This window comes from Mesorhizobium sp. M7A.F.Ca.MR.245.00.0.0 (assembly GCF_003997415.1).
Lineage (GTDB): Bacteria > Pseudomonadota > Alphaproteobacteria > Rhizobiales > Rhizobiaceae > Mesorhizobium.
Genome location: NZ_RZTE01000033.1, coordinates 14,623 through 65,760, shown reverse-complemented (window position 1 = coordinate 65,760; position 51,138 = coordinate 14,623). Strand labels below are relative to the sequence as shown.

Below are 51,138 nucleotides of genomic sequence, written 5' to 3'. Positions count from 1 at the left end.
CCTGCACGTAGGTCCGGGCAAAATGGCGCTTGCGGGGCGCTGCGATCGCGCGGGGAACTCTTGGAACCAACACCGTCTCTCTCCTTGACCGGATCGGGGTGGGGCTCCTCCCTCTCCCATGCAGTGCTCCGGTCGAACGCTGCGCCCACTTCGGCGCAAACGATGTGCCAAATAGCAAAGAGGGGAAAACGCGCAGGACCTCACGCAATGCTTGCGATTCGCTCTCCCACACTCGTGCAGTGGTTGCCTGTTGCAACTATGGAAGGCTCAATTCTTGGGAATTCCAAAGGTCGCTCTTTGCGTCGGCGCAGCTTGGCTGCCTGGAAGGTTCCCTCTTTGCCTTGCGGTCTGCGAGCAGGGTCCAGATGGTCATCATTTGGCTGCGCGCCGCACGGGGCTCGAAAGATTCAATCGAGGACGGGTCCTCTTGGAAAACGGGGGCGGCGTTGGTCAAGCCCTTCCACCCTGCTGTCCCAATGGTGTTCAGAAGCTCAGTTCACGATCAAGCGATGGATCAGCGTCATCTGGCGTTTGCGCCATCGCGCGGCGTTGCAGCGGGTCTGCCAAAGATGAGCAAGCCGCGAGGCAAGGTCCGAGACCTAGACTCCAACCTCATAGCGCGCTCGGCTCGCGTTAGGAAGGTTCGAACCGCAGCACGATCAGGTGGCGACACCGTTGGTCGGAACCGGAACCCGACGAATGATCGTTCGTGACCGACATCTGTGAACAAGCAGTATGTGTCATTGCAATCACCACCCATTGCGCGGAAATGCCCATATGGCCGTGAATGAACTGGATTTGGTGATTTTCCAGATGGCGGTGGAAAGCGTCCGCTTGCTCTCTTCAAGCTTTGATGAGAAGGCGGCTGAGATAGCCACGAGGAGCCGTGGTAGCCTTCTTTTTGACGTGCGGGTGGACGGTGACCTGGAGGTCCAGCGAGTCGCAGCCATTGGATATCCAGGCGACAAGATCGGTGTGGTGGCATTGGACCGAGAGGGCCTTGTTAGCTGTTGTTGCCTTGTCAATGGCACCTTCTCACCTTTCATTGCACCGTTGGAGAACTGGACCAGCATGCCCCTTTCGATGCAGGCCCAGATCGATGTCACAGGCTATGCGAGGCTCCTTCTGGCCGCCTTGCGAAATGCTGGACATATGCTGGACAGGTAGCATCGCCGATGATGTCTGTGATGAGATGGTGCAAACGGATGGACGAGGCGATCGCTTGCTGGCAGCTTTGCAACAAAGCGATCGGTGAGTTCGCAATGCTGGAACACGTCCTTTAGACTCTGCAGTTAAGTTAGCGGACTACCATCTGACGAATGCCCTCTGACAGTCTGCATGGCGCGGCATGCCCTCTTAGGAATGCAGCCGTGGTTCTACACCATCGGCTGTTTTTGTGTCGAAGGGGCACGCATGAACGAAGGAAGCGGCCGCCAACAGTTCCTCCAACTCGCGTTCGGTGGCCTTGCATGCCGGCATTAGTGTTCGGATGGTGCGGATCGCCTGCGCCATGGAGAGAAAGCGGACCCTTCCCCTGGAAAGGACATAGGCTTCGGCGGCTTTTTCGACGGTGACGGTGTGAAACGAATTGGTCATGACGAATTCCTCCCTGAACCCTGACCAACCCGACTTATGGCACGAATTCGACCGCCTTCAAGCCTATGTCCGATTGCGGACAATCGCTGCGATTCGTTCAAAACCGCTGATGCTTTTGGGCGACCTGGTGAAGGGCAAGGAGACGTCGGCTGAACCCGTTTCAACCCGACATGCTTCAGGCAGCGGCCAGGCCGAAATAACGCTGCTCCTCCTTGTCATAAGCGCCATGTGTGAGCTATATCAATCCGGCACGATCGTGATCTCGCCGCGCTTGGCGTGCACCAGTCCTCGATACTCAAGCATTTGCAGGGCCGTGGTGACCCCGGGCGGTGGGCGCGAGCATGGTCGCCAGAAATTCATGCGTCGGGAGGATCTTATCTCCTTCCGCACGGTCGTGGACCATCAGCTGCCAGCGGGCCAGCCGTTCTTCGATCTTGGAGTGGCCATTGACCAGTGCCGTCCGGCATGATTGGATGAGGAACGCGTGGGCATAGTCCAGCACTGAGGTGCGAAGCGACGGGCTAATCGCAGGGCGAAGGTTTTCAACCGGCAGGCGCCAGGTAGTGCTTTCCTTTCCGAGAATGACGGCAATTCCTTTCATCCCGTCATCGCCGACAATGCCGACTTCACCTTGCCGCCCGCCGGTCATGGTGGCGACCACCGACGCGATGCCCCTCTCGGGAAAATATACGTTCTTGATCGGCTGATGCGCGACCTCCAACTTGTCCTTGATGCCCGGTTCGACGTGATGCAGCGATGGTCGCAAAAGCGCGAAGTCCTGCGGGGTGAGGGCTTCAGCACCTGGTCGCGAAAGAGGGATCGGGCAAGGCTCTCTTCCAACGGGGCAAGAGCGCGTACGTCTTACTGTCGGCTGCACCGAAGTAAATGCCGGCCGATGCCAAAGCATAGGCTTCGAAACGCGCGATTGCAAAGCCCTGTCGGGGCAGTGCAGTCATGCTAGAAGTCGCGCCGCCTACGATAGGCAGCGGATGACATGATTCCCTTCTTCGGCGGCCACCAAGAACGGCTCGGGCACGCTTTAATCGTTCATACACAAGCTCGCAGGAATGTAAGCAGCGGAACAATCGGGTGATTCGTACCGCCCTGCCCTTTCAGAGATCAAGTCATTGGACGTCAATTCGGCTGGAACGCCTCGTCGAACGGCCCAGGAAAATGCAGCCGGATGAGCAATGGTGGTTCACCTTATGTGCGGTCCCGGATATGCGGTCCGGCGGCTCATCTCCCAATGGCTTGTCGATGGGGAAGTGGAACTCGTCATGTCGCCGCGAACCGTCACCGCGCTAGCGGGGCTCTTTTGAAGACGCCGGTGTTTTTCTTTGTGGAACTGAATCTGTGAGGTGATTGATGCATGAATCAAACATTTGCGTATTTCCGCTGCATCGGCGACGTATATTGGTCGAAAGTATCGCCCAGGCCCTCGAGACCAAGAACGGCGAGGCGGCGAGTGCGTTCTGGCGCTGTTCTGCCAAGAAAATGCTCATTCAATTGTCCGATGTAGGAATTGCGCCAGAGCTCGCTGCGCAGGAGGTTGGAAGCCTTCTTCATGCGGTCTTGGACGACATGGCCAACCGAACGGTAATGCACAAAGCATAGGCTCGGGCGCTGTTGGACCGCGCGTCAGCTCGGGTCCTTATCAGGGGACTGCTCCGACTGGCCGACGGTCCGGCCAAACCGGCATACCGGCAAAGGTTTGAGGTTGCGATCGCTCACGGCGGCCGGTCCAATATTCTAAGACGACCTCAGAAGCCACGTTGGCTTCTTTGGACGAAGCGGAGGGGCGCCATTTTGGCGTGCTCACGCTGGACTCCGGGTTGCGCCTACGGAAATCCAAAGTCCGGCCGCGCGAGCCAATCGACCGGAACAGTCGAAAGCTCGTGGGGGCGGGTCCGCTCACCCTCACGGCGGCGGTGGCGGCCGTGAGCAGACTTAACTCAAGTCACGGCTGAGCATCCGCAGGCGCTATGCCGATTGGATGAGAACTGGTTGCCACAACACCGGCCCGTTGAGGCGTCCCCTCCAGCGGATGCGCAAGAGACTGGCGTAGGAAATATCGAGGAAGCCGGCGACTGCCTCGGTGTTGCCGACCTGCTTGGGCTGTCCGATACGTGACAACGGCCAGGTCGCGAGACGAAGGATCCTTTCGATGCGCGTATCTGTCACCGTTACGATCCCGGAGAGATTGTTGGCCAAGCCGAATTCGATGATCCCCGCGAAGAGCTCGTAGGTTGCTTGGGCCAGGCCGCCAGCTGCCTTCGGCGCTGTCGCAGGGAGATCGAGCGCGAAACGACTACTCTCCCAGACATCGGCACTCGCAGGGACCACCATCTCATCCAGCAGCGTCGGAAACGTATCGCGCAACATTGTCGGTCCGGTGGTCGGCAAAAGGCGGACGCAGCCGCAAGTTCGCCAATCGGACCCCTTGAGAAGCAGGTAGACGGGGTTCAGGCTGTCAAACGGGTCCGTTTCCATTTCGCCTTCGGTCTGCACTTCCCAATCGAGCCGCTTCTTGAAAACCCGATACCTAAGTCCGTGCATTTCCTTGAGTTCGCTCGCAAACTCGGCGTAGCAGTCGGGTGTTATCAGCTGCATCATTGTCGTCTCCGTGCGGGATGTGTCCACGCAATCGAAGGGCAAAGCCGTCATGAATGCAGCCTGTAGACCTTTACAGCTAGACTTGGAGAGGATCAGGATCTCGCCCGAGCAGCCATCCGCACTACGGCCTGGTTGATGGTTCGCACGCCAAGCTTCGCCTTGGCGTTTTCCTGATGGAAGGTCACGGTGCGTTTCGAGACACCGAGAATCTGGCTGATATCCCAGGCCGACTTGCCGCACGCCGCCCATTTCAGGCACTCGAACTCCCGCCGGGTGAGCGTTATGCCATCTACCACGCAATCTTCGGCGAGCCTGCGCCGGGCATGGATATGAACGTTGATCGCAACCAGTTGCATTGCTTTTTCGTAGCGCGTCAGCGACCTCAGAAATGGCGGATGCGCCTCGTTGGAGGCGAAGGTCAGTGCGGCGAACCGGCCGCGATGATCATGCATCGACATGGTCAGTCCGCCGCGAATGCCGAACTCAGCTGCTTTTTCCAGGACTTCCTGCTGAGAGGTCGGCAAATAACGGTGATCGCGGTCCACACCCCAGTCGAAGGTATCCCAGCCCCGCAGTCCCCGCAGGATCACGGGATCCACGCTGTGGTAGCGCTGTTGCAGGTAATGTGATGTCCATGATGATGGATAATTCGAGATAAATCGTGGCCTGTCGCCGGAAGCGGATGGGTAGGTGAAATAAGCGAAGAGCGGAAAGTCGAACCCGGCTGCGGCGGACGCCATTGCCTCATGGAGATCGACGGCATCGACGCTTGCAGAGAGTTGCTCGACCAAGGTTTCAAATACGCGATGCATCTGCGCTTAGCGTACCTCGCGGAGGTTGCTGGAAGTCGACGGAGACGTGATTCTAAATGATGGCCTGTCCCTGCAGGGCAGACGCGCCGCCGTCATCACCGCAATTGCTGTGCTGCTTCCGATTGGAGAGAGCTCCGCCCACCTGACCAACTACCAATGGGTGATATTGCGACGTTATCGATGAGCCGCGTGTCGCCAAGCCAAGCCGCAGCAAGCAAGCGTGCCGGTCGGTCAAGGCTTGCTAACGATTGCAGGTCTGTTTCTCCGCGAAGCTCCAGGTATTCGAGCTCGCGATAGCCGGCAGCCAGAATTGCTGCACGCGCTTCATCAAGCGTAGGCAGGATGGGGGAGCCGCGTGCAAGCCGCTCGGCCGTATCGAGCAGGACCGATGCTAGTTTTGGGGCAATGGCGCGTTGGGCTGGGGAGAGCCGCACGTTACGCGACGATAGCGCAAGACCATCGGCTTCGCGGACTGTCGGACAGGGCACAATAGTGATCGGAATGTCGAGATCCCGGACCAAGCGCCTGACAAGCTGAAGTTGCTGAAAATCCTTTTCGCCAAAAAAGGCGAAGTCAGCGCCGGCCTGCAGGAAGAGCTTGGCCACGACCGTCGCCACGCCATTGAAATGGCCGGGCCGGAATGCGCCGCAAAGGCATTCGCTGATGCCGGACACTGAAACGGCCGTGGCGAAGCCCACCTGGTACATTTCCTCTGTGTCCGGCACATAGAGCAGATGCGTGCCCAGCAGAGCGAGCTTGGCAGCATCGTCGCTTTCCGTCCGAGGGTAGGCAATCAGGTCGGCGGGGCTGTTGAACTGCTTGGGGTTTACGAACAGCGTCACGATCACCCGCTCGGCCCTTTCGAGCGCCTTCCGCACGAGGCTCAGATGCCCGTCGTGCAAGGCTCCCATGGTCGGCACAATACCGATCGTGGCACCCGAGCGACGCCATTGCGCAACGACGCCGCGCAGCTCGCTCACGGTCCGAGCGATCGGCACGCTCATGTGAAGTCACCGGCCTTCAAGGCGTTGACATAGAGATGTTCGACCGCCGGAAAGTGCCGGTTCCGCACATCGGTGGCGTAAGCGGCGATTGCCGCCTCAGCCTGCTCACCGAGCTCGGCATAGCGTTTGACGAACTTCGGCCGAAATGAGGTGAAGAGCCCGAGCATATCGTGGCTCACCAGAATCTGGCCGTCGCAAGCTGGCGAGGCACCGATGCCGATTGTGGGTATGTCGATATCGGCGGTTATCTGCCGTGCAAGCTGCTCCGGTATCTTTTCCAGCACCAAGGAGAAGGCGCCCGCTTCGGTTACCGCCCTGGCGTCGCGCCTGATCCGCTCTGCATCGGCTCCCCGGCCCTGCACACGATAGCCTCCAAACGTGTTTACCGCCTGCGGCGTCAGGCCCACATGGGCCATGACAGGTACGCCGCGCGCGGTAAGGAAGCGGATGGTTTCCGCGATGGTCTCGCCGCCCTCGATCTTTACCGCTGAACAACCGGTCTCACCCATCACGCGCGCAGCGTTGCCGAAAGCGTGCTCTGGGCTTTCCTCGTAGGAACCGAAGGGCAGGTCGACGACCATCAGCGCGTGTTCAAGGCCGCGGCGAACGGCCTGTCCGTGCATGATCATCATGTCGAGCGTGACCCCCAGCGTCGACGACAGGCCGTGCAGCACCATGCCGACGCTGTCGCCGACAAGAACGATGTCGCAGTGGCGATCGAGCAGCCTCGCGACCGGCGTGGTGTAGGCCGTCAAGCATACAAGTGGCGTCTGGCCTTTTCGCGATCGAATATCTGGAGGAGTCATCCCTTTTATCTCACCAGCCGCGCTCAACCGAGGCCCCTTCCCTTACGTTACCAACAGCGGGTGTCGCGTTTGGCATATTTTTGTGCGACTGCGAAGAGCTAAAAACAGCGCTTGAGTACTCCGGTGTTGACGTGCTGGCTGCCAAGGTTACATTCAATCGATTAAGGCGCTCCGTTGGGCCAACCCGCTTTCGCAAACATGGATCCTCAGACAAGAAGAACCAAGAAAGGCAAAGCCGCCGTCAAAGCTGACGAAGCTAAAGTGGACCTGACTGCCGTCGTGGTCGCCGTAAACGACAGTGAGCCCTGTGTCCTCACAGTCGGTCATGCGGACACCCTCCCTTCTGGACCTTTTGCCCTTGAGCATCGATCACTGCAGTCGGGTTTGAGGGGGTGGGTGGAGCAGCAGACCGGCCATGCACTTGGATACATCGAGCAACTCTACACCTTCGCCGATCGCGATCGCATCGGCACTGAGCGCCACCATCGCGTCATCTCAATCAGCTATCTCGCATTGACCAGGAAGGAACAGGCAACGAACTCGGCCGCGTGCGGCTGGCAAAGTTGGTACGAATATTTTCCCTGGGAGGACCACCGCTTCGGCACGCCGCCTGTGCTGCTCGATAGATTGCGGCCCCGCCTGATTGAGTGGGCCGGCGGCGCCAGCGAGCCGACCACTCAACGCGAGCGCCGGCAGCGCGCTGCGATAGCCTTCGGCTTCGACGACCGCCATTGGAACGAGGAACTCACGCTCCAACGCTACGAGTTGCTCTATGAAGCTGCTCTGATTGAGGAGGCCGGTGGCGGCAGGGACGCGATTGCGGCCGCGGCTGGCAAACCAATGGTCGCTGACCACCGACGTATTCTGGCAACCGGGATCGCGCGGCTGCGTTCGAAGATCAAATACCGGCCGGTCGTGTTCGAGCTTATGCGGCCTTCCTTCACGCTGCTGCAACTGCAGCGAACCGTGGAAGCTTTGGCTGGCAGGCTGATCAACAAGCCGAACTTCCGGAGATTGGTCGAGCAGCAGGAACTTGTTGAGGAGACCGGGGAGACCTCCCTCGACACGGGCGGCCGACCGGCGAAGCTTTATCGCTTCCGGCATGCCGTCCTCGACGACAGGGCTATCGCCGGGACAAAATTACCGCTGGCGCGGGCTTGACATACTTATAGTCAAGGTAGATATATTCCCTTATTGTCAAACCGAATATAATCGAGGCGCCAATGACTGGGGCGTTACCTATGGCTGCGTCCCTGTATGAGCGTGTCCGGCGGGTGATCCCACCCGTTGAATGGCCCGCGTTCGCCGGCGATATTGAAGCCATCTTAGCGCTGAAGCGTGAGCGCAATGCGGTGGTGCTGGCGCACAATTACCAGACGCCCGAAATTTTTCATTGCGTGGCAGACATCGTCGGCGACAGCCTGGCGTTGGCCCACAAGGCGGTGACGGTCGACGCCGACATCATCGTGGTTGCCGGCGTTCATTTCATGGCCGAGACGGCAAAACTGCTCAATCCGAACAAGACCGTGCTCATCCCGGATCTCCGCGCCGGCTGCTCGCTGGCCGAATCGATCACGGCAAACGACGTGCGGCTAATGCGGCTGCGGTATCCGGGGGTCCCCGTTGTTACTTACGTCAACACTTCCGCCGCCGTAAAAGCGGAGTCCGACATCTGCTGCACGTCCGGCAACGCCAAGGCGGTGGTGGAATCGCTTGGCGTGGCGCGTGTGCTGATGCTCCCGGACGAATATCTGGCGAGGAACGTGGCAGCCGATACAGACGTAGAGATCATCGCCTGGAAAGGCCATTGCGAGGTGCATGAGCGCTTCACCGCAGCAGACATCCGGGAACTGCGCGATGCCCATCCAGGCGTCATCGTGCTGGCCCATCCAGAATGCCCACCAGACGTTGTCGCGGAGGCGGAGTTCTCCGGCTCGACCGCGGCGATGTCGGATTATGTCGAGCGTGAGAAACCGACGCGTGTCGTCCTTCTGACCGAATGTTCGATGAGCGACAACGTCGCGGTCGCGCATCCCGACGTCGAGTTCGTTCGCCCATGCAATCTGTGCCCGCACATGAAGCGCATCAACCTGGCTAACATTCGCGCCGCACTCGAGCAGAACCGGCATGAGGTCCGGATTGATCCCGAAATTGCCGGCCCCGCCCGCCGCGCGGTCGAGCGCATGCTTTCCCTATGAGTCTGGAGGTTCGCGACATCGCCGGGGCGCCGGTCGTCATCGGCGGCGGCATTGCCGGCCTGATGACGGCGCTTCATCTGGCGCCGGAACCGGTCGTGCTTTTGACCAACGCGCCGCTTGGAACCGGAGCCTGCAGTGAACTTGCCCAGGGCGGTCTTGCGGCAAGTCTCGGGGGCGACGACGGCCCAGATTTTCACCTTTGCGACACGATAGCTGCCGGCGACGGACTCTGCGATGAGGCCACGGTGCGGCGAGTGGTACGAGCTGCACCCGAAGCGATTAGGACGATCCAAAGGTTCGGCGTCGACTTCGACCAGCACCCTGACCGCGCGTTGCGACTTGGGCTCGAGGCGGCACACTCGCGACGGCGGATTGTGCATGCAGCCGGCGACGCCACCGGTCGCGAGTTGGTGCGCGCGCTCGTCGCCGCGGTTCGGCGTACAGCCTCGATCACCATTATCGAAAATGTGGAGGTCCGCCGGCTGGTCGTGCAGGACGGGTCGGTCATCGCCGTGGTCGCAGCAGGACGAGCCGGCGCGCTCGCTCTGCCCACGCGTCGCGCGGTGCTGGCGACCGGCGGCGTCGGCGGGCTGTTTTGCGACACGACAAACCCCGCTGGCTCATGGGGTCACGGGCTGGCGCTCGCCGCATGGGCGGGGGCGGAACTCGCCGACTTGGAATTCATACAGTTCCATCCAACTGCGCTCGACGGTCCGCGCCGGCCGATGCCGCTGGTGAGCGAAGCCGTGCGTGGCGAAGGCGCGGTGCTCATCGATGAGCGAGGAGAGCGCTTCCTCGCCGACACACCTGGCGGTGAACTTGCGCCTCGCGACGTCGTAGCGCGCGCCATTTGGCACCAGCTTGCCGTTGGACGCCGCGTATTCCTGGACGCACGGCAAAGTCTCGGCCCGAGATTTGGCAAGCGTTTTCCAGGCATCGCCGAATTGTGCCGGAGCGCAGGAATCGACCCCGCGACCGACGTGATCCCGGTGCGCCCGGCGGCACATTATCACATGGGCGGCGTCGCCGTAGACAGCGCCGGCCGCAGCTCCATCGAGGGATTGTGGGCCTGCGGTGAGGTGGCCTGTACCGGCCTGCACGGCGCCAACCGCCTGGCCAGCAACTCGCTCACCGAAGCGGCGGTCACCGCGAGCTGGGTTGCCGAAAGCGTTGCCGGCACGTCGTATACCCGGCGACCGCGCAGATGCTCCACATTCGTCCCTCCACGACCAGACGCTTCCGTGGTCCGCCCGATTGTCTCCGCCGCCCTGGGTATCATCCGCGACGGCGAGGCAATGCGCGAAGCGGTGGCGACCCTGCTGCCGATCGCAGCCAATAGTGTCGCTGCCTCTGGTCCGGCTTTGGTCTCACTGATGATCGCCGCGGCGGCCCTGAGGCGGGAAGAGAGTCGAGGCGCGCACTGTCGGTCCGATTTCCCGCTCCACGATGCCAACGTGCGCCCATCACGGCTCACACTGCACAGCGCAATGCGGGCCGCGGCCGCACTCGATTGCCGGGCTACCATACGGAGCACTTGATATGACTTCATTCTCCCCCCTCCCCGCGACCCTGATCGAACCGATTGTGCGCGTTGCGCTCCTCGAAGACCTGGGCAGATCCGGCGACCTGACCACCGATGCGGTTATCCCGTATGATTGCACTGCCACGTTGGTGCTCAAAGCGAGGCAGGCGGGCGTCGTTGCCGGGCTCGATCTGGTCTCGTATGCCTTCCTTCTCGTGGAACCGGCGATCAACATCCAGATCTGGCGCCCTGATGGCAGCGAGGTTGGGGCCGGGGAAACCATTGCAAGATTGTCCGGACCCGCACGAGGCCTGCTCACGGCCGAACGCACGGCCCTCAATTTCTTATGCCGGCTGAGCGGCATTGCCACTGCCACAGCGGCCATGGTTGAGGCCGTGCGCGGTCACAAGGCGAGGATTGTATCGACGCGAAAGACGACGCCCGGGCTGCGGGCATTGGAGAAATACGCCGTGCGCGTCGGCGGCGGTGCCAATCACCGGTTCGGCCTCGATGACGGCGTGCTCATAAAGGACAACCACATCGCGATCGCCGGCGATATCCGCACAGCAATAGAGCGGGCGCGCGCCGCAGCAGGGCATATGGTGAAGGTCGAGGTCGAGGTCGACACGCTGAAGCAGCTCGATGCAGCGCTCGCGATTGGTGTTGACGCGGTGCTGCTCGACAATATGTCGGTCGAGGATCTTGCCCGCGCGGTTTCTATAGTGGATGGCCGTACGATCACCGAGGCGTCCGGTCGGGTGATGCCGAAAACGGCGGCGGCGATTGCGGCGACCGGTGTCGATCTCATCTCCATGGGTTGGCTGACGCACAGCGCCCCGATCCTCGACATCGGCCTGGACATGCCGGACCACCAGAACATCTGCAAGCACTTGAACTGAGGATTACGGCGTGAGGAGCAACATCAGCTCGGCAGGCGTAGGAGGTGCTGGAAAGACGTGCCGCAGCTCGCCTTTAGCGAGTGCGCCCCAAAGCCAAGAAGGCGTACCGGACTAGCAAACAAAGGTTTGACGATGACGATTGGAATGAACTCGGAGTTCGACGTGAACCAGACCATGCAATCGGTCGATGGAACGCCTCCGCGATGGAACCGCAAAGAGGCCGAGGCCATCTACGGCATGCCATTCAACGATCTGCTGTTCCTGGCTCAGACGATCCACCGCCAGAACTTCGATCGAAACCGAGTGCAGCTGTCGCGGCTCCTTAGCATCAAGACCGGCGGGTGCCCCGAAGATTGCGGCTATTGCAGCCAGTCTGCGCATTACGAAACCGGTGTGAAGGCGTCGAAGCTGGTGGACGTCAAGCATGTCATCGACGAAGCGGCCAAGGCGCGTGATGGCGGCGCAACGCGCTATTGCATGGGCGCGGCGTGGCGAAGTCCCAAGGAGCGCGACATGGACGTTGTGGTCGCCATGATTGAGGACGTCAAGGCCCTCGGCATGGAGACCTGCATGACGCTCGGCATGCTCGATCTTGAGCAAGCTGCTCGCCTGAAGCAGGCCGGTCTCGACTACTATAACCACAACATCGATACCTCTGAGCGCTACTATGGCGAGGTTATTTCAACCAGGACTTTTGCCGACCGGCTGGAAACGCTTGGGCACGTGCGCGCGGTTGGGATGAAAGTCTGCTGCGGCGGCATTGTCGGGATGGGAGAAGAAAAGACCGATCGCATCGACATGCTGGTCACGCTCGCGAACCTGCCTGAGCCGCCGGAAAGCGTGCCGATCAACATGCTTATTCCCATCGAAGGCACGCCGCTTGCCGCGGCCGACGCCATCGATCCGATCGATTTCGTCCGCATCGTTGCGCTCGCGCGGGTGATGATGCCGAAATCCTATGTAAGGCTGTCCGCCGGCAGGACGGCGATGAGCGACGAAACGCAGGCGCTGTGCTTCTTTGCCGGGGCCAATTCGATCTTTGTCGGCGACACGCTGCTGACGGCGGGAAATCCCGGCGAGGACAAGGATACCCTTCTGTTCCGGCGCCTCGGCATTGAGCCTATGGAACTCGCCACGCAATGAAGGAGGCAATTCTTGCCCGCTATGACGCAACCTTGCGGGGACTGGGGCGCAAGGACCGGTTGCGGACGCTCGCACCGCGCGCCGGGCTCGACTTCTCGTCGAACGACTATATCGGACTTGCCGCCTCCAAAAGACTGGGCGATGCGGTTTCGACGGCGATTGCGCGGGGCACGCCAGTGGGCGCCACCGGATCGCGGCTGTTGCGCGGCAATGCACCGGAACATGAGCAACTGGAGGCGGACGCAGCGGCATTTTTCGGAGCCGAGCGTGCACTGTTCTTCGGCAGCGGCTATATCGCCAACTTCGCTCTGCTGACGGCCCTGCCGCAGAAAGGCGACCTGCTGGTCCTCGACGAGCTCGCTCATGCCAGCATGCATGAGGGTGCCCAGGTCGGGCGCGCTGAGTTCAAGCTGGCCGCGCACAACGACGTCGACGCTGTCGAGGACGCAATCACCCGCTGGCGCGCCGAAGGCGGCATGGGGCGGGTGTGGATCGCCTTAGAAAGCCTTTACAGCATGGATGGCGACCGTGCGCCGGTGGAGAGCCTGGTCGCGCTGGCTGATCGGTACCAGGCATTCATCGTCGTCGATGAAGCGCATGCCACCGGCGTCTGGGGACCGGACGGCCGGGGACTGGCCGCCGCGTATGAAGGCCGCGACAACATCGTCACGCTCCACACATGCGGCAAGGCGCTTGGCGCATCCGGCGCGCTCGTTACCGGACCGCGAACACTGTGCGACTATCTTATCAACCGGTGCCGGCCATTCATCTATGCGACCGCACCATCGCCGCTGATGGCAGTCGCGGCACGTGAGGCGCTGACTATTCTGTCTGACGAGCCTATGCGTCGTGCTCAGTTGCACGAGCGTGTCGCTTTCGCGAGCCGGCAATTGGCCGAACGCTGCGGCGTGATGCCCAGCGGTTCGCAGATCCAGCCGCTTGTGATCGGCGATAACAGCCGCACCATGGCGGTGGCGGCAGGACTGCAGGCACGCGGCTTCGACATACGCGGCATTCGCCCGCCGACAGTGCCTGAGGGTACGTCGCGCCTGCGCATTTCGCTGACTCTCAACGTCGACGAAGCCGACATTTCCGCCATGGTCGAGGCTCTCGTCGGAGTGTTGGCCACAGCATGACCAAACGCATCGTCGTCACCGGAACAGACACTGGAATTGGCAAGACAGTGTTTTCGGCCGGACTTGCCGGGCTGCTCGACGGCTTCTACTGGAAGCCGGTGCAATCGGGCCTCAACGAGGAGACCGACAGCGAGGTCGTCGCCCGGCTTTCCGGCTTGCCCGACGGACGCGTGCTGCCCGAAGTCTATCGACTGACGATGCCGCTGTCGCCGCATCGATCAGCCGAAATCGACGGCGTCGCGATCGAGGCCGACGATCTTTCATTTCCGGTCCTGCCGACACCGCTCGTCATCGAAGGCGCCGGCGGGCTGATGGTGCCGCTCAATCGACAGACAAGGTTCATTGACATATTTGAACAATGGCGGCTGCCGGTCATACTGTGCGCCCGCACCGCGCTTGGCACCATCAATCATACGCTGTTGTCGATCGAGGCCCTGAGAGCCCGCTCCATCCCGCTCATCGGCATTGCCTTCATTGGCGAAGAGGTGGCCGATACACAAAGGACAATCGTGGAATTCGGCGGCGTGCCGCAGCTGGGTAGGCTGCCGCACCTCGGTCCGCTGACGGGTGAAACGTTGAGAGATGCAATGATTTCCGGCTTCGACCTGGCCATGATTGCCGGAGGCGACTGATGGCGGAGTCTCGAGTCTGGCATCCGTTCACGCAGCACGCGCTAGAGCCCTCGGTCCCTGAAATCGTGCTGACTGAAGGCGCCTATCTCCACAAGGCCGACGGCTTCCGCATCCTCGATGCGATTTCTTCCTGGTGGGTCGTCACCCATGGCCATCGCCACCCCCGCATCATGAAGGCCATCGAGACGACCGCGTCGAGCCTCGACCAGATCATCTTCGCGGGCTTCACCCACGAGCCGGCCGAACGGCTGGCCGAGGCGCTTGTCGGCATCGCACCCGCCGGCCTCGACCGGGTGTTCTATTCCGACAGTGGCTCGACCTCAGTCGAAGTCGCGCTGAAGATGGCGCTCGGCTATTTCCGCAACATCGGCGCGCCGCGTTCGCGCATCGCCGTCATGGAGCACAGCTATCATGGCGACACGATCGGGGCGATGAGCGTCGGCGCCCGCGGCGTCTTCAACGCCGCCTATGATCCTTTGCTGTTCGAGGTCGACGCCATCCCCTTCCCGGCCGCCGGGCGCGAGCAGGAAACGCTGGATCGGTTCGAGGCCGTTAGCAGCGACCGGCGCGCAGCCGCGCTGATCGTCGAGCCGCTGGTGCTTGGCGCCGGCGGCATGCTGATGTATCCGGCCTGGGTTCTTGCCGAATTGAAGAGGATCGCCGAAGCCTCCGGCACGCTGCTGATCGCCGATGAAGTGATGACCGGCTGGGGGCGCACCGGAACCATGTTTGCCTGCGAACAGGCGTCCGTCTCGCCGGACATCTTGTGCACGTCGAAAGGTCTGACCGGTGGTACCATCCCGCTGGCCGCCACGATCGCCACCGATGCCATCTTCCACGCTCACTTTTCGGAGGATCGCAAGAAGACGTTTTTCCATTCGAGCTCCTACACCGCCAATCCGATCGCCTGCGCGGCAGCACTTGCCAATGTCGAGATCTGGCGTGACGAGCCGGTGGCCGAGCGGATCGCGGTCTTGAGCGCGAGGCAGGCCGCGGGGCTGCAACGCTTCCGGGACAATCCATATTTCACCGACTGCCGGACAACCGGCACCATCGCGGCACTCGACCTACGCACCGGCTCAGCCGGTTATCTGGCCGAGATCGGGCCAAAACTGCGCGCTTTTTTCCTTGAGCGCGGCCTGTTGGTGCGCCCGCTCGGCAATGTCCTCTATCTTCTGCCGCCCTATTGCATCACCAGCGACGAATTGGACGGGCTCTATGACGCGATAGAGGAGGCCGGCGAACGCTTCGGCTCGCGGCCATGAACCTATCGTCGCGCGTTCTCGGCTTCGGCCATCATGCGCCGGCGCGCAAGGTCGAGAACCCGGAAATCGAAGACCGGCTCGGGCTTGAGCCCGGCTGGATCGAGCGGCGCACCGGAATTCGCTCGCGCTTCTGGGCAACAGACGAAGACACGCTGTCGGGCCTTGCCGCCTCTGCCGGCGACATGGCGCTGACCAATGCCGGTATCGACCGCGGCGACGTCGGTCTACTCTTGCTCGCCACGTCGACGCCCGATCACCTTCTGCCGCCAAGCGCGCCGCTGGTCGCACATCGGCTGGGGCTAGGCCGCGCCGGAGCGATCGACCTGACCGGCGCCTGCGCCGGCTTCATCTATGCGCTGATGTTCGCCGACGGGTTCACCCGCCTGCACGGCAAAGCGAGCCTTGTCATCGCCGCCAACATCCTCAGCCACCGCATCAATTTGGCCGAGCGCGCCAGCGCCGTGCTGTTTGCCGATGCCGCCGGCGCCATGGTGATCAGTCCTTGCGATGACCCGGATCGAGGCATTCTCGGCGCTTCGGTGGATTCCGACGGCTCGCGCTACGGGCTAATCCAGATTCCCGCCGGGGGAAGCAACACTCCGTTCCATGCCGACCTCGACCTCGCGCAGACACGGATGACGATCACTGACGGCCGTGAAGTATTCAGCAAGGCCGTGGAGATGATGACCGCCTGCTCGAGAGATGCGCTCACTGCTGCCCGACTGAGGCCGCAAGACCTCAATCGTTTCGTGCCGCATCAGGCCAATGCGCGCATTTTCGACGCGGTCGGCAGGAACCTCGGCATCGCTGATCACTCGATCGTCAAGACGATCGCCGAATATGGCAACTCTTCCGCCGCGACGATCCCGCTCTCATTGTCGCTGGCCCATCGGGCGCAGCCGTTTCGGCCTGGCGAGAAAGTCCTCTTGGCGGCAGCGGGTGCGGGTCTCAGCGGCGGCGCGCTTGTGGTGGGAATTTAGCAAAGCAATGCTTGCGCACAGGACTGCTCATGAATGAGACTATGAGAATGGCTCAATACGTAAATAGTCGCCGGCAAGCTCCATAGAGCTGGGTTCCGTGCGGTGCTCCGCGATGTCTAAGTATCGACCCGCTTGCTCAAATCGCAGCGCTCATCGAAGGCCAGCAATACCTCATGCAGAGCGAAAATCCTCAACCGCCCGTTTCAAAGACGCTCGCCCCATTTCGAAACAAGGTGTTTCGCTCAATTTGGGCGGCCACCCAGATTTCGAGCCTCGGTTGGCTAGTGCAAACGGTCGCCATCAGTTGGCTTATGGCAACGATTTCAGCGTCCGACCTCATGGTGGCACTCGTCCAGGCCGCATCCACATTGCCGGTGTTCTTCCTCTCAGTTTTCGCCGGAGCCATTGCCGACAACTTCAGCCGCCGGTGGGTGATGTTTGCGGGACACTGCCTGATAGCATCGGCGTCGACGACGCTGATGATTTCTGTGGGTCTGGGATTTGTCAGTCCTTGGCTGATTCTCGGGTTAGGTTTCCTGGCCGGCTGCGGCTTTGCCTTGAATGATCCGGCTTGGCACGCTTCGGTCGGCGATATCCTTCACAAACGCGACATTCCGGCCGCAGTGACGCTTATGTCCGTCGGATACAACATTGTGCGCAGCGTTGGTCCGGCCTTGGGGGGCGTGATCCTGGCCGTCTTTGGGCCGCTGGCCGCTTTCGCCTTGGCTGCGGTGAGTGATCTGGCGCCCATAAGCGCGATATGGCGCACCAAATGGGAGGTCCGCTCTTCGCCTCTCCCTCGTGAGAGAATGACGACGGCAATTCATGACGGAGTGCGCTTTACGGCGATGTCTTTGGAGATCAGGGCAGCGACCGCCCGAGCCGCTCTTTTCGGATTGGCAAGCATCTCCATTCTGGCGTTGCTCCCCCTCGTGGTCCGGGATCAGTTGAAGAGTGGGCCAATTGTCTACGGTATCTTATTGGCCGGCTTCGGCATGGGTGCTTTCATCGCGGGCATGGGCAACGGCTTCTTGAGGAAGGTCACGTCTCAAAACAGGCTGGTGGCCTTCGCCTCTGTGGCTTGTGCAGTCTGTTGCCTCTCCCTTGCCCTTACATCGTCGGTTCCTGTGGCGGCCATTTCGCTGGCGCTCGGCGGAGCGGGTTGGCTTATCACCTGGACGGGCATTGACGTGTCGGTGCAGTTGGCAAGCCCAAGGTGGGTTGTAGGCCGCACGCTCTCCATTTACTACGCCTTGAGCGCAGGCGGTATGGCTGCTGGCAGCTGGATCTGGGGTTCTGTCGCGCAAAACTATTCCTTGACCTCAGCATTGGAGGGCGCCGCAGGCGCTCTGTTGCTGGTTGCAGCAGCGGGGATCGTGTTGCCGGTCCGTCCCTGGGAAGAAACCGACCAAGAAAGTTCAGTTTTTCATCCGCCGGACGTGGCTCTCGATCTGAAACCCAGAAGTGGCCCTATCGTGGCCAAGGTCGAGTATTTGATATCGGAGGAAAATATCGAGGCCTTTCTGGGCTCCATGCGCACGCGGCGACACGTCCAGAGCCGTGCCGGTGCACGAAACTGGACGCTCCAGCGAAATCTGCAAACACCGTCACTTTGGACGGAGACATTCCGCACCCCCACCTGGATGGACTTTCTCCGCCTAAATCATCGACTCACCGCAGCAGATAAGGAAGTCGCCCAGCATCTCCTGTCACTGCATGAAGGAGAGGTGCCTCCGCAGACAGTGCTTTCGATTGAACGGACGACCGAGGCAATTCGTACCCGTACCTCGACAATCTTTTCTCGTCCTCCAAGATGACGCCATCAAGCTGCTGTCCAGGGACAGGGTGGATCACCGGTGCTTTGCAGAGCACAGCCTCACACCGAGAGCAGCGTGCTCCGGGTTGTGCGCTTTCGCGCGCACCCAGGCGAGATGATGGTGAACGCGGCGTCAAGTGGAAGTCCCCTGCATACGCTTGCGGAGTCTTCTGCGAGAGCCCATGCCGACGAGCGCCAAACAAGGTCTGATGCCTTTCGGCGTCGTGGCCTCAACTCATCGATTCGCGAGAAAAGCATCGAATGCAGCAGCAACGGCGCGAACAACAAAGCGGTGCTCCGGCCGCACGCGGATGAAGCCGTTTTCGACGTCCAGGATCCCCTCCTCAGCCAGCGTCACCAAACTCTCAACTGAATCGAGAAAACGAGCTGGTTCGATTTCGTGGGCGGCACAGATGGTCGGCACGTCGGCCTCCAAATCGCACATCAGTCGCTCGATGATCGCTGCGCGCACCCGGTCATCGTCGGTCAGACGGTGGCCCTTTGATGTCGCCAGACGTCCACTTGCGATGTGCCGAGCGTAAGAATCCCGTGTTACTTCGTTCTGAACATACCCCTCGCGGACTCGGCCAATAGCCGACGCGCCGAAGCCGATCACGGTTTTGCAAGTATCGGCCGAGTATCCCAGCGAATTACGCCGTAGGCGCCCGGTCTTCTGCGCTAGCGCAAGTTCGTCGTCCGGCGGAGCGAAATGATCGAGCCCGATCTCCCGGTAGCCAGCGCCAACCAGTGTCTCGGCGACAGCTGCAGCCTGTTCGGCGCGAAGATCACCGTCCGGTAGACCTGCCTGCTCGATTAGGCGCTGATTCTTTATCACGGAAGGAATATGCGCGTATCCGAACACCGCAAGCCGGTTGGGGCGCATGGCGACCGCAGCCATCGCGGTCTGGATGCAGGACTGCACAGTCTGTTTCGATAGACCGAAGATGAGGTCGGAGTTGATATGGCCAACGCCATGCCGGCGGAGATTTTCGACTGCAGCGGCCGTCTGCACCTTACTCTGGATCCGATTGATCGCCTTTGCACATCGGGATCAAAGCTCTGCACGCCGATGCTCGCGCGGTTGACACCGTTAGCTGCCAGGGCTTCGGCCATTTCCGGTGTGAACGTTCGGGGATCGATCTCCACGGCGATCGCAGCAGTTTTGCTGAAAGCGAAGTGGCGGCGTAGAAATTCCATCAGCGCCAAGTGCTCGGCTGGCCCGATAAGGTGAGGCGTTCCGCGCCGAAATGCACATCGCTCACCGGCAGCCCTTGCCGCACTTGCTCCGACACCAAACTGATCTCCTGACGCAGCACCGCTAAATAATTAAGGATCGGGCCGTTGCGACGGATGACCGCGGTAGGGAAGCCGCAATACCAGCACATGGATCGGCAAAACGGAAAGTGGAAATAGAGCGACACCGATTCGTCGGCCGGGAGGCCCCCCAGCCATTCCTCATAATCGTCAGCACCAACTGCCGCAGAGAAGTCTGGCACAGTCGGATAGATGGTATACCAAGGCGGCCGGGGGTCCCGGTACTTTGTCAGGATTGAGGTGTGCAAGGAGCTGTCATCCCACGTCGCTGATCCATCATTCTTTCGTTGCGCGCTCGTCCTGGTCTCTGACCTAAGTCAGTGCGTCCCGCTTATGTCGCAGTCTCGTTTGGACAGGATGGGGTCAACCACGCCGGGGAGCGCGCGTGCCATGGTTGCGCCTGAGGTGATGGTGCGGTGCCGCATTCAACGTCTGAGTACGTGACGCCAGTGCAGTGTGCTTGAGGCGTCTGCGGAAGAACTTTGCAATGCGAAATTCATGTCCGACGCAACGGACCTGTCAAGCCTCGTTCAGACGCCATCCAGGTCCAGCCAGCGGCCTTCCCTGCCGGCCGAAAAACCATACCGGCTTTAGCCACCGAGACGCTCTAAAGCTGACGTCGGCTCATTTGATGAAAGGAGGACGCCGCTAGGGGGTGCACAAGGTTCCCCGGCTTGACGTCGCTTCGAGCGAAGAGCGGCGGTGTGGCTTGTCGTCAAGCGCCGGGCAGCGTGCCCCCTACCGATATCCCGAAAAGATCGACCAAGATGGCCATGCCGACGCCACACGCGGTCTGGATGAGGCCGACCATGAAAATGCGATTGGCGCGTTCGTAGATGGGGCGCCGCAAGGAACTCATGTCGAGCAGCATGGACAGCGCTCTCATCTGCAGTGCGATGCCGAGCAGGATCGGCACTACAGCGAACAGATCGTAGAGTTGCCATGGCAAGGGGTTCGCGGCCCAATGAGTGAGGAAGCCGAGCGAAAAGGCAAGCAGGATACCCACGGCAGTGATTGTGCCGTTGCGGAAAATGGTCTCGATCGGTTCTTCCTTCGGATCGTGCTCGTCCAAGCGGCTTCCTTTCGTTGCTCTTTCCGTCGAGACTAAGTTCTCGAGAATGCTGTTCATCGCCAATTACTCGAGGCGAGCCGTAGGCAGCCGTTTCAGGGTGCGCTCCCTCTCGCTTCCGGCCGCGCAATGTACCTGCACGGCGAACTTACAGCGGCGAAAAGGTGCTGCGGCCACCATGCGACGCCTCGGACGTGCACGCCCTCTGTTCCTGGCGCAGCCCTTGCGGAGCGTACGCGCAGTGATCCTTCTCGGTAGCGCATGGCGCGGCCTGCGTTGCGGTCAGACGGGAAGCCGTCGCTGTTAAACGAGACTGTCACATATCGAACATGGCGAACCGTGTCGCACATTGCTTTTCGCAGTGACCCTCAAAAAAAGTGATTCCAGCGAGACGAAGGCGCGTCGGCCCGATTTTGGTGTCGGCCGCATTTACGCTTCAGGTTGGCATGTCGCTTGCTGCTCTATTTCGGAGAGCTGCAGCGGTCCGACCGGAGTGTTTCACATGTAAACGATAATGAATCTCCTAGCAAAAAACACTATTATAAGTACATGTGGCTTTTACGCTGGCTCACCTCTCGTGTCAAGCGCTTTGGCGTCCACATATTGGAGACAACACGCACAAAATTTAGAGGAAAAGCTTGCTCTTTCGCCTCTATCCTTTTTATTCCTTCATGGAGATCTAGACATGTACATCAAGAGTCCTCTTCTGGGCTTAACTGCTCTGATGACCGTTTCCGTCGGTCGAGCAGCTGGCGCCGAGCGGGAACCGGCCGAGTACATCAAGATCTGCGACGTCCTCGGCTCGGGATATTCCTATATTCCCAACACCGAGACCTGCCTGCGCATCGGCGGCTATGTCCGTTACGATATCGGCCTGGGTGACGTCCGATCGTATGACAGCGCAAGAACCTCGGACGTGAGAACTGGCGAGGACCAAGGCACTTGGCGAAACAGCACACGCTTCACGTTCAAAACTTGGACCGGCCAGCAGACCGAGCTCGGCGCGTTGACGACCTATACCGAAACCCACGTGAATTTTGGCAACAGCGCTAACTCGCATGACAGTCCTCAGAACTATGATTTCAACAGCGGCCTCGCACTGGCTTCTGCCTGGGTCGAGCTGGGAGGCCTGCGAGTTGGCAAGGAGGGGTCGGCCTTCGATACGTTTGTAAGCTACGCTGGCAACGTTCTCGATAGTATGCTCGTTCCGTCGGCCGGCTTCGACACCAACGTGGCTCAGTACCACTTCGACGCCGGCAAGGGCATTTCGACTGTGATTTCGCTCGAACAAGGATCGGGCTCAGCCGGTACTATCGACAGCTATATTCCGCACGTTGTCGCCGGCTTGAAATACACGCAAGGCTGGGGCTCGATCACCGGCGTCGCGGCTTATGACAGCAATTACGAAGCTTTTGCCGGCAAGATCCGCGTCGACGTCGCTGTCACAAACCAGCTGTCGCTGTTTGGACTCTTCGGCTACGGTTCCAATGCCAGTCTCAACGAGGACTCAAACGGCGCAATTGCCAATCATGGGCGCGGCTCGTACAAAATCTGGAACGGCCAGTGGGCTTTCTGGGCGGGCGCCACTTACGAGTTTGACGAGAAAACTTCGTTCAACCTTCAGGTCTCGGGTGATCAGCTCAAGGATTCTGGTGTGGCTGCAAACGTCGCCTACATGGTCGTTCCCGGCTTCACGGTCACAGCCGAGGTCGATTACGACCACTACGGCAACTCTGGCCTCGGCCCTGCCGAGCCTACCGCCGTCAAGGGCACGAGCAAGCCGAACAGCGTCGGCGGCATTCTCCGCTTACAAGGCTCATTTTGAAATCTCTCCAGTCGCGAGCATGGCAAAGGCACTTGCCTCGACAACGCACGCATGGAGAGCTTCGTTCGCCATCTTGAAGTCTGCATCAACCGTCCACGGCCCATCGTACCAACTTGAAACTGAAAGGGATGAGCCCTGTGTACTACAGCCTAGCCCTTGACCTGCCCGATGAACCGGCCAGGGGCCGTCAGTTCAAATTCGGGGCCGTTTAGAGGGCAGTGTGAGGCCGTGTTAGGTAAGCGCCACTGCAATGTCGAGGCCGCGACACGCCTGTCGCTTTGGACGGCTGGAATTGCCCTTCGCGGCGCCATTCATTCTCTCAACATTTACGTGATAATGCACGCTGAGTCCGAGCCGCGTGGCAGCACCCATCCCAGGTCACTATCGGGGGGCCTTAAACCTGAACAGCTCCATCGTCGCGGCTGCTGCGGAAGCAGGAGCTATCACTGGGACCCGTACTGGTGCTTGTCAGCCGCTGAGCCGCTACTTCGTCTTGGGAAGAGCATTGTCCTTGCCAAAAGCCGGCCAGTATTTCGAGATTGCCAGTGTGGCGCCGGCTGAAGAGAAATGACCATAGTCGAAATATAAAAACTCTCCTCTATCGGAATAGGCGCAGCGTCCTGCGCTGCACAGGAATTTCAGCGGATCGATGAATGTGGCGCCTTTGGTAAATGAGCGCACACGTTCGTTGATGTCGGGGTCCATCGCGATCGGCCAGGACGTATCGTCCAGATTTTGGCGCTTGGCGAAGAACGCAATTTTCCGGACGTCAGTTGGGAACTGCGGAGACTGGCCGATGACAAACACGCGCACGCCCAGGGCACGAATCGTAGCGATTGTTTGCTGAAGACCGTCGAAACCTCTGACCTCATAGTCACTCCATCTACCGCTGAGGATAACCGTCTTGATGTCCGCTTCCAAGATGACGTCCAAGGCCTTGCGATTGAACCGGACACAATCAAGACGATCGTAAGGGTAGTAATAGAGTATCGGCGCGCAGCTGGCGTACGTATATTCAACGATGTTCGCCTGCAATCGATTTATGTTAGCACCCAAGCCGGAAACATAGTGCGCGGCGAAGGAGTCGCCCCACAAAAAAACCGTTGTTGGAAAACCGCTGGTGCGCGTGCAATCCTCCATATTCCAGCTTTCGATCCGGCTGGTGCCCTCGTTGAAACAGATGCCATTCCTCCAGTCCCCGACGGAAATGCGCCGCTGGACATAGTCCGGAAACCGTTGCGGAAAGCCGTTGCCGAGCGCCCCCGCCGCTCCGCCGGCACAAAGGACAACGATCGCGAGCGCTGAAAAGGCGAAGATAGGCCCCGGGGAGGTGAAGGCCCTCTTCTGTCGAAACGGCTGCTCTACAAACTTCCAGGAGAATGCAGCCAATGCGAGGCTTGCCACCAACATCGCACCGGTCATCAACGGATCGAGTTTTTGGAACGAAAGATAGTGCGCGAACGCATTGAGAGGCCAGTGAACAAGATACAACGAATACGAGATGAGCCCAATCCAGACCAGCGGCCGGACTTCGAGCATGCGGGTGGCGACCGTCGAGGGGGTATTTTGGCCAACATAGATCAGAAGGGCCGTTCCGATGCATGGATACAAGGCGTTGTAGCCTGGGAACGGATCACTCGCCGAAATCGCGAAGAACCCGATGGCGAGAAGGCCAAATCCGGCCACCCCCACCGACTCCATCAGGAATCGGTTGCCCAGCGGCGAGGGGCATTTGAGCATGAGCAGGGCGCCCAACATGAGTTCCCAGATTCGGGTCGGCAGCAGATAGAATCCGGCGGTGGGTGCCAGCGATGTCGCCATCACCGCCACTACGAAGCTGCAGAGAATTATCGGAAGAAGTGTCGTCAGCCAGCGCTTCCCGATGTAGCGATAGATTAGGAACATCAGGATTGGTGCGAAGATGTAGTACTGCTCCGCTACGGAAAGCGGCCAAGTGTGCAACAGTGGTAGAAGCGCGGCATCGATAGAGAAGTAACTTGACGTTTTCCAGAAGAAAACGTTCGACCAGAAGGTCGAGGTAGCTATGATGCTAAGACTGAATCCGCGCAGATCCGGTGGCAGAAGAATGAACAATGCCGCAATGCAGGTGAGAAGCATCACAAAGACGAGCGCCGGCAGAATGCGCCGGGCACGGCGCCAGTAGAAGTTGACGATGGAAAATTGGCCGCGTTCAAGGTCATCCAGGAGGCTTCCGCTGGTTAGGTAGCCGGAGATGACGAAGAAGATATCGACCCCGCTAAAGCCACCCGGGATCGCCGAAATTCCGAAATGAAAGAGTACGACCGGAAGTACAGCAACGGCCCTAAGGCCCTCGATATAGCGCCTATATTGCATCCAGCGGTTCCTTTTATTTTAATCAGGACGCGATTGGAAGCTTTCAATCTCCGGTAGGAGTGCTGCCGAGATAAGGGCGGTATCAGCCACCTTTATCCGTCCCGAATGCTCTGTAAGTTGCAACTGGTACAGAAGCACGATCGCCATCGCCGGCCTTGACGGCCTGATTGTCGAGCAGATCGCGCGGATCGTTGACCATCACGGCCAGGTTATGTCCTGTCGAACAACCAAGCGGCTGTTTGAAGGATTCTTCATTGGGTAAGGCACCATATGAGGGACAGACCGGCGGACGGGCGTGATAGACAATCGCCTCAATTCGCACTGAGCCGGCGTCGTGTTGATCGCGCAATTGAATGTTGTCTTCTTCGATTGCCAACTGCCTGGCCTGATGGGCTACCCCTGTGCTGAGCTGGGGCGAACCGCTGATGAGGAGGTGGATGGCATCGAACCGGCCGCGACTGGCCTTGTCTAGGAAAACACGCAAACGCTGCCGTTCGGAAGCGCGCAGGCTTTGCAACCTCAGGACGGTGGTCTCCTCTCGGACAAGCATTGGTGCCGATGGTTCGACATCAACTGGCGTAGTGCTTGTGCAGCCACTTACGCTTGGTGCCAGAGCGACAAAGAGGATTATAAAACGCAACATCTTTGGATGACACTATTCGATGATGAAGCCGAGACCGCCCTGGGCGCTTGGCGCGCCCGCACGGATAGCAGCGCGGTCTCGCGGGGGACTTGTCACGGAATTCGTCGGAGCGCCCCCTCCGTTCAAAGCCGGTGCCGCCCGCTCGGTCGGTGCGCTCATCTGGTTTGGGTTGGAGCCTGGTCTTACAATGTAAGGCGTAACTAGAATGACCAGTTCTGACTCCTCTTTTTGAAACGAGGTCGAGCGAAAAAGCGGTCCCAGGATCGGCAGTTCTCCGAGCCAGGGAAAGGCCCTGACATCATTGTTGACGTTCCGCCTGATTAGACCGCCGATTGCGAAGCTCTGGCCGCTGGCGAGTTCGACGACCGTATCGGCTCGGCGCGTGGAAACTGCCGGCACGGAAATTCCGTTGATTTGCACGGCACCTTGCGTCGACAGTTCACTGACTTCGGGCGTTACGTGAATGTTGATTTGATTGTTGCTGAGAACTGTCGGCACAAATTCCAGACTGACGCCGAAGTGACGGAATTCAACCGATACCTGCCTGTTTTCCTGCAGGACAGGAATGGGAAATTCGCCGCCCGCGAGAAAGCTGGCCTTTTCACCCGACATAGCGGTGAGGTTCGGCTCAGCCAGGACGGAAGCTATATGCTCCTTGGCGAGCGCGTCGAGAACCGCGCTGACGTTGACGGCACCGTTGTCGAATCCGATTTCTGCTGTACCGCCACCCTGGGTTGAACCAGACCCAGCGCTTGCAGCGCTTCCGCTTAGAACGCCCACTTTGAAATTGCCGATTTGACCGAAGGCGGACAAGTTGACGCCGAGTGACTTCATGGCGCTGCGTGAGACTTCGGCTACGCGCACGCTGAGGTTAACTTGCAGGGATCCAGCGACCTTGATGTTGTTGACGACTTGCGCTCCGTCGCCCAGATATTGCTCAGTGACTCTTTTTGCGGTGTCGGCGACCTCTGCGTCGGGCGCCGTCCCGCTAAGGATTGCGCCGCGCGGCGTATAGTTGACGCGGATGGGATAGTCGCCGACCTGCTCCCGCAACATGGCGCGTAAATCCCCGATCGGTTGCGTGACAACGATACGCAATTCGGCGAGAGGCTCGCCATTGCCATCCAAGGCGAATAGGCTGGTCCGCCCCGATTTCTTGCCAAAGACGAAGATTGTTTTGCTCGATGGCGCCTGAAAATCCGCGATCGTGGGGTCAGCAACAAAGATGGTCGTGGCTGGCGCGGGCAGATGAACGGTCTCCCCGAGCGAAGAGGAAAGGGTCAGCGTGGCGTTGATGCTATTCGAAGCCGCATGCGGCGGGCCTTTGTCCGGCTTGTTTTGCGCCGCGACACCAAGTGGGAAAGTCACAATAAGCGCGCAGAGGAGATGGCCCAGGTAACGGGGCACTGCAGGTCTTGTAACCTTGTTGGCGATCGCCCGCCAATTGGGCGCAGGGCAAGGATGTTGAAGGATCAGCAAAATAGATCTTCTTTCGATTCGACAAACTATGCGGACGAGGCGTCAGTCAATTCTAGGATGTAACCAATGCCTCGGATGGTCTTGATCCGTGGCGTTGCACCTGATCTGGTCAGATGTCCCCGTAAACGATAAATTCCGACTTCAAGCGCGTTGGCAGACACGTCGTCGTTGAATGAATAGAGGTGATCTTCCAATTGCGCACGGGGCACGATGCGGCCTGCCCGGTTAAGCAGGTGCTCTAGAATACAGAGTTCGCGACGTGCGATCATCATTGGGTGCCCATCAACGAAAACCTGGCGGGCGACCGGATCAAAGTCGAGATTGCCAAATACGAGCCTCAGGTCGGTCATCTGTGTCGCCCGGCGCAGAATGGCTCTCATTCTGGCAATAAGCTCATCGGTAGAGATGGGTTTGAGCAGAAAGTCGTCCGCACCTCCGTTGAAGATCGCAATTCGCTTATCGAGATCGTTAAGGCTGCTCATAATGACGGCAGGAACTGAATGCCCGTGGGTCCTCAACTGCCTCAGCCAACCCAAGCCATCGCCATCTGGCAGAGCCAATTCCAGCAGGAGAATTTCATAGCTGGCGCAAGAAAATGCACTCGAAGCCAGTTCCAGAGTACCAACGACATCAACGACGAAGCCGCCATCCCCGAGCGCAAGTCGCATGGCGCGCGCAAGATCCGCATGATGATCCACGAGCAGCGTTCGCATTTCATCTCCTCTCGAAGAGGGACGGCCCATCGAACGCGTCACCGGCGGCCATCTGATCGGAGCACACGGCGCGCAACTCGTCGCAGCTCTCGGAACTGGTCCGAGTCGGAGGGACATGCAAGTCGCTCGGTGGCAATAGGCGCGGGTGAGGACCAACTGACGGGCTCAAATACGCCGGTCGGCGAACCCACGAGGCCAGCAACCCGCGTGCGATTTCTCGTTGCATCATCTCTCCTACGTGCAGCCCCTGCGCTCGCAAGGCAGCGTCGCGGCTCAGAGCCCGATTCCCACAGAGGGTAGGGTTAGCTTTCGAGAAACTGATTGAACAAATCGATTATTTGGATCGAATGCATCCACGGGATGGATGCAGCGCACCATCTTCAACGACTGCGGCGTCCTGATGCACTGTTGTGTCTGTCGTGCTCTGCTTTTTTCGCTGTCCTTCAAGGCTGGCGAGCCTGGTGGAACCTGCGCGTCATTGGCTTGGTAGCTTGAATGCTTAACAACGGAGCGCCCTGCGCAAAGCCGCTCTCATTTCCAAAAAGCCTTGCAATTGGTTGGAGCACTTCGCGCTCGACACCAAAATAGGCGAGGAAAACTGACGTCTGACAGGGATGTACATGCAACAGCCGATTTGCGGCACCAGCAAACGACCGCGTTCAGGCTGAAGATCGACGACCAACGGCTCCTCGATTTCCGCACTGACCGCTTTTACAAGCTCTTCCTGTGCGGGCGGATGCCGGCAAACAGCAGCACAGGGTCAGCGAAACCGGGAGCGGGCCTGCTTGATCGCCATGATCACATTGCCGCTGTCGCGCGTGCGGAGCGGAATGCAATCGGTCCAGCCGGCGGCAATCCGGTCAGCACCATCGTCTGCACGAAGCTCCCTGACGAAGACGTGCCCGAATGCGCTCAACAAAGCCGGGCGGCGGATCTTTCCAATCGCCGAAGGTGCGGGCTGGCACCGAGCGGCGAACTGCGAACTCATTCCTGCCCGGCGGCGCTGGCCGCCGCGAGCGTCGATGCGGACCCAGCCGCTCCGAATCCTCCCACAACACGATGAGCGCGTCGCGGACATCGCTGCCGTAACAGCGGCTGCGGCTCTTGCCCGCAGACGGCCTCTGCTCACGACGGTTCATAAGACGGATCGCGCGCTTGCGAATAATAGCCGGTTACCGCCTCGAACTCATCCAGAATGCGCCGCTTGTCAACGCCGCAATAAAGCTCCACGATCGCCGCTTCACCGTGTCGCCATGCTGAGCCGCGCCATCCTTCCCCCGAACCGGAATGGCACGACCTGTCCATCCCCTTTGGAACAGGACACTATTGGTAACATTTTGCTTGAGGCAATGCGGCTCGTTGCCTTCCTTTTCGCTGACCGGAAGGGTACCGGAAGTCGTCTATCGCATCTTACCCGCTGAAAGCGGCAACACCTCGACCTCAATCGCAGATCATAGGAAATAGACGATCGCGTCGGGGCCTCAGCATCGGTTCACCGGGTTTCCGTCATCGACTGAAGCGAATTGCCCCATCGACCGTCACCGGGTGGGCCGCGATACGTCGCCGTGTATGATTAGCGAGCGCACGTAGCGGAGCCATAGCTCTCCACCCAGCCATGTTCCCCTAGTTGGAAAATGTCCGGCGGACCAGAGGTGCTGTCGTCAGCTTTTCCTGAATAGCGGCCAAGGCAATCCCTACCAGTCCATCACCACCTTGCCGGAACTGCCGCTCTTCATCGCATCGAAACCGATCTGAAAATCGTCGATGCCGATGCGGTGGGTGATCAGGCCGGAGACATCCAGCGGACCCTGCACAAGCGCGATCATCTTGTACCAGGTTTCGAACATCTCGCGGCCGTAGATGCCCTTGAGATGCAGCATCTTGAAGATGACCTTGTTCCAGTCGATCTCGAAGCCGGTCGGCGCGATGCCCAGAATGGCGATCTTGCCGCCATTGTTCATGGTGTCGATCATGTCGCGGAAAGCGGGGGCGGCGCCCGACATTTCGAGGCCGACGTCGAACCCCTCGGTCATGCCGAGCACCGGCATGACGTCGCGCAGCTTTTCCTTCGAGGCGTCAACGACATGCTGGACGCCGAGCTTTTTCGCCAGCGCCAGCCGCAGCGGGTTGATGTCGGTGATGACCACTTTGCGCGCGCCGACGCATTGCGCGACGAGCGCGCCCATGATGCCGATCGGCCCGGCGCCGGTCACCAGCACATCTTCGCCAACCAGATCGAAGGAGAGTGCGGTGTGGACGGCATTGCCCAGCGGGTCGAAGATCGCGGCGATCTCGTCGGGCACATCATCGGGGATCGGCACGACATTGTGCTGCGGGATCGCCAGATACTCGCCGAAGGCGCCAGGACGGTTGACGCCGACGCCGAGCGTGTTGCGGCACAGATGCCCTCGCCCGGCGCGACAGTTGCGGCAATGACCGCAGACGATGTGGCCCTCGCCCGACACGCGCTGGCCGACCTTGTATTCGGTGACCGCTGCGCCGAAATCGGCAACGGTGCCGACGAATTCATGGCCCGTCACCATCGGCACCGGCACCGTCTTTTGCGCCCACTGGTCCCAATTGTAGATGTGCACGTCGGTGCCGCAGATCGCCGTCTTCTTGATCTTGATCAGCACGTCGTTGGGGCCGATCTCCGGTACCGGCACCTCTTCCATCCAGATGCCTGGTTCGGCCTTGGCCTTCACCAGCGCCTTCATCATGTTCGACATGCTTTTGTCCCTTGAATCTCTTGATCCGGAATCGCTTTTCGATTCCAGCCTTTCAGGAAATGACCCCGAGTTCGCGCCCGACGGCGGCAAACGCCTCGACCGCCCTGTCAATATCCGCACTGGAATGCGCCGCCGACATCTGCGTGCGGATGCGCGCCTGGCCTTTCGGCACCACCGGGAAGGAAAAGCCGATGACATAAATGCCGCGCTTCAGCATGCGCGCCGCCATCTCCTGCGCCAGGCTGGCATCACCCAGCATCACCGGTATGATCGGATGATCGGCTCCGGCCAGCGTGAAGCCGAGCTTGCCCATCTGCGACCGGAAGCGCGCCGCATTGTCGTAGAGTTTGTCGCGCAGCCCATCGCCGTCCTTGATCAGTTCGAACACCTTGATCGAAGCGCCGGCGATCGCCGGCATCAGCGTGTTGGAGAAGAGATACGGCCGTGAGCGCTGGCGCAGCCAGTCGACCATCTGGCCTTTGCCCGAGGTGTAGCCACCGGAGGCCCCGCCAAGCGCCTTGCCGAGCGTCCCGGTGACGATGTCGACCCTGCCCTCGACGCCGCAATGTTCGGCCGAGCCGCGGCCGTTTCGGCCGACGAAGCCGACGGCATGGCTGTCGTCGACCATCACCATGGCGTCGTATTTCTCGGCGAGGTCGCAGACACCCCTGAGATTGGCGATGATGCCATCCATCGAAAACACGCCGTCGGTGGCGATCAACCGGAAGCGGCAGTCCCGGGCTTCCTTCAGTCGCGCCTCGAGATCGGCCATGTCGTTGTTGGCGTAGCGGAAACGTTTGGCCTTCGACAGCCGCACGCCATCGATGATCGAGGCATGATTCAAGGCATCCGAGACAATGGCGTCTTCCTCGCCCAGCAGCGTCTCGAACAGGCCGCCATTGGCATCGAAGCAGGAGCCGTAGAGGATAGTGTCTTCCATGCCGAGGAAAGAGGAAATCGTGGATTCGAGCTGCTTGTGCTCTTCCTGGGTGCCGCAGATAAAGCGCACCGATGCCATGCCGTAGCCATAGCGGTCGAGCGCCTGCTTGGCAGCATTGCGCAAATCGGCGCTATCGGCGAGGCCGAGATAGTTGTTGGCACAGAAATTCAGCACCTTGTCGCCGCCAACCTCGATCTCGGCCGACTGCGTTGAAGTGATCACCCGCTCCGACTTGTAGAGGCCTGCCGATTTGAGCCCCGCGAGCTCGCTGTCGATGTGGGAGAGGAATGGCGGTCATGGTCGGCCTCGTTTGATGTGGGCTGACTGTCGTCTCGTCCGCGTGAAAAATCCATCGCAAAAACGACCGGATCGGTGGCAAGCAGCACGATGCCGCCCCGATGTCGATCATCATGCGGCGGCGGAAACGACGCCGCGACAAGGGTTCTGGCCGATGACCGCTCAAATGCCGGTACGGCGCTAAACGAGCCGATAACCATTTCGCGATCTTTCGACAGCCGCCCCTCGCCGGGCAGCCGTCGATTTCCGGTCCTGTTAACGTTTGCAGTTCAATGGTGCTCATACAAGAATCTTTAGGCAAGAATCCGTAGGCGAGAGGGCCGCCCCCGAAAATGTCGCAGCAGCCGGTGCAAACCGTTTCAGGCAAGCTCATACTGCTGATCAAGGCCGGCTATTGGCTGGCCCTGCTGATCATTGCGGCCATGGTGATCGCCTCCTTCATCCTGCTGCAGCAGATGATGGCCACCCAACAGCACAATCACACCTTGCTCGACATCGTCAGCACACAAAAGACGCTGTCGCAGCGCATCGTCTTCCTTGCCGGTGCAACGGGCGCCGGCTCACGCGACAAGCAACCGGCGCTGGTCAGCGCGCTCAAGCAGGCAACGGCGGAGTTCGAGACGAACTACGACCTGCTGCTCGATCAGACGGGAGCCGATCCGCAATCGCCGGCCAAGCTTGACCCGAAGTCGATCGAAAGCGTCCTTTTCGCCAAGCCCTTCCACCTCGACTATTTCTCGGTCGGGCTGATCGCCAATGGCGACCGCCTGATCTCGGCCTATGAATCGCAATTCAGCGGCAATGGCGGTTACAAAGGCGGCGACGAACGCGTCAATCTCGACGCCTCCGTCGCCAATGCGACCTTGTCGGGCTACGCCGCGCTTGGCCAGCGCATCACTGCCGACGCCGACGACCGCTCCGAGAAGCTGCTCGCTCTCCATCGCACTCTGTTCTACGCCACAATCGGCGTCATCATACTGGTGGCGCTCTTCATCTTCAGGCCGATGTCGAACGCCATCCTGCGCAAGACGCATGAATTGATCGACGCGCGCAATTCCATGGCCTTCATCGCGGTGCATGACGGCCTTACCGGCCTGCACAACCGCACGTTCCTGACCGATCATTTCGACACGCTGATCAAGGGCACGCACCGGCGTCGCGAACGCCTTGCCGTCGTCCAGCTCGATCTCGACCGATTCAAGCAGATCAACGATACGCTCGGCCACGCCGCCGGCGACTATGTGCTGGTCGTCACGGCACAGCGCATGCGCGACTCCTGCCGGGCGTCGGATCTGTGCGTGCGCCTGGGCGGCGACGAGTTCGTCATGATTCTCGGCGGCGCCGGCGGCACCGAAGACATCAATATGCTGGCGCGACGCATCCTGGCACATATCAACGAGCCGATCGTCTTCCAGGGCACGACCATTCTCCCAGGCGCCAGCGCAGGCATCGCTGTCTATCCGATCGACGCCGACAATGCCGGGGATTTGCTGGTCCACGCCGATCTGGCGCTTTACTCCGCCAAGAAGCTTGGCGGCGGCAACTTCTCCTTCTTTTCCGAGGAGCTGCGCCGCGAACTCGACTATCGCAAGCAGCTCGAGCACGACATCAAGGTCGCCATCGCCGAGCGGGCGTTCCAGGTCTATTTCCAGCCGCAGGTCTCACTGACCCACGGCACGATCAGCGGCATCGAGGCGCTGGTGCGCTGGAACCATGCGGAGCGCGGCATGATCCCGCCCGGTGAATTCATTCCGGTCGCCGAGAAATGCGGCTTCATGCCCGAGATCGGCCGCATCGTCATCACCAAGGCGATCAACGAGGCGGCCGAATGGAACCGCGCCGGCATTGCCTTCGGACGGCTTGCCGTCAATGTTTCCGGCACCGAGCTGCGCGAGCACGATTTCGATGCGTTCTTGTTCGAGACGCTGGAAAAGGCCGGGCTGCCGCCGCAGAAACTGTCGCTGGAAATCGTCGAATCCGTCATCCTCGATGACGAAAAGACGGGTATCGCGGCCAAGCTGCGGCACATCCGGGCAGCCGGCGTCCATCTCGAACTCGATGATTTCGGCACCGGCTATGCTTCGCTCAGCCATGTCAACCCGAACGAGATCGACCGGCTGAAGATCGATCGCCGCTTCGTCCAGAACATCCATGAGAATGGCGACAACTCGAAGATCGTCCGCGCCATCACCGAGCTGGCGCGTGGCCTTGGCATCTCGATCGTCGCAGAGGGCGCCGAAACCGAGGCCGAGCTCAATTCGCTGATGGCGATCGGCTGCGACCAGGTGCAGGGCTACTCCATCGCCTTCCCGATGCCGCACGACAAGGCGCTGGAATGGCTGACCGCCCGCATGCCCAAGAAGGCCAAGCTGACGGTGCTGCAAGGAAGCCTGGCATAGGTTTGCCTTTTTGTTTGCGCATGTCGTTATCCCAAAACCGCTGCGCACTTTTGGGCGACATGCACCGGCTCGCCTTGACAAGCCGTTGTGGACATGGCGGCCTTGTCGTGATCGCAACCGGATATCGGGGCTGATGACACCGTTTCGGTTTGTGCTGGCGGCGGTTTTGATTTTTGCGGTTCCCGCCCAAGGGGCCGATCGCATAATATATCTTACCTTCGACGATGGGCCGCTGAACGGCACAAGCAACATCCTCGATGTGCTGGAAGCCGAACAGGTTCCTGCAACCCTATTCATGGTCGGCATGCACGCACAGGCTAGCGCCGCCAACAGAGCGCTCGTCCAGCGCGCCAGGCAGCTTCCTCTGGTGACGCTCGGCAACCACAGCTACAGCCATGCCTACAATCACTACCGGCATTTCTACGGCGACACCGAAGGTGTCGTCGCCGACATGGTAAGGGCAAACGCGGTGCTCGGGTTGAAGCCCGTGGTGCATGCAAGGCTGCCGGGGCGCGACGTGTTCAGGCTGCCCTCCATGTCGAAGAACGACACCTCGCTTGGGCTCGCCCAGGAGGGGCGTGAAGAGCCCGACTACGAGTTTGTCGCGGCCTCAGGCTTCTATCTCTACGGCTGGGACCATGAATGGGTGCACAAGGACAACGGCGAGCCGGTGCAGAGCGTCGATCATCTGGTCAGCGAGATCGATCACCTGTTCGGCTATGGCCGCTTCGTCAAGCCCGGCAAGCTGATCCTGCTGATGCATGACGAAATGTTCCAGGACGGTTTCGACGGCAAGACGAAGCTGACCAATTTGATCACCGCGCTGAAGCTGCGCCGTTACAGCTTTGGGGCAATCCAGGGCTATGACGACTGAGCCGGCAAGGACGGCCAGTTCTCAGCGGATTGCGCATCGCGGGATCAGCAAGGTGTCAAAGCACCTCGACTGATTCGCCGCGTAACTTGTGGCGACGCAATTTGATGTATGTGCGTAAATTTGGCGTAATCTGAAAGCCAATCAGCTTCGTCTCCTGGAGGGGAGCAGCCCACGCCATCGTCTCGTAGCGGGCACCGTAACCTTCGATGGTGACGGCAAGATTTTCGCGGCCCAGATACCTCGCCAGAGTGGCACAGGCAGCAACCCTCGATCGTATGGACTGACCGTATTTGGGCGCAAACGCCAATCCTCCGTCCGCCAGGTCATCCACCTCATGGGCAAGCACTAGGAACAAGATGTCCTCGTCGCCGGCCGGCACACCGGCATCCACAAGGCGCTCGGGGTCTCCGGTATCGAATTTCAGTCCGACTAGGCGGGCGACAAGACCTTCAACCCGGGGACCGATTGTTTGCTCCAGCCATCTGCGGTGTGCATCGGTGCGCCTGCTGGACTTTCCGTCCGGATAGTGGCCGCTGTCGTAGGCAGCGTGAAACATCGCGGCCAAGACAAGATCGACGCTTTTATCGAAATGCGCGGCCGATGACGCAGCCCCCACCGCATGGCAGATGAACGGCCGTCCTGTCTTGCGGTAGCGGCCGTTGAACATCGCGCAACACACACGATACGCCTTTTGCACCCGGGCGATATCGGCAACCGAATATCCATTCTCGTATAGCTGCATGTAGAGCGCCGTATTGGTCTGGCGCGGAACGAACGGATCTTTCTTGGTCAACTTGTCCCCCCGGACTTTGTTAGGTTTTCGTCAACTTTTCTCGGCAGAAGACGCACTGCTTCGCGATTTCCCTGCAGACTTGCAGTAGAATGAAACTGATCCCAAGCGTTTGGATCACCCTAGATCGTTACAAGTACGACAGGGAAAGTCCAGTCTAGGGGCTCTTGCAGGAAGCTTCGGCCGCGCGCTACGATCCTGGCGATAGCTAATTTCAGATCCGCAAGCCGAACCTGATGCCGTCATAGATGGCGGCATGAATGTTGCGCGAGGCGACCGCGTCGCCGATGCGGAACAGAACAAAGCCGCCTTCTGGATTGCGCTTGGGAAAGATGTCGCCACCGCTCACCAGACGCTCGTAGTCGACCGCGCCGCCATTCTTCGACAGCGGCTTCAGCAAGAGGTATAGATCGTCGAGCGGTAGCGTACCGTGCTCGACCACCACCTGGTCGACCCTGCGCTCGCCGCGCCAGCCATCGGCGAAATCCGAAGCCAGCTCTGCGATCAGCTGGTTGCCCTCACGCCGCACCGAACGCAGCCGCGTGTTGATGGTGATGGTGACGCCCTTTTCCTGGAAGGCCCTGATATAGGGCACATGGTTCATGCCGCCCATTTCCGGGGCAAAGAAACGCTCCGGCGATACAAGCTCGAGTTTCGAGCCGGCATTGGCGATCAGTTCGGCGGCGCCCATGCCCTGATGGCCGCCATTGTCGTCATAGAGCAGCACATTTTCGGCCGGCTTGACGCTGCCGGCCATGATGTCCCAACTCGAGGTGACAAGGTTGTCGCCTGATGTCAGCGGCGGGTTCTGCGGCAGGCCGCCGGTAGCGACCACCACCACATCGGGCGACAGCGCCAGGACATCGTCTTTTTCCGCCCAGGTGTCGTAGCGGATCTCGACGCCGAGCCGGTCGAGTTCGGCCAGCCGCCAGTCGATGATGCCGATCAGCTCCTTGCGGCGCGGGTTCTGCGTCGCCAATCGCACCTGGCCGCCGGCCTGGCTCGATGCTTCAAGCACCATCACCTTGTGGCCGCGCTCAGCCGCGACCCGCGCAATCTCCAGTCCGCCGGCGCCGGCTCCGACGACCACGATTTTCTGCTTCGGTCCTTCGGTCTTGACGATCATATGCGGGATTTCGGCCTCGCGGCCGGTCGCGGCATTGTGGACGCAAAGCGCTTCACCGCCCTCATAGATGCGGTCGAGACAATAGGTGGCGCCCACACAGGGGCGGATCTCATGCTCGCGCCCCTCCATCACCTTTTTGATGATGTGCGGATCAGCGATATGGGCGCGGGTCATGCCGACCATGTCGAGCTTGCCGGTGGCGATGGCGTGGCGTGCAGTGGCCACGTCGGATATGCGCGCCGCGTGGAAGGTCGGGAATTTCGTCGCCGCCCTCACCTCTCCGGCGAAATCGAGATGCGGCGAAGAACGCATGCCGGTTACCGGGATGACCTTGGTCAGCGCCGCATCGCTCTCGATCGAGCCACGGATGATGTTGAGGAAATCGACCTTGCCGGAGCCCGCCAGCCGCCTGGCGATTTCGATCCCCTCCGCCTTCGACAGGCCTTTTTCGAAATCTTCGTCGGCGACCATGCGGATGCCGACGACGAATTTGTCGCCGACAGCTGCCCGCACGGCATCGAGCACCATGTTGGTGAAGCGCAGGCGATTGTCCAGCGAGCCGCCGAATTCGTCGTCGCGATGATTGGTGGCGGGCGACCAGAAGCCGTCCATCAGATGGCCGTAGGATTCGAACTCGATGCCGTCGAGGCCGGCGGCCTCGCAGCGCTGGGCGGCTGAAGCATAGTCGGCGACGATGCGCTCCATGTCCCAGTCCTCGATCGTCTTCGGGAATGCGCGATGCGCCGGCTCACGCACCGGCGAGGCCGAGAGCACCGGCAGCCAGTCGGCCTTGTTCCAGCCAGTACGGCGGCCGAGATGGGTGATCTGGATCATCACCTTGCAGTCGTGCTCGTGGCAGGCGTCAGCGAGCTCGGCCAGCCATGGCACGATCCTGTCGTCATAGACATGCAGATTGCCGAAAGCGGCCGGGCTGTCGCGCGAGACGATCGCCGAGCCGGCGGTCATGGTCAGCGCCATGCCGCCCTTGGCCTTCTCGGCATGGTAGAGCCGGTATCGCTGTTTCGGCATGCCGTCCTCGGAATAGGCCGGCTCATGGCTGGTCGACATGACCCGGTTCTTCAGCGTCAGGTGTTTGAGCTGGTAGGGCTGGAGAAGCGGATCGTTGCTGGTCATCGTCTTCCTGCGGTTTCAAATTGTGCTAATGAGCGGCAAAATTCGTTTTCAAGCATGTCGTCCCGCACGCACTCCGGGCGCATGCGACAAGGATAGCGCCCATGATCGACACCAAAACCCTCACCCAGCTCGGCGCGCACGTCGAGACGCCACAAAGCCCCGAAGCAGCGGTCCTGGAGACCGTACCGTTTTCGCGCGGCGACGGCCCGCCGGCGATCGTGCGCTTTACCTGCCCGGAATTCACCTCGCTGTGCCCAGTCACCGGCCAGCCGGACTTCGCCCATATCGTCATCGAATACGCACCGGATGCGGCTCTGGTGGAATCGAAGTCGCTCAAGCTGTTCATGACCTCGTTTCGCAACCATGGCGCCTTCCATGAAGACTGCACCGTCATGATCGGCCGCCGCATCGTGGCGGCAACCAAGCCGCTGTGGTTGCGCATAGGCGGCTATTGGTATCCACGCGGCGGCATTCCGATCGATGTGTTCTGGCAAACCGGCGCTCCGCCCGAAGGCGCATGGCTGCCGGACACCGGGGTAGCGCCTTATCGCGGGCGGGGTTGAGCGAACGTCAACCATGGATGGCACCCGTCCGGCAGAGCTTTGTTGCAAGAAAGGAAAAGATAGCATCGCTGTAGCGCAGTTGGTCGTAGAGGAGCAGATCGACATGGCCTGCGCCTCCAAACCAGACGAGTTGTGAACCAACGGCAGCATTCTGCAGCGCCAGCACCTGTCCATGATCGATGAAAGGGTCGTTGCTGCCTGCAAGCAGCATCAGCGGCTTGCCGATAGCAGCAAGATGGTCGACCGGCTTGACATCATCGGCGCTCAACCCGAGACGAAGCGGCATCTGTGCCAAAAGGACATCGGCTTGGAAACCGCGCCAGAAGTGGAAAGGCATTCGCCACGCTGTGGTTTCGCGCAAGGTTGCGTAGAGCTGCTCCAGCACATAGGCATCGGCAGGCGCTTGCGGCGCGGCAAAGACAAGTGCGGCGGCGCCAAGCGACGAGCCGATGGCGCCAAGCTTCTGGCCTGGAAAGCGTTGCCGAGCAAAGGTAATAATACGGGCGGCGTCCGGGCCTTCCGAATACCCGAAGCCCTGAACGGCGCCACCGCTCTCTCCATGACCGGAGAGGTCGAACAAGACAACGGAATAGCCAGCGTCGAACAAGAGCTTCGCCCTTTGAACCAAGGCCAGCCTGTTGGCGCCGCGCCCATGTAGCAGCACAATCGCACCGCAACTGCCCTTTCGATCGGCTACCCAGCCGACAAGCTCGGGCGCATCCGCCTGGTCGAGTACGACGCGCTCGACGGAGAAGTCGCAAGGCGCTGCCAGAGCTTGCCGCGGCTGGCGAGCGACCAGTATCGTGCCGATGTGCCAGTCGAACACGCCCCCGGCAACGCCGAGTCCGACCAGCACGATGGCAAGCGAAAAGCAAAGCTTCATCGCCGGTTCATTCGCACTGATACTGGCTGAGTGCCCATTCGCCGGTCACCGACAATAGGTCCGATATCTTCCAGTCGCCGTCGACCCTCTTGAATTTCCATTCCAGCCGGTGCGGGTTGCCCGATATGACGAAGGCGACGATGACCTTGGCCTGGTCGCCGTTAATCGCCTCGAGCGTCTTCAGGCTCTTGTCGATCTCGGCCTTGTCGTAATCGGCATTGTCGAGCGCCATGTTGGGGTCGAGGCACTCGCCCTGCCCGGATTTGCGCAACGCGTCGCTCTTGTCGAGCACGGTTTTGGCCGGGTCGATGAAATGGCTTCGCTCGGCCGGATCGATCTCCAGTCCGACCTGATCGTAAAACGGCCGCACCACGGCGGTCGGCGAGCCCGGCTGGATCGGTGCGGCGGGCGCGGCTTCGGCTGGCGACCATCCCACCGGCGGCGTGGCCGGTTCCGCCGCTCCGCCCGGCGCATTTGCGGGCGGTGCCCCGCTGTCGCCCGGCTGGGTGCCGGCCGGGGCGTTTGCCGGCGGCGCACCCAACAAGCCTTGCGCGGCGGCGCCGCTCAGAGCCGCCAGCAGGCACACACCCGACAGCGCCAGGAACCGGCGATGGGCCATCGCTTCACTCCGGCGTCTGGCCGGCCATGCATTCCAGCGCGCTGAGCGTCCAGTCGCTGGTCTTGGAAGCGATGTCCGATATCTTCCACTTGCCGTCGATCTTCTTGAGCGACCAGAGCATTTCACGTTTGGAATCATCGCCCTCGGAGAACAGGCTGAAGGATGCCGTGACCTGTGCGTTATCGCCATCCAGCTTCTCAGACAGTTTCAGCGTTTTCGAGACGGTTTTCTGATCGAAATCCTGGGCGTCGAGACCAGGATCGAAATCGATGCAGGCGACCTGGTCCGGGTTCGTCTTCGTTGCCTGGTCGTTCAGCTCGAACAGTTTCGTCACCGGTTCGGTGAACCGATCCCGATATTGTTCGTCGGCCTCGAACTTGACCGCCGGGACATAGAAGAACTTCACCGCGTCGGACGCCGGTCCGGCGACGGCGGCGCCCGGCAGGGCTATCGAAAGGGCGGCAACGAGCACTGTCAGTCTCATGCAGAATCTCCGGCTTTTGATGGCTTGAGCCTATCAATACCACGCATCCTGCATATCGGCTTTTTTGCGGCTCATGAAGTCCTGCCGCGCCTTGTTTCAGCCGTCCAGCCAGACGTTCTGAAGGTCCATCTCGAATGTCTGGTGGACACCATAGTTCTTCACCTTCTTGTTCTGGTGGCTGTAGAGCTTCTGCCAGAACGGCTGAATAATGACGCCCGAATCCTGCAGGATCTGCTCGACATCCTTCATGACCTCGCGTCGTTTCTCCACGTCGATGAGCGATAGCGCCTGCTTGAGCTTGGCGTCGAAATCGGGGTTGGAATATGCCGATTCATTCCAGGCCTCGCCGGTGCGATAGCCGAGCGCCAGCACCTGGACGCCAAGCGGGCGCATGTACCAGATCGTCATCGAATAGGGATATTTCGTCCAGTCGTTCCAGAAGGTCGAACCCGGCAGCACCGTGCGCTTCACCTTGATTCCGGCATCGCGCAGCTGGCCGGCAATGGCGTCGCCGGTATTCTTCTGCCAATCGTCCTCGATGGTGATCAGCTCATGCTCGAAGTCAGCCTGTCCGGCTTCCGCCATCAGCTTCTTGGCGCCGGCGGCGTCGCGTGTCTTCTTGGGCAGCGGATAGTATTCCGGATGGATCGGGGCAACGTGGTGGTTTTCGCCAGGGGTGCCTCGCCCGGCATAACCAAGTTGGAGGACCGCATTGTTGTCGACGGCCATTTGCAAGGCGTTGCGCACCCGCTTGTCGTCATAAGGCTTGTGGGTGATGTTGGTGCAGGCAACCAGCGTCGTCGCCGTCGCCACCTCCGATTTCACCAGATCCATCTTGTCGAGAATGTCGATGAAGTCGGCGGGCGACTCGAAATTGAGGTCGATCTCACCGGATTCGAACGCGTTCACGGTGGCGTTGAAATCGGTGCCGTAGTCGATGAACTCGACGCTGTCGAGCGGCGCTTCACCACCCCACCATTTGCCATTCTCGCGACGCTTGACGACCGCCTTCTGGCCGACATCCCAGTTCGAACGGTCCCGTGCCGATCGGCTTCTTGATCGGATCGGGACCGTCGGCATCGAAGTTGCGATGCACGACGAGCGCCGGATAGTCGGTGAAATTCGGGATCAGTGAAATGTCTGGTTCGCTGAGCTTCAGCTTGACCGTGTTGTCGTCGACCTTGGTGATCGCGCCATCCCTGGCCTTGCCGGTCTTTGCGTCGATCAGCGCGCCGACACGGGCGGCCATGGAATTGCCGGCGACATTCTTCTCGCACCAGCGCGTCAGATTGTGAGCGACGTCATCGGCGTTGAAGGCATCGCCGTTGTTCCATGTGATGCCCTTGCGCACATGCAGCACGTATTCGGTGGCGTCGTCATTGATATCCCAACTTTCGAGCAGAACCGGCTCGAAGGTGAACTGCCTAGTATAGCGGACAAGCGGCTCCAGCCAGCAGCGCGAAATGTTCGCCAGCTCAACCCAGTCGTAGGTGCGCGGATCCTTCTGCCCCTTCACCGACATCGAGACGCGCAGCGTTCCGCCTTTCTTCGGCTCTTCGGCCAAGGCCCGATCCGGCACGGCAAGGCCGATCATGGCGTAGGCAAGCGCCGTCGATGCGCCGAAGGCGCTTGCCAGCGCCAGGAACTCGCGCCGATCGACACGACCCGCGCGTGCTTCGACCGCCATTGCCTCGATAGCGCTCGGCACGCGATCGCCACTGCTTCTGAAGAATGCCATTTTTTCCTCCCGTCTGGTTCCCTTTGATCTTGGTTCTTCGCGTCAACTGACGCTGTCCGGCAGCCTCTCCTCGCGCCGCGCGATGAAATCCATCAGGCCATCGGCGATGCCTTCGTCGAGCTTCGGCTCCTCGTAATCCGCCAGCATGTTGCGCGCCTTCTCGCGACCGCGCGTGTCGTGGTCCTTCGCCCCTTCTGCCTTCCACTGTTCGTACGAATTGAAGTCCATGATCGAGGGTATGAAGAAGGCCGACTCGAAATGTTCGAGCGTGTGTTTGGTGCCGAGGAAATGGCCCTGCGGCCCGACTTCGCGAACCGCTGCCATCGCTTCCTTGAAATCGTCGAACGGAAGGCCGCCTGCATATTTGTACCAGCCAACCAGCTGTTCGCAGTCCGTAGCGAACTTCGAATAGCCGCAGCTCAGGCCGGCCTCCAGCCACCCGGCGGAGTGCCAGATGTAGTTGGCGCCGGCGAGGATGGCGGCATGCATCAGCATGTTGGCCTCGTAGCCCGCCTGGGCGTCGTTGAGCTTCGATCCGACATGGAAGCCTGAGGTGCGCCACGGCAGTTTGTATTTCCGCGCCAGCGCGCCCATCAGGTACATCATCTGGGCCGCCTCCGGCGTGCCGCCCATCGGAGCGCCGGTCTTCATGTCCACGGTGACCATGAACTGTCCGTAGATCTGTGGCGACCCTGGGCGCAGCAGTTGCGTGAAGGCGACGCCCGCCAGCGCTTCCGCATTGACCTGCGCGACTGCCCCGACGGCCGACGCCGAAGTCGAGGCGCCGCACAGTGCGAAGGGTGCGAGGATCAGCGGCTGGTTGCTTCGGGCATAGACCTTCATCGCGTCCAGCATGGTGGCGTCCCACACCAGCGGCGAATTGCAGTTGGTGATCGACACCAGGACCGGATTGTCGCGGACGTAATCCTCGCCGAACACGATGCCTGCCATCGCCATCGTGTCTTCCGCCCGCTCCTTGGACGTGACGATGCCCATGAACGGCTTGTCGGAATGCTTAAGCGCGGAATGGATGATGTGGAGGTGACGCTTCGGTACCGCGATTTCCATCGGCTCGCAAATGACCGAACTCGATGAATGCAGCGCCGGCGCCATGTAGGCGAGCTTGTGGAAATTGTTGAGGTCCGCGAGCGTGCCGTAGCGCCTGTTGTTGTCGAGGTCACGCACATAGGGCGCGCCATACATCGGCACGAAGATGGTATTGTTGCCGCCCACCCGCACCGTACGCTGCGGATTCCTCGCATTGAGCGTGAACTCCGACGGGACCTTCGATACCAGTTCCATCAGCAGGGCCCGGTCGATCCGCACACGAGTTTCCGAGACATCCGCGCCCGCCGCCTTCCACAGTGCGATAGCCTCGTCGTCGCGGAATTCGCATCCCACCTCTTCGAGGATCAAGAGCGACTCCTCGTGGATCAGCTCGACCGCCTCATCGGGGACCATCTGGTAGACGGGGATCTGGCGGACCAGGGTCGGAAACGACGTTACCGGAGCTCCGCGCAGGGCCTTGCGTCCCAGGCGGCCGCCACTGCGGCGGTTGGCATGTTCGGTCACTTCAGGGGCCGGTGCGTTCATGGCAACTCCATTCCACTCATGAAGGAGCCTAACGCGACAAAATGGTGATGTGACGCTGGAAAATCCTGATCTCTTGTATAAGCTCAGCTTATGCGAAGCCTGCGCCACCTCCTGCCCTCGGCCGGCAGCCTGATCGTCTTCGAGGCGGCCGGGCGGCTGTCGAGCTTCACCGCCGCCGGGCGCGAGCTCGGCATGACGCAGGCCGCCGTCTCCTATGCCGTGCGCGGGCTGGAAGAACGGCTTGGCGCCAAGCTGTTCCAGCGCCGCCACCGCCAGGTTCTCCTGACCGAGGCCGGCGAGCGCTTCCATGCCGATGTCTCGCTCGGCCTTTCGCATATTCGCAAATCGGCGGAGGATCTGCGCCTGCAGGCAACCGGCGGTCATGTCACGCTGGCTGCCTCGACCGCGTTCGGCTCGTTCTGGATGATGCCTCGCCTGCAGCAGTTCCGCGACGAACTGCCGGGCATCGACCTGCGTATCCAGACCGCCGACCGTGACCTCGACATCATCGCGGAAGGCATTCCGCTCGGCGTGCGCGGCGGCGCGCCGCGGGACTGGCCGGACTATCACTCGTTGCCGCTGGCCGACGAGGAGATATTTCCCGTCGCCGGCACCGTTTATGCGGCAAAGTTCGGCCTGCCCCAATCCGCTGCCGAACTGGCCACGCACCGCCTCATCCATCTGGAGGAGCCGTATCGCGAGGCGGCCAGCTGGGACGAATGGTTCCAGTCGGCGGGCGCCAATTTCAGCGATACCGCGCGCGGCCTGCGCATCAACGACTACGGCCTGGTGATCCAGGGCGTCATGGAAGGCCAGGGCATCGCGCTCGGCTGGCGGCACCTCGCCGAGCGGCTGCTGGCGTCGGGCTTGCTGGTGCCGGTGACGGATCATGTGCTGAAGACCGGCAAGGCGTTCTATGTCGTCTGGCCGAAGAACCGGGAACTCAGCGACAACGCCCGCAAGGTGCGAGACTGGCTGGCGGAGCAAGCGTGAGGGGCAGCGCCTCCCAGTCCCTTGGAAGTCGGCGGGACAGCACCTCCCTGCGGCCTGCCAGAGGGAGGCTGCTGTCCCGCCAGCCTATCCACTGTTCCGCAACACCGAATCCTTCCGCATCCGTCTCGAATCCGCCTATAGTGCTGCCATGCCCATCCGCCAGCTTTCCGAAACGATGATCAACCAGATCGCCGCCGGCGAAGTCATCGAGCGTCCGGCGAGCGTCGTCAAGGAACTGGTCGAGAATGCGCTCGATGCCGGCGCTTCGCGCGTCGAGATCGTCACAGCCGGCGGCGGGCTGAACCTGATCCGCGTCACCGATGACGGCTCTGGCATTCCCGAACGGGAGCTGGCGCTGGCGATCGCACGTCATTGCACCTCCAAGCTCACCGAGGATATCAACGACATCCGCTCGCTGGGCTTCCGCGGCGAAGCGCTGCCGTCGATCGGCTCGGTGTCGCGACTGTCGATCCGCTCGCGCACGGCAGCAAGTGACAGCGCCGCCGAGATCGGCATCGAGGGTGGCCGCGTTCTGCCTGTCAGGCCGGCGGCGGCCAATCGCGGCACCACGATCGAGGTGCGCGACCTGTTCTTCGCAACGCCGGCCCGGTTAAAGTTCATGAAGGGCGAACGCGCCGAAAGCTCGGCCACCAGCGATGTGGTCAAGCGCATCGCCATCGCCTTCCCCGCCGTGCGCTTCACGCTGGCCGGCTCGGACCGCTCTATGCTGGAATTGCCGGCGGCGGATGACAGTGCGGAAGGCAGCCTGCGCCGTGTCGCCCAGGTGATGGGCGCCGACTTTCCCGACAATTCGATTGCCATCGATGCGATGCGCGAAGGCGTGCATCTGACCGGCCACGTGTCGATCCCCTCCTTCACCCGCGCCAACGCGCTGCAGCAATATGCGTATGTGAACGGCCGCCCGGTGCGCGACAAGCTGATCGCCGGCGCCATACGCGGTGCCTATGCCGACGTCCTGCCGCGTGACCGCCATGCGGTGACGGTGCTGTTCCTGACGCTCGACCCGGCCATCGTCGACGTCAATGTCCATCCAGCCAAGGCCGATGTGCGCTTCCGCGATCCCGGCCTTGTGCGCGGATTGATCGTCGGGGCAATTCGACAGGCACTGGCCGATGCCGGCGTCCGCGCCGCCACTACGGGTGCCGCCGGCATGATGGCGGCGTTCCGGCCGGGGGCCGCATCCTACGGCCACGGCGGACCGGCAAACGGCCACCGCAGCTACGACGCGGCCTACCGCGCGTCGGGCCCGTCCGGCTTCGATCCCGTCCGGTCGTCGCAGCGGCCGCTCGATATGGGTTTCGAGGGTGCGGGCTTCGAGCAGCGCGGCTTGCGTGAAAACGAGCAAGCGGCTTTCGATGCCGGTCCGCTTGCCAGCGCCGATGCACGCGCAGGGCAGGATGAAGCGGCCGAGACCCTGCTCGGCGCGGTGCTGGGCGCGGCGCGCGCCCAGGTGCATGAGAACTACATCGTCGCCCAGACCAGGGATTCGCTCATCATCGTCGACCAGCATGCGGCGCATGAACGGCTGGTCTACGAGGCGCTGAAGAATGCGCTGCACTCGCGCCCGGTGCCCTCCCAGATGCTGCTTCTGCCCGAAATCATCGACCTGCCGGAGGAGGACGCCGAGCGGCTTGCGGTGCATTCGGAAACGCTGGCCCGCTTCGGTCTCGGCATCGAGCGCTTCGGCCCCGGCGCCGTCGCGGTGCGCGAGACGCCGTCGATGCTGGGCGAGACCAATGTCGGGCAATTGGTGCGCGACCTCGCCGACGAGATCGCCGACAACGACACGGTCGACACGCTGAAGGAGCGGCTGGACAAAATAGCCGCGACCATGGCCTGCCACGGCTCTGTGCGCTCCGGCCGCCTGCTCAAGGCCGAGGAGATGAATGCCCTGCTGCGGCAGATGGAGGCGACGCCCGGTTCGGGCACCTGCAACCACGGCCGCCCAACCTATATCGAACTCAAGCTGGCGGACATCGAACGGCTTTTCGGGCGGCGATAGCTGCGGGACGGATTGCGGGCCATCGCGTCACCGCTCGAGGCCGGCAGGCCAAGGAGGTCGCCGACAATGCGGTCACCTGCGATTTTCGCCTGGCGGTCTGAGTAGCGCGATCGCAGCCGCCGCCAGCAGGAGGATCGCACCGGCGATTTCAGCCCAGCCGACCGCCTCGCCGAAAAGCCAAGCTCCTGCCGCCAAAGCGACGATCGGCGAAACGAAGGCATAGAGCCCGGCACGCACGGTACCCCAGTCACGCATCAGCACGAGATAGAGCGTATAGGCGACGATCGTGCCAAACAGCGACAGGAACAGCAGACTGCGGATGGCGGCCGGCGTGAGCAGCGCCTTGAGCGTCTCACCCGAGATCGGCTCCAGCGCGAGCGACAGCGCAAGCAGTGCCACACCGCCGATCGCAGCCTGGACCATTGTCAGCGCCAGCGGTTTGACTGCGCTCACCAGCGGGCGCGAAACCACGCTGCCGACGCAATAACAGGCGGTCGCAACGACGATCGCGGCGAGCCCGATGCCGCTCGAACCGCTTCCCGCGCCAAGCCGCGTCCAGAACAGCCCAACCAGCCCGATGCTGCCGATAGCGAGCGCGGAAGCGTGGCGCCAGGTCGGCCGCTCCTCGCCGGTGAATGCGGCAATCGCGAACAGCAGGATCGGAATCAGCGCCAGGTTGACCAGCCCCGACAATCCCGAGGGCACGTGCTGCATTCCCCAGAAAAGCAGACCGTAGGTGCTGGTGTTGACCAGCAATGCCGAGATTATCGTCCGCCCCGTTCGCCCGTGGGCGAACGCCGCGCCGGCTCCACGCACCGCTGTTGCCAGAAGCGCGGCGGTCAGCAAATAGCGTGCCGCCGCCAGCAGGAGCGGAGGCACGTCATCGAGACCGAGCTTGATCGCCGCCCAGGTCAGACCCCAGATCAGCGACATCACCGCGAAGAAGGCGAGATTGCGAACCACCAAATTCGCCGTTCAGCGCAGTCCCTGGCGATCGACGAGTATCCGGTGGATGTCGATCCGCTCCGGCAGTTCGATCAGGAACTCGGCATCGCGGTCCAGATGATGGACTTTGGTCGGTTCGCCTTTGGTAAAGGCGGTCATCGCCTGCATGTCGGCCCAATACGAGATGGTTGTGAACCACGTCTCGGCATCGCGGTCCTCGCGCAGCAATTGGACGCCAAGCGCTGTCTTCTCGAGGGGCGGAATACCCTCGGCACGCAGGTATGGCTCATAGGCGTCGGCAACGTCGCGGCGGGTGCGGCCGCGCCAGATGCGCGCGATCGTCGGTTTGGTCGGCATGAGGTTCTCCTTCAGTCAGGCGGACAGCAAACCGGGCATAGCGGACGCCGGGTGAGATCAGCCGTGAACACGAGCCAGGAAATCGCGGACCAGCGGCAGCGCGTCGTCGAAATGTGTCTCGAGCAGCCAGTGACCCGCCCCCTCGATCAGATGCAGTTCCGCATCGGGCAGATCGCGATGATAGGCCCGTGCCGACGCCGCGGGCATATAGCCATCCTCTGGGCCCCAAAGGACCAGCGTGGGCGGATGGTGTTCACGCAAATAAGCCTGGTAGCGCGGAAACCAGGTGAGATTGGCTTCCAGCTTCTCCATCAGACCGACGGCGATCTGCCGACGAACCGGCGTGTTCATCAATGGCCAGTGGAGGCTCCAGAGATCGGGCGGCACGCGCGTGGCGACGTCGTCAGACACTTCCCCGATGAACTCGGCCCGGAACCCGTCCTCACTTACCGCGGCCTCGAGCGGACGGTGCTTGTCGGGCGTCTTGTCGGTCCACCAAGCCTTGATCGTGGCGTATTTGGAGCCAAGCACGTCCTCGTAGATGTCGCCGTTCTGGATGATCAGGGCGCTGATCCGCTCCGGGTGCGAGATCGCATGCCGGAGTCCTATCTGCGAGCCGTAATCATGCAGCCACAAGGCGTAGCGTTCGAGACCGAATTCATCGGCAAATTTGGAAAGCACGTCGCAATAGGCGTCGAAATCATAGCCAAAGGCGGCCGGATCTGGTGTGCCACTGTATCCGAAGCCCGGCCAGTCGAATGCAATCGTTCGCCAGCGGTCGGCGAGCGCCGGCATCAGTCGGCGGAATTGGAACGAAGAACAGGGATAGCCGTGCGGCAACAGCAAGACAGGTGCTTCTGGCGGCCCTGCCTCGCGATAGAAAATGGATAGATCACCCAGTTGCATGCGTCGGTGCGTCGTTGCACCCGGCATTCGGACCTCCGTCGAATAAACACCGGCTAAACGCGTTTGACCGAGGCATCGTTCCCGAATGAGGGAAGCGGACGGCCGGCAATATTCATCTCTTCAAGTTCACCACGATGACACCGCCCAGCGCCAGCGCGCCGCCGATTATGCCGAGCAGCGTGGGGACTTCGCCCAGCCAGAAGAAGCCGATCAGCGCGGACATCGGCGAGACCAGATAGAGGAAGTTGGAGGCACGTGCGGCGGGCAGACGCGACAGTGCGGTCGCCCAGGCGGCATAGGCGATCAGGCTGGGCACGATGCCAAGAAAGATGACGGCGCCGAGGCCTGCTGCGTCGGCAACCGCCGCTTGCGAAAAGGCCGACGGCAGGAAGGGTGCCAGGCATAGTGCGCCGAGCACCATGTTCGAAGCGGAGATGGTCAACGGATGATGGCGGGCAAACAGCGGCTTCTGGACGATGGTGTTGACGGCCGAGCACAAGGCCGAACCAAGCACCAGAAGAGCACCGCTGTTAAAAGACAGTCCATTCCCGTCGGCCATGGCGATGACGCCAATGCCGGCGAAGGAAATCACCGTGCCGGCCCAGGCCATGCCCGAAAAGCGCTCGCCCAGCAGGACCATCGCCATGATGGCGGTGAAGATCGGGCTGACATTGATGATGAAGCCGGCGGCACCGGCAGAGACGGTCAGTTCGCCGAAATTGAGCATGACGGTGTAGAGCGCGACGAAGATGGCGCCGCCAAAGACCAGGCGCCACACTTCGTCGAGCCTTGGCAGCGCCGGGCGCTTGATGGCCAGGAAGATCGCCGCCGGCACCGCGGCGATGGCAAAGCGCAACGCGCCGAGTTCCAGCGGTCCGAAGGCAGCGAGACCGGCGCGGATCGCCGGAAAGGCGGAGGCCCAACCAACCACCGTCAGCGCGACAGCAATGGCTGCCGTGGTGTCCATCCGCTGTGTCGAATTCAACGTGCCCGTCATTGCGTTCATCTCACTGCCCTCGCATTCTTCCGTCCTGAAAGGCAGAAAACGCCATTTCAGGCCAGTTGACAAACGACCAAATCGAGGATCACCTGTGACTATGGATCACAGCTCGGACACAATGGTACCGCTCGAAACACTGCGCGCCTTCGATGCGGCGGCGCGAACAGGCAGCTTTTCGGCGGCCGCCGAAAAGCTCAACATCACCCATGGCGCCGTCAGCCGGCAGATCGCCAAGCTCGAGGACTGGCTGGGATTGAAAGTCTTCGACCGTGGGGCGCGCGGCGTCTCGCTGACGATCGAGGGCAACCGGCTGCATCTGCGCACGGCGGAAGCCTTTGCGCTGATATCGACCCATTCCGACCGCTGGGTCGAGCCGCGTGGCACGGCGGTGGTGCGGCTGACCTCGATCCCCTCGGTCAGCGGGCTGTGGCTGATGCCGCGCATGGCGGCTCTGGAGAACAATCCCTCGAAGCTGCGCATCGTGCTCGATGTCGATATCCGCCAGGCCGACCTTGCCGATGAGGGCATCGATCTCTCCATCCGCTGTGGACGCGGCGGCATTCCGGGCCGCGTCTCGGTGCAGCTTTTCGAGGAACATGTCTTCCCCGTCGCGTCACCCGAGCTTGCCTGCGAGATCGGCCGCGGCGACCCTGCCCGGCTGCTCAAATATCCGCTGATCAACGATTCCGACGCGTCTGCCTGGCGCGCCTGGTTTGCCGCGCAAGGCATGGATTATCGCCCGCGCCCGCAGGACCGTCGCTTCGAGGACTACAATCTGGTGCTCGACGCCGCCGCCTATGGGCTCGGCATCGCGCTGGCACGCCCACCCCTGACCGGGCATCAATTGCAATCGGGCCGCATCACGCCCGTCGATGAGCGCACCGCGCTCAATCCGGTGTCCTACTGGCTCGACCGGCCGATCGGG

General features: G+C 61.1%; 42 protein-coding genes and 3 pseudogenes (1 of these 45 only partly in view). 19 read left to right on the top strand and 26 right to left on the bottom strand.

The window, feature by feature from the left end; genetic code table 11:
• Positions 1 to 777 precede the first annotated feature (777 nt).
• Positions 778 to 1,167, top strand: coding sequence for a hypothetical protein (locus EOB80_RS26025; protein WP_024505560.1), 390 nt, complete (start codon positions 778 to 780; stop codon positions 1,165 to 1,167).
• Positions 1,168 to 1,356: 189 nt separating this feature from the next.
• Here EOB80_RS26025 and EOB80_RS26020 read toward each other — a convergent pair whose 3' ends face one another.
• Both EOB80_RS26020 and EOB80_RS26015 read right to left on the bottom strand, forming a co-directional pair.
• Entirely contained in the window at positions 1,357 to 1,596 is a 240-nt protein-coding gene (locus EOB80_RS26020) for a hypothetical protein (protein ID WP_127319927.1), read from the bottom strand.
• Between the two features lie 295 nt (positions 1,597 to 1,891).
• On the bottom strand, positions 1,892 to 2,362 hold the full coding sequence (locus tag EOB80_RS26015; RefSeq protein ID WP_245463567.1) for a hypothetical protein: 471 nt from the start codon (positions 2,360 to 2,362) through the stop codon (positions 1,892 to 1,894).
• 599 nt (positions 2,363 to 2,961) lie between these two features.
• Here EOB80_RS26015 and EOB80_RS35540 point away from each other — a divergent pair.
• Entirely contained in the window at positions 2,962 to 3,210 is a 249-nt protein-coding gene (locus EOB80_RS35540; protein ID WP_032899751.1) for a DUF6074 family protein, read from the top strand.
• 366 nt (positions 3,211 to 3,576) lie between these two features.
• On the opposite strand, the gene EOB80_RS26005 is transcribed toward EOB80_RS35540, so the two are convergent.
• The 4 genes from EOB80_RS26005 to panB form a co-directional block, all read right to left on the bottom strand.
• On the bottom strand, positions 3,577 to 4,209 hold the full coding sequence (locus EOB80_RS26005) for an acyl-homoserine-lactone synthase (protein ID WP_024505563.1): 633 nt from the start codon (positions 4,207 to 4,209) through the stop codon (positions 3,577 to 3,579).
• 92 nt (positions 4,210 to 4,301) lie between these two features.
• Positions 4,302 to 5,021, bottom strand: coding sequence for a LuxR family transcriptional regulator (locus EOB80_RS26000; protein WP_024505564.1), 720 nt, complete (start codon positions 5,019 to 5,021; stop codon positions 4,302 to 4,304).
• 95 nt (positions 5,022 to 5,116) lie between these two features.
• A complete protein-coding gene (gene panC / locus EOB80_RS25995) occupies positions 5,117 to 6,025 on the bottom strand; it encodes a pantoate--beta-alanine ligase (RefSeq protein ID WP_024505565.1) in 909 nt (302 codons plus the stop codon).
• The gene (gene panB / locus EOB80_RS25990) at positions 6,022 to 6,858 is read right to left on the bottom strand and encodes a 3-methyl-2-oxobutanoate hydroxymethyltransferase (protein WP_127319929.1); all 837 of its coding nucleotides are present in this window, start codon (positions 6,856 to 6,858) and stop codon (positions 6,022 to 6,024) included. The genes panC and panB overlap by 4 nt, the downstream gene beginning before the upstream one ends.
• Before the next feature lie 171 nt (positions 6,859 to 7,029).
• Here panB and EOB80_RS25985 point away from each other — a divergent pair, with 171 nt between their 5' ends.
• The 10 genes from EOB80_RS25985 (at position 7,030) to EOB80_RS25940 (ending at position 18,423) form a co-directional block, all read left to right on the top strand.
• Positions 7,030 to 7,992, top strand: a complete 963-nt coding sequence (locus EOB80_RS25985; RefSeq protein WP_127319931.1) for a hypothetical protein — start codon at positions 7,030 to 7,032, stop codon at positions 7,990 to 7,992.
• Between the two features lie 62 nt (positions 7,993 to 8,054).
• Entirely contained in the window at positions 8,055 to 9,029 is a 975-nt protein-coding gene (gene nadA, locus EOB80_RS25980) for a quinolinate synthase NadA (protein WP_095486074.1), read from the top strand.
• Positions 9,026 to 10,567 carry an L-aspartate oxidase gene (locus tag EOB80_RS25975; RefSeq protein ID WP_127330663.1) on the top strand — a complete coding sequence of 514 codons (1,542 nt, stop codon included), beginning with the start codon at positions 9,026 to 9,028 and terminating at the stop codon, positions 10,565 to 10,567. The genes nadA and EOB80_RS25975 overlap by 4 nt, the downstream gene beginning before the upstream one ends.
• 1 nt (position 10,568) lies before the next feature.
• Positions 10,569 to 11,450, top strand: a complete 882-nt coding sequence (gene nadC, locus EOB80_RS25970) for a carboxylating nicotinate-nucleotide diphosphorylase (protein WP_024505570.1) — start codon at positions 10,569 to 10,571, stop codon at positions 11,448 to 11,450.
• Between the two features lie 174 nt (positions 11,451 to 11,624).
• A complete protein-coding gene (gene bioB / locus EOB80_RS25965; RefSeq protein ID WP_245463568.1) occupies positions 11,625 to 12,593 on the top strand; it encodes a biotin synthase BioB in 969 nt (322 codons plus the stop codon).
• Entirely contained in the window at positions 12,590 to 13,729 is a 1,140-nt protein-coding gene (locus EOB80_RS25960) for an 8-amino-7-oxononanoate synthase (RefSeq protein ID WP_127319498.1), read from the top strand. Before bioB ends, EOB80_RS25960 begins: the two co-directional genes overlap by 4 nt.
• A complete protein-coding gene (gene bioD / locus EOB80_RS25955) occupies positions 13,726 to 14,361 on the top strand; it encodes a dethiobiotin synthase (RefSeq protein WP_063169254.1) in 636 nt (211 codons plus the stop codon). Before EOB80_RS25960 ends, bioD begins: the two co-directional genes overlap by 4 nt.
• Positions 14,361 to 15,626: an adenosylmethionine--8-amino-7-oxononanoate transaminase gene (locus tag EOB80_RS25950; protein WP_127248564.1), complete on the top strand. Its 1,266-nt coding sequence runs from the start codon at positions 14,361 to 14,363 to the stop codon at positions 15,624 to 15,626. The genes bioD and EOB80_RS25950 overlap by 1 nt, the downstream gene beginning before the upstream one ends.
• Entirely contained in the window at positions 15,623 to 16,606 is a 984-nt protein-coding gene (locus EOB80_RS25945) for a beta-ketoacyl-ACP synthase III (protein ID WP_024505575.1), read from the top strand. The genes EOB80_RS25950 and EOB80_RS25945 overlap by 4 nt, the downstream gene beginning before the upstream one ends.
• 173 nt (positions 16,607 to 16,779) lie before the next feature.
• Positions 16,780 to 18,423, top strand: coding sequence for an MFS transporter (locus tag EOB80_RS25940; RefSeq protein ID WP_024505576.1), 1,644 nt, complete (start codon positions 16,780 to 16,782; stop codon positions 18,421 to 18,423).
• Between the two features lie 234 nt (positions 18,424 to 18,657).
• On the opposite strand, the pseudogene hemN reads toward EOB80_RS25940, so the two are convergent.
• Both hemN and EOB80_RS25930 read right to left on the bottom strand, forming a co-directional pair.
• Positions 18,658 to 19,984: pseudogene (gene hemN, locus EOB80_RS25935) on the bottom strand (oxygen-independent coproporphyrinogen III oxidase).
• 467 nt (positions 19,985 to 20,451) lie between these two features.
• Complete coding sequence (locus EOB80_RS25930; RefSeq protein ID WP_024505577.1) at positions 20,452 to 20,808, bottom strand: hypothetical protein; 357 nt, start codon at positions 20,806 to 20,808, stop codon at positions 20,452 to 20,454.
• Positions 20,809 to 21,490: 682 nt separating this feature from the next.
• On the opposite strand from EOB80_RS25930, the gene EOB80_RS25925 reads away from it, so the two are divergent.
• Positions 21,491 to 22,630: a porin gene (locus EOB80_RS25925; RefSeq protein ID WP_127319500.1), complete on the top strand. Its 1,140-nt coding sequence runs from the start codon at positions 21,491 to 21,493 to the stop codon at positions 22,628 to 22,630.
• 483 nt (positions 22,631 to 23,113) lie between these two features.
• Here the strand turns inward: EOB80_RS25925 and EOB80_RS25920 are convergent, their stop codons facing one another.
• From EOB80_RS25920 to EOB80_RS25890, 7 genes and pseudogenes are all read right to left on the bottom strand, one after another.
• Positions 23,114 to 24,985, bottom strand: coding sequence for an acyltransferase family protein (locus EOB80_RS25920; RefSeq protein ID WP_127319502.1), 1,872 nt, complete (start codon positions 24,983 to 24,985; stop codon positions 23,114 to 23,116).
• 82 nt (positions 24,986 to 25,067) lie between these two features.
• Positions 25,068 to 25,628, bottom strand: a complete 561-nt coding sequence (locus tag EOB80_RS25915; RefSeq protein WP_127319504.1) for a CpaD family pilus assembly lipoprotein — start codon at positions 25,626 to 25,628, stop codon at positions 25,068 to 25,070.
• A gap of 12 nt (positions 25,629 to 25,640) precedes the next feature.
• Positions 25,641 to 27,062, bottom strand: a complete 1,422-nt coding sequence (locus EOB80_RS25910; protein ID WP_245463569.1) for a type II and III secretion system protein family protein — start codon at positions 27,060 to 27,062, stop codon at positions 25,641 to 25,643.
• Between the two features lie 71 nt (positions 27,063 to 27,133).
• Complete coding sequence (locus EOB80_RS25905; protein ID WP_024505585.1) at positions 27,134 to 27,820, bottom strand: response regulator transcription factor; 687 nt, start codon at positions 27,818 to 27,820, stop codon at positions 27,134 to 27,136.
• Positions 27,821 to 28,631: 811 nt separating this feature from the next.
• Positions 28,632 to 28,800 (bottom strand): annotated as a pseudogene (locus EOB80_RS35535) (transposase); the annotation flags it as partial.
• A gap of 714 nt (positions 28,801 to 29,514) precedes the next feature.
• Positions 29,515 to 30,549, bottom strand: a complete 1,035-nt coding sequence (gene tdh / locus EOB80_RS25895) for an L-threonine 3-dehydrogenase (protein WP_127330661.1) — start codon at positions 30,547 to 30,549, stop codon at positions 29,515 to 29,517.
• 52 nt (positions 30,550 to 30,601) lie between these two features.
• Complete coding sequence (locus EOB80_RS25890) at positions 30,602 to 31,765, bottom strand: glycine C-acetyltransferase (protein ID WP_127330659.1); 1,164 nt, start codon at positions 31,763 to 31,765, stop codon at positions 30,602 to 30,604.
• Positions 31,766 to 32,118: 353 nt separating this feature from the next.
• Between EOB80_RS25890 and EOB80_RS25885 the strand changes: the two genes are divergently transcribed.
• Entirely contained in the window at positions 32,119 to 34,185 is a 2,067-nt protein-coding gene (locus tag EOB80_RS25885) for an EAL domain-containing protein (RefSeq protein WP_127330657.1), read from the top strand.
• 133 nt (positions 34,186 to 34,318) lie between these two features.
• Positions 34,319 to 35,059 (top strand): polysaccharide deacetylase family protein, encoded by a 741-nt coding sequence (locus EOB80_RS25880; RefSeq protein ID WP_127320492.1) that lies wholly within the window; start codon positions 34,319 to 34,321, stop codon positions 35,057 to 35,059.
• Between the two features lie 55 nt (positions 35,060 to 35,114).
• Here EOB80_RS25880 and EOB80_RS25875 read toward each other — a convergent pair whose 3' ends face one another.
• Positions 35,115 to 35,852, bottom strand: a complete 738-nt coding sequence (locus EOB80_RS25875) for a hypothetical protein (RefSeq protein WP_127270107.1) — start codon at positions 35,850 to 35,852, stop codon at positions 35,115 to 35,117.
• 211 nt (positions 35,853 to 36,063) lie between these two features.
• Complete coding sequence (locus EOB80_RS25870; protein WP_127330655.1) at positions 36,064 to 38,109, bottom strand: NADH:flavin oxidoreductase; 2,046 nt, start codon at positions 38,107 to 38,109, stop codon at positions 36,064 to 36,066.
• A 101-nt stretch (positions 38,110 to 38,210) separates the two neighbouring features.
• On the opposite strand from EOB80_RS25870, the gene queF reads away from it, so the two are divergent.
• Positions 38,211 to 38,672, top strand: a complete 462-nt coding sequence (gene queF / locus EOB80_RS25865; protein WP_127330653.1) for a preQ(1) synthase — start codon at positions 38,211 to 38,213, stop codon at positions 38,670 to 38,672.
• A 7-nt stretch (positions 38,673 to 38,679) separates the two neighbouring features.
• Here the strand turns inward: queF and EOB80_RS25860 are convergent, their stop codons facing one another.
• The 5 genes and pseudogenes from EOB80_RS25860 to EOB80_RS25840 all read right to left on the bottom strand — a co-directional run bounded on the left by EOB80_RS25860 (position 38,680) and on the right by EOB80_RS25840 (position 43,989).
• Positions 38,680 to 39,555 (bottom strand): alpha/beta fold hydrolase, encoded by an 876-nt coding sequence (locus EOB80_RS25860; RefSeq protein ID WP_127330651.1) that lies wholly within the window; start codon positions 39,553 to 39,555, stop codon positions 38,680 to 38,682.
• 7 nt (positions 39,556 to 39,562) lie between these two features.
• Positions 39,563 to 40,174: a hypothetical protein gene (locus EOB80_RS25855; protein ID WP_127272150.1), complete on the bottom strand. Its 612-nt coding sequence runs from the start codon at positions 40,172 to 40,174 to the stop codon at positions 39,563 to 39,565.
• A 4-nt stretch (positions 40,175 to 40,178) separates the two neighbouring features.
• Complete coding sequence (locus EOB80_RS25850; RefSeq protein WP_127269038.1) at positions 40,179 to 40,658, bottom strand: DUF3828 domain-containing protein; 480 nt, start codon at positions 40,656 to 40,658, stop codon at positions 40,179 to 40,181.
• A 96-nt stretch (positions 40,659 to 40,754) separates the two neighbouring features.
• Positions 40,755 to 42,396, bottom strand: a pseudogene (locus EOB80_RS25845) (ABC transporter substrate-binding protein).
• A 42-nt stretch (positions 42,397 to 42,438) separates the two neighbouring features.
• Entirely contained in the window at positions 42,439 to 43,989 is a 1,551-nt protein-coding gene (locus tag EOB80_RS25840) for a trimethylamine methyltransferase family protein (RefSeq protein WP_127330649.1), read from the bottom strand.
• A gap of 90 nt (positions 43,990 to 44,079) precedes the next feature.
• Here EOB80_RS25840 and EOB80_RS25835 point away from each other — a divergent pair, with 90 nt between their 5' ends.
• Complete coding sequence (locus EOB80_RS25835; RefSeq protein WP_127330647.1) at positions 44,080 to 44,982, top strand: LysR substrate-binding domain-containing protein; 903 nt, start codon at positions 44,080 to 44,082, stop codon at positions 44,980 to 44,982.
• A gap of 148 nt (positions 44,983 to 45,130) precedes the next feature.
• Positions 45,131 to 47,005 (top strand): DNA mismatch repair endonuclease MutL, encoded by a 1,875-nt coding sequence (gene mutL, locus EOB80_RS25830; protein WP_127330645.1) that lies wholly within the window; start codon positions 45,131 to 45,133, stop codon positions 47,003 to 47,005.
• Positions 47,006 to 47,077: 72 nt separating this feature from the next.
• On the opposite strand, the gene EOB80_RS25825 is transcribed toward mutL, so the two are convergent.
• From EOB80_RS25825 to EOB80_RS25810, 4 genes are all read right to left on the bottom strand, one after another.
• Positions 47,078 to 47,968, bottom strand: a complete 891-nt coding sequence (locus tag EOB80_RS25825) for an EamA family transporter (protein ID WP_127330643.1) — start codon at positions 47,966 to 47,968, stop codon at positions 47,078 to 47,080.
• A 12-nt stretch (positions 47,969 to 47,980) separates the two neighbouring features.
• A complete protein-coding gene (locus EOB80_RS25820; protein ID WP_127330641.1) occupies positions 47,981 to 48,307 on the bottom strand; it encodes a hypothetical protein in 327 nt (108 codons plus the stop codon).
• A 57-nt stretch (positions 48,308 to 48,364) separates the two neighbouring features.
• Positions 48,365 to 49,240: an alpha/beta hydrolase gene (locus EOB80_RS25815; protein ID WP_127330639.1), complete on the bottom strand. Its 876-nt coding sequence runs from the start codon at positions 49,238 to 49,240 to the stop codon at positions 48,365 to 48,367.
• A gap of 85 nt (positions 49,241 to 49,325) precedes the next feature.
• Complete coding sequence (locus EOB80_RS25810; RefSeq protein WP_127330637.1) at positions 49,326 to 50,219, bottom strand: DMT family transporter; 894 nt, start codon at positions 50,217 to 50,219, stop codon at positions 49,326 to 49,328.
• Positions 50,220 to 50,331: 112 nt separating this feature from the next.
• Here EOB80_RS25810 and EOB80_RS25805 point away from each other — a divergent pair, with 112 nt between their 5' ends.
• Positions 50,332 to 51,138: the 5' portion of a LysR family transcriptional regulator gene (locus EOB80_RS25805; RefSeq protein WP_164762723.1), read on the top strand. It continues 81 nt past the right edge of the window; the window shows 807 of its 888 coding nt (coding positions 1-807); it begins with the start codon at positions 50,332 to 50,334; its stop codon lies off the right edge, out of view.

What these genes read in the sequence shown, in the direction of transcription:
- EOB80_RS26025 (WP_024505560.1), top strand. Translation starts at nt 778, where the DNA reads ATGGCCGTGAATGAACTGGATTTGGTGATTTTCCAGATGGCGGTGGAA.
- EOB80_RS26020 (WP_127319927.1), bottom strand. Translation starts at nt 1,596, where the DNA reads ATGACCAATTCGTTTCACACCGTCACCGTCGAAAAAGCCGCCGAAGCC.
- EOB80_RS35540 (WP_032899751.1), top strand. Translation starts at nt 2,962, where the DNA reads ATGCATGAATCAAACATTTGCGTATTTCCGCTGCATCGGCGACGTATA.
- EOB80_RS26005 (WP_024505563.1), bottom strand. Translation starts at nt 4,209, where the DNA reads ATGATGCAGCTGATAACACCCGACTGCTACGCCGAGTTTGCGAGCGAA.
- EOB80_RS26000 (WP_024505564.1), bottom strand. Translation starts at nt 5,021, where the DNA reads ATGCATCGCGTATTTGAAACCTTGGTCGAGCAACTCTCTGCAAGCGTC.
- panC (WP_024505565.1), bottom strand. Translation starts at nt 6,025, where the DNA reads ATGAGCGTGCCGATCGCTCGGACCGTGAGCGAGCTGCGCGGCGTCGTT.
- EOB80_RS25985 (WP_127319931.1), top strand. Translation starts at nt 7,030, where the DNA reads ATGGATCCTCAGACAAGAAGAACCAAGAAAGGCAAAGCCGCCGTCAAA.
- nadA (WP_095486074.1), top strand. Translation starts at nt 8,055, where the DNA reads ATGACTGGGGCGTTACCTATGGCTGCGTCCCTGTATGAGCGTGTCCGG.
- EOB80_RS25975 (WP_127330663.1), top strand. Translation starts at nt 9,026, where the DNA reads ATGAGTCTGGAGGTTCGCGACATCGCCGGGGCGCCGGTCGTCATCGGC.
- nadC (WP_024505570.1), top strand. Translation starts at nt 10,569, where the DNA reads ATGACTTCATTCTCCCCCCTCCCCGCGACCCTGATCGAACCGATTGTG.
- bioB (WP_245463568.1), top strand. Translation starts at nt 11,625, where the DNA reads ATGCAATCGGTCGATGGAACGCCTCCGCGATGGAACCGCAAAGAGGCC.
- EOB80_RS25960 (WP_127319498.1), top strand. Translation starts at nt 12,590, where the DNA reads ATGAAGGAGGCAATTCTTGCCCGCTATGACGCAACCTTGCGGGGACTG.
- bioD (WP_063169254.1), top strand. Translation starts at nt 13,726, where the DNA reads ATGACCAAACGCATCGTCGTCACCGGAACAGACACTGGAATTGGCAAG.
- EOB80_RS25950 (WP_127248564.1), top strand. Translation starts at nt 14,361, where the DNA reads ATGGCGGAGTCTCGAGTCTGGCATCCGTTCACGCAGCACGCGCTAGAG.
- EOB80_RS25945 (WP_024505575.1), top strand. Translation starts at nt 15,623, where the DNA reads ATGAACCTATCGTCGCGCGTTCTCGGCTTCGGCCATCATGCGCCGGCG.
- EOB80_RS25940 (WP_024505576.1), top strand. Translation starts at nt 16,780, where the DNA reads ATGCAGAGCGAAAATCCTCAACCGCCCGTTTCAAAGACGCTCGCCCCA.
- EOB80_RS25925 (WP_127319500.1), top strand. Translation starts at nt 21,491, where the DNA reads ATGTACATCAAGAGTCCTCTTCTGGGCTTAACTGCTCTGATGACCGTT.
- EOB80_RS25920 (WP_127319502.1), bottom strand. Translation starts at nt 24,985, where the DNA reads ATGCAATATAGGCGCTATATCGAGGGCCTTAGGGCCGTTGCTGTACTT.
- EOB80_RS25915 (WP_127319504.1), bottom strand. Translation starts at nt 25,628, where the DNA reads ATGTTGCGTTTTATAATCCTCTTTGTCGCTCTGGCACCAAGCGTAAGT.
- EOB80_RS25905 (WP_024505585.1), bottom strand. Translation starts at nt 27,820, where the DNA reads ATGCGAACGCTGCTCGTGGATCATCATGCGGATCTTGCGCGCGCCATG.
- tdh (WP_127330661.1), bottom strand. Translation starts at nt 30,549, where the DNA reads ATGTCGAACATGATGAAGGCGCTGGTGAAGGCCAAGGCCGAACCAGGC.
- EOB80_RS25885 (WP_127330657.1), top strand. Translation starts at nt 32,119, where the DNA reads ATGTCGCAGCAGCCGGTGCAAACCGTTTCAGGCAAGCTCATACTGCTG.
- EOB80_RS25880 (WP_127320492.1), top strand. Translation starts at nt 34,319, where the DNA reads ATGACACCGTTTCGGTTTGTGCTGGCGGCGGTTTTGATTTTTGCGGTT.
- EOB80_RS25870 (WP_127330655.1), bottom strand. Translation starts at nt 38,109, where the DNA reads ATGACCAGCAACGATCCGCTTCTCCAGCCCTACCAGCTCAAACACCTG.
- queF (WP_127330653.1), top strand. Translation starts at nt 38,211, where the DNA reads ATGATCGACACCAAAACCCTCACCCAGCTCGGCGCGCACGTCGAGACG.
- EOB80_RS25860 (WP_127330651.1), bottom strand. Translation starts at nt 39,555, where the DNA reads ATGAAGCTTTGCTTTTCGCTTGCCATCGTGCTGGTCGGACTCGGCGTT.
- EOB80_RS25855 (WP_127272150.1), bottom strand. Translation starts at nt 40,174, where the DNA reads ATGGCCCATCGCCGGTTCCTGGCGCTGTCGGGTGTGTGCCTGCTGGCG.
- EOB80_RS25850 (WP_127269038.1), bottom strand. Translation starts at nt 40,658, where the DNA reads ATGAGACTGACAGTGCTCGTTGCCGCCCTTTCGATAGCCCTGCCGGGC.
- EOB80_RS25840 (WP_127330649.1), bottom strand. Translation starts at nt 43,989, where the DNA reads ATGAACGCACCGGCCCCTGAAGTGACCGAACATGCCAACCGCCGCAGT.
- EOB80_RS25835 (WP_127330647.1), top strand. Translation starts at nt 44,080, where the DNA reads ATGCGAAGCCTGCGCCACCTCCTGCCCTCGGCCGGCAGCCTGATCGTC.
- mutL (WP_127330645.1), top strand. Translation starts at nt 45,131, where the DNA reads ATGCCCATCCGCCAGCTTTCCGAAACGATGATCAACCAGATCGCCGCC.
- EOB80_RS25820 (WP_127330641.1), bottom strand. Translation starts at nt 48,307, where the DNA reads ATGCCGACCAAACCGACGATCGCGCGCATCTGGCGCGGCCGCACCCGC.
- EOB80_RS25815 (WP_127330639.1), bottom strand. Translation starts at nt 49,240, where the DNA reads ATGCCGGGTGCAACGACGCACCGACGCATGCAACTGGGTGATCTATCC.
- EOB80_RS25810 (WP_127330637.1), bottom strand. Translation starts at nt 50,219, where the DNA reads ATGAACGCAATGACGGGCACGTTGAATTCGACACAGCGGATGGACACC.